The following is a 54,370-nucleotide window of genomic DNA, read 5'->3' as shown; positions in this document are numbered from 1 at the left end:
CTTGCGGGCCTCGGCTTGCGCGGGGGCGGCAGGGAGACGACTAGGCCGCGCGCGGCGGCGATGACCAGCCGCCGCGCGGCGGCCTCGGCCGGGCGCAGCAGGCGGAGGATGGCGCGCCAGAGATGGCGGGGCAGGGTCTTTCGCGGCTCGCCTTCGGCCCGCGCCTCGGGATGAGGGCCCACGGCCGGCCCGGCCATGGCCACGAGGGAAGCGACGATGCGCTTCAGCGCCTCGCGATCCCGCTCGATTGCCGCACTCCCGTCCATCGCTGCCTCCTTTCGTCAGGCGCGGGGATTATCGCACGGGTCGGGAGGGGCGTGAATGGGAATAGGAAAACATTCCTGACAGATGCTGACAGGCATGCGCCACGCGCCGAGATATTTCCCGCCGCCCCAACGCGCGTCATCCCGGAAGCCGGAGCCCGCAAGGGCGGAGACTGTCCGGGATGACGATCTGACGAAGACGCCCCCGGAACGCAAACACCCAATTTTCGGCATTGCACAATCATTGTGCATGCGCAAAATAGAGGCATGTCGCCCCGTTCGCTCTCCGTCCTGGTCATAGACGAAAACACCTTGCGTGCCGCCATCATCGAGGCTGGGCTGCGCGAGGCCGGGCATGAGCACGTCACCGTCGTGCACGACGTGAACGGCATCGCCCAGCGCATCGCCGAGATTGAGCCAGACGTCATCGTCATCGACCTGGAAAACCCCAACCGCGACATGCTGGAGAACATGTTCAACCTGTCGCGCGCCGTCAGGCGGCCGATCGCCATGTTCGTCGACCAGTCCGACCAGAGCGCCATCGAGGCGGCGGTGGATGCCGGCGTTTCGGCCTATGTGGTGGACGGGCTGAGGCAAGAGCGCGTCAAGCCCATCGTCGACATGGCCATCAGCCGCTTCAACGCCTATTCGAAGCTCGCGCGCGAACTGGAGGAGGCCAAGAGCGCGCTCGAAAACCGCAAGCTGGTCGACCGCGCCAAGGGCATCCTCATGCGCTCAAAGGGGATCTCCGAGGAGGAGGCCTACACGCTGCTCCGCCGTGCGGCGATGAACCAGAACCGCAAGATATCGGAAATCGCCCAGAGCCTGATCCTGGCCTCCGGGCTGCTCGACGAGTGAGGCGCGTAATGAGCGAACACCACATCACCGCCGGGTTCCTGCCGCTCACCGACAGCGCCATCCTGGTGGCGGCGCGCGAGAAGGGTTTTGCAGCGAGCGAGGGTATCGACCTGACGCTGGTGCGCGAGACCTCCTGGGCCAGCATCCGCGACCGCATCGCCGTCGGCCATTTCGAGGTGGCGCACATGCTGGCGCCCATGCCGATCGCCGCCAATCTCGGCTTGACGCCGATGCGCCTCGACCTCATAGCCCCGCTGGCGCTCGGTCTCGGCGGCAACGCCGTCACCGTCAGCAACGCCCTGTGGCAGGCGATGGAGGAGGCCGGTGCCAAAGGTCCGGACGACCCTGCGGCGGTGGGAGCGGCGCTCAGGAAGGTGATCGAAGACCGGCAAGGGCAGGGGAGCGGCAGGCTGCGCTTCGGCGTCGTCCACCCCCATTCCGGGCACAATTTCGAGCTGCGCTACTGGCTCGCCGCCTGCGGCATCGATCCCGAGCGCGACGTCGAGATCACCGTGGTGCCGCCGCCGCTGACGGCAGACGCCATGGCCGCCGGCCGCATCGACGGCTTCTGCGTCGGCGAGCCGTGGAACAGCGTCGCCGTGGCGGCCGGCCACGCCCGCATCGCCACGATCAAGGCGGCCATCTGGCGGTCGAGCCCGGAAAAGGTGCTTGGCGTGCGCGCCGACTGGGCCGAAGCGCACAGCGATACGCTCGCCCGCCTGTTGCGCGCTCTCTACCGCGCCGCCGCCTGGTGCGGCGAGGCGGAGAACCACGAGGAACTGGCGGCGATCCTCTCCGGCGAAGCCTATCTCGGCCAGCCGGCAAAGCTCCTCCTCGGCGCGCTCGATGGGCGGCTGGAGACGGGTGGCGGCATCCACCGCTTCGCCGATTTCTTCTTGGCCGTCGAGAAGGCGGCGACCTTCCCCTGGCAGAGCCATGCGCTGTGGTTCTATTCGCAGATGGTCCGCTGGGGGCAGGTCCCTCACGGCGAGGCGAACGCGGAGAAGGCGCGGGCCTCCTTCCGCCCCGACATCTACCGCGCCGCCCTCGGCCCGCTCGGCGCCGCACTGCCCGCCGCCAGCATGAAGGTGGAGGGCGCGTTGACGGCCCCGACACCCGTCGGCGCAACCTCTGGCCGGCTGATCCTCGGTCCCGACGGCTTCTTCGACGGGGCGGTGTTCGACCCGGCGGAACTGGACAGCTACATCTACGGGCAGAGGTCTGCTGGCGCTGGGGACTGATCGTTGACCGCTGGCGCCGCGTCAATGCTCAGGCATGGGGCCTCGGGCTTGACCCGAGGATCCATGCCTGAACAGGCCGCAGCTACAAAAATGGTTGAGCAAAAAGGGCTTCGCCTAATTCATGGGCACCCTGCGCCCATGCCTAATATTTGATCGCTGCGCTGCAGCATTATTCACCACCGCTTGCGGCACCAGCGAAACGCTGTACACGGATCGACAAAGCAACCCATTGAAAACAGACGATTTTCATTTCCGCCCCCAAGTTGGCACGCCTCGTGCATAGCTAAAGCGGGTCCAGAGGGGACACCAAAAACAAGCGTCCAATGAAGGGCGCTGAGGCAAAGCTGCCGATCAGAGATCGCCGCCGTGACCGCGGGCAGGCGATTGCTGGCCGGCAGCTTTTCTTTTTGCAGCAACAAAAACCTCAGCAGAGGCACGACCAGTTGGATTGGAACAGCCGATGACCGCATCAACGCCAGCCGCACCAATTGAAGACACCACGCCCACCCGCGCCCTTACCATGTCCACCGTCGCCTTCACGGTCTGCTTTGCCGTGTGGACGATCTTTTCCATCATCGGCGTGCGCATCAAGGACGATCTGGGGCTCTCCGAGACTGAGTTCGGCCTGCTCGTCGGCACGCCGATCCTCACCGGTTCGCTCGTGCGCATGATGCTCGGCATCTGGACCGACCGCTACGGCGGCCGCCTCGTCTACACCGCCACCATGCTGGCCTCGGCCCTTGCCACCTTCCTGCTCTCCTTCGCCCACACCTACACGATGATGCTTGTCGCGGCCCTTGGGGTCGGCATCGCGGGCGGCTCCTTCGCCGTCGGCGTCGCCTATGTCTCGCGCTTCTATCCGGCGCAGAAGCAGGGCACCGCGCTCGGCATCTTCGGCGTCGGCAACGTGGGCGCTGCGGTGACCAAGTTCCTCGCCCCCTTCGTGCTCATCGCCTGGGGCTGGGCGGCCGTCGCGCAGGTCTGGGCCCTGGCGCTGCTCGTGATGGCCGTGGTCTTCTGGTTCACCACAGGCGACGATCCGGTGATCCGCGCCCAGCGCGCCGGCCAGCTCCGCCGCCGCAGCCTCGCCTCGGAGTTCGAGCCGCTCAGAAACCTGCAAGTCTGGCGCTTCGCGCTCTACTACTTCTTCGTCTTCGGCGCCTTCGTCGCGCTTGCCCTGTGGCTGCCGCGCTACCTGATCGGCGCCTACGGCTTCGACATCAAGACCGCCGGCATGATCGGCGCCGCCTATTCCATCCCCGCTTCCATCTTCCGCGCCTATGGTGGCGCGCTGTCGGACAAGGCGGGCGCGCGCACGGTCATGTACTGGACCTTCGCCGTCTCTGCCGTGTGCACGGCTCTCCTGTCGATCCCGGCTGCCGACTACATGGTGCAGGGCATCGACGGCCCCAAGACCTTCCATTTCGAGATCGGCCCCTGGGGTTTCGTCGTCCTCATCTTCGTGCTCGGCTTCTTCATGAGCCTCGGCAAGGCCGCCGTCTACAAGCACATCCCCGTCTACTATCCGCAAAATGTCGGCGCGGTGGGCGGTCTCGTCGGCATGATCGGCGGTCTCGGCGGTTTCATCCTGCCGCTTTTGTTCGGCTACCTCAACGACCTCACCGGCCTGTGGACGAGCTGCTTCATGGCGCTGTTTGTCATCATTGCCGTGTCGCTCGCCTGGATGCACCTCGCCATCCGCCGGATGGAGCGGGCTACCCAGATGCAGCCGGCCTGAAAGCCGGCTGAGAAAGGAAAACGACCCTCATGACCCAGAAACTCGTCGTCGTCGGCGCCGGAATGGCCTCCGGGCGCATGCTCGAGCACCTGTTCGAGGCCGATCCGGGCGCCTTCGACGTAACCCTCTTCGGTGCCGAGCCGCGCGGCAACTACAACCGCATCATGCTCTCCCCGGTGCTGGCAGGCGAAAAGACCTATGAGGAGATCGTCACCCACGATGCGGACTGGTACGCGGCCAACAACGTCGACTGCCGCTTCGGCGAGACCGTGACGAGGATCGACCGCAAGGCCAAGCTCATCGTCTCCGGCGATCGCGAGACGCCCTACGACAAGCTGGTGGTCGCCACCGGCTCCGCCCCCTTCATCATCCCCGTCGCCGGCAGGGACCTGCCCGGCGTCATGGCCTTCCGCGACCTCGACGACGTCAACGCCATGGTGGCAGTGGCCGGGAAGCCGAATGCAAGGGCGGTGGTCATCGGCGGCGGCCTCCTGGGCCTGGAGGCGGCCGCCGCCTTGCGCTCGCGCGGCATGGAGGTGGTGGTGCTCCACCTGATGGGCCACCTCATGGAGCGCCAGCTCGACCCCGCCGCCGGCTATCTCCTGCAGAAGGAACTGGAGGGCAGGGGGATAAAGATCCACTGCAAGGCGCAGACCAAGGCCGTGCTCGGCGACAGCCATGCCGAAGCCGTGCTCCTTGAAGACGGCACGATCTACCCCGCCGACATCGTCGTCATGGCCGTCGGCATCCGGCCGGAGACCCGCATCGCCGTCGATGCCGGGCTCTATGTGGAGCGCGGCATCGTCGTCAACGACCAGATGGTCTCCTCCGACCCCGACATCCTGGCCATCGGCGAATGCGTGGAGCACGAGAACATCTGCTACGGCCTCGTCGCGCCTCTCTACGACATGGCCAAGGTGGCGGCCAGGACGCTTGTCAAGCAGGACGCCGCCTTCCGCCCCGTGGAGACGGCGACGCAGCTCAAGGTGACCGGCGTCAACCTTTATTCCGCCGGCGACTTCGCCGATGGCGACGACCGCGAGGAGATCGTGCTGCGCGACGCCAGCGCGGGCATCTACAAGCGCCTGGTCCTGAAGGAGAACCGCATCCTCGGCGCCGTCCTTTACGGCGAGACGGCCGACGGCTCCTGGTTCTTCGACATGCTCAAGAAGGGCATCGACGTCGCCGAGATGCGCGACACCCTCATTTTCGGCCAGGCCTATCAGGGAGGGGGTCAGCTGGACCCTATGGCGGCCGTTGCAGCCTTGCCGGATGATGCGGAGATCTGCGGCTGCAACGGCGTGTGCAAGGGAAAGATCGTCGGCACGATCACCGAGAAGGGCCTGACCACGCTCGACGCCGTGCGCGCCCATACCAAGGCCTCCAATTCCTGCGGCACCTGCACCGGGCTTGTCGAGCAGCTGATGCGGCTCACCCTGGGGGACACCTACAACCCGGCCGCGGTGCAGCCCATGTGCGGCTGCACGGAACTTGGCCATGACGACGTGCGCCGCCTCATCAAGGCGAAGGGGCTGAAGACCATCCCCGCCGTCATGCAGGAGCTGGAATGGAAGACCTCCTGTGGCTGCGCCAAGTGCCGCCCCGCGCTCAACTACTACCTCGTGGCCGACTGGCCGGACGAATATGCCGACGACTACCAGTCGCGCTTCGTCAACGAGCGCGTGCACGCCAACATCCAGAAGGACGGTACGTACTCGGTGGTCCCGCGCATGTGGGGCGGGGTGACGAGTTCGAAGGAGCTGCGCGCCATCGCCGACGTGGTCGACAAGTTCAACATCCCCACCGTCAAGGTCACCGGCGGCCAGCGCATCGATATGCTGGGCATCCAGAAGGAGGATCTGCCGGCCGTCTGGGCCGATCTCGGCAAGGCCGGCTTCGTCTCGGGCCACGCCTATGCGAAGGGCCTCAGAACGGTGAAGACCTGCGTCGGCTCCGACTGGTGCCGCTTCGGCACGCAGGATTCGACGGGCCTCGGCATCCGCATCGAAAAATTCATGTGGGGCTCGTGGACGCCGGCCAAGGTGAAGATGGCCGTCTCCGGCTGTCCGCGCAACTGCGCCGAGGCCACCTGCAAGGACGTCGGCGTCATCTGCGTGGATTCGGGCTTCGAGATCCACTTCGCGGGGGCGGCCGGCCTCGACATCAAGGGCACAGAGGTGCTGGGCCTCGTCAGGTCGGAAGACGAGGCGTTGGAGCATATCGTGGCGCTCGTCCAGATGTACCGCGAGCAGGGACGCTATCTGGAGCGCATCTACAAATGGGCCAAGCGCGTCGGCATCGAGGAGGTCCGCCGCCAGATCATGGAGGACGCCGACAAGCGCAAGGCCTATTTCGACCGCTTCGTCTTCTCCCAGAAATTCGCCCAGGTGGACCCCTGGTCCGAGCGCGTCTCGGGCAAGGACAAGCACGAGTTCAAGCCCATGGCCGAACTGGGCTTCCCACAGGCAGCGGAGTGAGCGGAATGAGTGACTGGATCGAGATCGGCAAGCTCGACGACATCCCGCAGCGCGGCGCGCGCTGCGTCAACACACCCATCGGGCGGATCGCCGTCTTCCGCACCGCCACCGACGACGTCTACGCCATCGAGGACCGCTGCCCGCACAGGGGCGGCCCCTTGAGCCAGGGCATCGTGCACGGTGCGGAAGTCACGTGCCCGCTGCACAACTGGGTGTTTTCGCTGGAAACCGGCCTTGCCCAGGGCGCCGACGAAGGTGCCGTGCGCACCTTCGCGCTGAAGCGCGACGGGAGCCGCATTTTCATGGACGCAACGATGATGCTGGCGATCGCGGCAGAGTAGGGCGCCCGCCCGATCCCCGCGCTGCCGGCATCCCACCTCCATTCAACCCAGGAGACCGACAATGGCCTATGTCGTACCCACGGAATTCGTCACCAAGATGATCGATGCCGGCGAGGCGAAGGTCTTCATGTCGACGCGCGATACCCTGATCCGCGCCTTTATGGCCGGCGCCATCCTGGCGCTCGCCGCCGCCTTCGCCATCACCATCTCCGTCCAGACCGGAGAGCCGCTGGCGGGCGCCATCCTCTTCCCGGTGGGCTTCTGCCTGCTCTACCTCCTGGGCTTCGACCTTCTGACGGGCGTCTTCACCCTCGTGCCCCTCGCGCTGATCGACAAGCGCCCGGGCGTGACGCTCAGTGGTGTCATGCGCAACTGGAGCCTCGTTTTTGTCGGCAACTTCGCCGGCGCGCTGCTTGTCGCCCTGATGATGGCGATCACCTTCACCTACGGCTTCACGACGGAGCCGAACGTCGTCGGCCAGAAGATCGGCACCATCGGCGAGGGCCGCACGGTGGGCTACGCGGCGTACGGCGCAGCCGGCATGCTCACCCTCTTCATCCGCGGGGTCTTGTGCAACTGGATGGTCTCGACCGGTGTCGTGGCGGCGATGATGTCGACCTCGGTCTCGGGCAAGGTCATCGGCATGTGGATGCCCATCATGCTGTTCTTCTACATGGGCTTCGAGCACTCCATCGTGAACATGTTCCTGTTCCCCTCGGGCCTCATGCTCGGCGGCAATTTCTCGATCATGGACTATCTGCTGTGGAACGAGATCCCGACGGTGGTCGGCAACCTCGTGGGTGGCCTGGCATTCGTCGGCTTGACGCTCTACTCCACCCACGCCCGCACCGGTGCCAAACGCGCCGCACCGACCGGCGACATGGTCGCTCCCGCCCGCGTTCCGGCGGAATAGGACGGCGCGATGACGCAGGCAGCCGGCCTCCCCACGAGAACGACTTGTCCGTATTGCGGGGTCGGCTGCGGCGTCTTGGCGGCTCCCCAGCCCGACGGCTCGGTATCGATCAAGGGCGATCCCGATCACCCGGCCAATCTCGGCCGGCTCTGCTCGAAGGGCTCTGCCCTTGCCGAAACCGTCGGCCTCGAGGAGCGGCTGCTTTACCCGGAGATCGGCGGCCGCCGCGCCGGCTGGAACGCCGCCCTCGACCTCGTGGCGCGGAAATTCGCGGCGGCGATCGCCGAGCACGGCCCCGATTCCGTCGCCTTCTACGTTTCCGGCCAGCTTCTCACGGAGGACTACTACGTCGCCAACAAGCTGATGAAGGGTTTTGTCGGCTCGGCCAATATCGACACCAACTCCCGCCTGTGCATGGCCTCCTCGGTCGCCGGCCATCGCCGCGCCTTCGGTTCCGACACGGTGCCGGGAACCTACGAGGACCTGGAACTGGCCGACCTCGTCGTGCTCACCGGCTCCAACCTCGCCTGGTGCCATCCCGTGCTCTACCAGCGGCTGGCCGCCGCCAAGGAAAAGCGGCCGGAGATGAAGGTGGTGCTCATCGACCCGCGCCGCACCATGACCGCCGACATCGCCGATCAGCATCTGGCAATCGCACCGGACGGCGACGTGGCGCTCTTCGCCGGCCTGCTGCGCTACATCGCAGAAAAGGGCGTTGTTCGAGGAGATTACGTCGAAAAGCACACTACCGGCTTCAACCAGGCATTGACCGCTGCCGGGCATCTGACGATAGACGAAGTAGCCGCCTCCACCGGCCTGCCGCCGTCCGAGATCGAAACGTTCTACCGGCTCTTCATCGAACGCGAGCGCACCGTCACCGTCTACAGCCAGGGCGTCAACCAGTCCGCTTCCGGCACGGACAAGGTGAACGCCATCCTCAACTGCCATCTGGCCACCGGCCGCATCGGTCGTCCGGGCATGGGCCCGTTCTCCGTCACCGGGCAGCCCAACGCCATGGGCGGGCGCGAGGTCGGCGGGCTCGCCAACATGCTGGCCGCCCATATGGACCTCGAGAACGGCTTTCACCGCGACCTGGTGCAGCGCTTCTGGCGCGCCCCGCACATGGCGGAAAAGCCCGGCCTCAAGGCGGTGGAAATGTTCAAGGCCGTGGCCGATGGGCGCATCAAGGCGCTGTGGATCATGGCCACCAACCCCGCAGATTCGCTGCCCGACGCGGACGCCGTGGAAGCGGCACTGAAGGCCTGCCCCTTCCTCGTCGTCTCCGATATCGCGGACGAGACCGATACGCTGCGCCACGCCCATGTGAAGCTGCCGTCCACGGGCTGGGGCGAGAAGGACGGCACGGTGACGAACTCCGAGCGCCGCATCTCCCGCCAGCGCGCCTTCCTGCCGCCGCCGGGCGAAACGCGGCCGGATTGGTGGCAGATTGTGGAGGTGGCGAGGCGCATGGGGTTTGCGGAGGCTTTCGATTATTCAAGCCCCGCCGAGATCTTCCGCGAACACGCCGCGCTTTCGGCCCATGAGAACGAAGGCGCGCGCGATTTCGACATCGGCGCTTATGCGGGGGTGGACGCGGCGGACTATGAGGGGTTGAAACCGTTTCAATGGCCGGCGCCCGTCGCTACCACCCCTGCCGGGCATCTCCCCCTCAAAGGGGGAGATGGGCCGTCGCTACGACCTTCGCCAATCACAGACGTCGCAGAAATGGAGGGAAGCGCATCGCGTGTGGGTTCTGAGTCCTTGATCGGACCCCCACCCCTCACCCCTCCCCTCAAGGGGGAGGGGGACGATGGAGGGCTCGGCCTGCCTCCCTCCCCCTTGAGGGGAGGGATTGAGGGTGGGGGTTCCGGCGAAGCCGGCAAAGATGACTCATATGCGATAGCCCCGTCCCTTGAGGGGGAGATGCCCGGCAGGGCAGAGGGGGTTACCTCGCGCTTCTTCGCCAACGGCAACTTCTACACCCCCGACCGCCGCGCCCGCTTCATCGCCGTTGCGCCGCAGGCACGACGGGTGACTGACGCCGACCACCCCATGATCCTCAACACCGGCCGCGTGCGCGACCACTGGCATACGATGACCCGTACGGCCAAGAGCGCCCGGCTTTCCGGCCACATGGCCGAGCCCTATGCCGAGCTTCACCCCGAAGACGCCGCGCGCCTTTCCATCCGCGAGGCCGAGCTGGTGCGGGTGGCAAGCCGCCACGGCGCCGTCCTCGTGCGCGCGCTCGTCTCGTCGAGGCAGCGCCGGGGCTCCGTCTTCGTGCCCATGCACTGGACCGACCAGTTTTCCGCCAGGGGCCGCGTCGACGCGCTGGTGCCGCCGGTCACCGACCCTCATTCCGGCCAGCCCGCCTCGAAAAACGTCGCCGTCCGCCTCAATCGCTTTAAAGCCGAATACTACGGCTTCGCCGTCTCCGCCTCGTGCCCCGCCACCGACGGGCTGGACTACTGGGCGCTGGCGCGCAGCAAGGGCGGCTGGCGCCTGGAGCTTGCCGATGGCAAGCCGCTGGAGGCACCCGAGGCCCTCCTGCGCCGGCTCCTGGCCCTTGCCCAGAACGGCGTGGAGATCATCGCCTATCACGACGCGCGCCAGGGCAGCCACCGCCTGGCCGCCTTCGACGGCGAACGGCTCCTCGGTGCCCTCTACCTCTCAAGGACGCCGGTCGCCGCCTCGCGCGGCTTCGCCGTCGAGCAGCTCGGCGAGCCGCACCCCGACCCGCGCTCCCGTTACCGCGTCATCGCCGGCAGGGCAGGGGCCGACCGGCCGGACCCCGGCGCCATCGTCTGCTCCTGCTTCGGCGTCGGTACCAACCAGATCGCCGCCGCCGCCCGCGCCGGCTGCACCAGCGTGGCGGCCGTCGGCGAGGCCCTGCAAGCCGGCACCAACTGCGGCTCCTGCCGGGCGGAGATCAGGGGGATCGTGGATGCGGCGCTGGTCGTTGCGGCGGAATAGTGAATCTGGTGAATAGTGAATAGTGAATAGTAGTAAGTCTCTCTCGACGTGGTAATTCCGCACCATTCACCATTCACCATTCACCATTCACCATTCACCATTCACTATTCACTATTCACTCATATCAACTGCAGCCCCTTCATGCTGGCATGCCCGTCCTTGCCGATGATGATGTGGTCATGAACGGTGATTCCCAGCGGCTCGGCCGTGGCGATGATCGTCCGCGTCATCTCGATGTCGGCACGCGAGGGCGTCGGATCGCCGGAGGGGTGGTTGTGGACGAGGATGATGGCGCTGGCGGAAAGCTCCAGCGCCCGGCGCACCACCTCGCGCGGATAGACCGGCGTGTGGTCGACCGTGCCTGTCTGCTGGCGCTCATCGCGGATGAGCACGTTCTTCTTGTCGAGGAAGAGGATGCGGAATTCCTCGCGGGCCTCGTAGGCCATGGCCGCGCGGCAATAGTCGAGCACCTGTGCCCAGGAGGAAAGCACCTCCCTGCCGCGCACCTCGGCGCGAAGCATGCGCTGGGTGAGGGCGGCGATCAGCTTCAGGTCGCGCGCCGCCGCCTCGCCGATGCCGGAGACTTCCTTCAGGCGGTGCTCGGGCGCGCCCAAAACCTCGCCGATCGAGCCGAACCGTTCGAGAAGCGCCTTGGCCGGCCCCTTGGTGTCGGCGCGCGGCACCGAGCGGAACAGCATCATCTCCAGAAGCTCGTAGTCCGATAGCGCGTCGCTGCCGGCCTCGGCGAAGCGCTGACGCAAGCGCTCGCGGTGGCCCTCATAGTGCTTTTTCTGCCCGGCCGCCTTGCCCGCCTTCGCCTCTTTCCCCGCGGGCTGAAACGCGCCCTCGCCGAAGAAACCCCGTTCGTCTTCCCCCATGATCGCCGCCTTTGCCCCGGTCCCTCGGGCAGAAGTCTACGAGGCGAGGCCCGGCCGGTCCAGCCCTGTCGGCGACAACGTGAAGATCTCGCAGCCGTTTTCGGTGACGCCGACCGAATGCTCGTATTGCGCCGAAAGCGAGCGGTCGCGGGTGACCGCCGTCCAGCCGTCCGACAGCACTTTCACATGCGGCCGGCCAAGGTTGATCATCGGCTCGATGGTGAAGATCATGCCGGGCCGCATCTCCACCCCCTCGTTGGGGCTGCCGTAGTGCAGGATGTTGGGGGCGTCGTGGAAGAGCCGCCCGACGCCATGACCGCAGAAGTCGCGCACCACCGAGCAGCGCTGGCTCTCCGCGTAGGACTGGATGGCAGCGCCTATGGCGCCGGTGCGCGCGCCCGGCTTCACCGCCGCCACGCCGCGCATCAGGCACTCGTGCGTGACCTCCAGAAGCCGCTCGGCGGCACGCTTGATCCGGCCGACCGGGTACATGCGGCTGGAATCACCGTGCCAGCCGTCGAGCACATAGGTCACGTCGATATTGACGATATCGCCTTCCTTGAGCGGCTTGGCGTCGGGGATGCCGTGGCAGACCACGTGGTTGACCGACGTGCAGGAGGATTTCGTGTAGCCGCGGTAGTTGAGCGTGGCGGGAATGGCGCCGTGGTCCATGCCGTATTCGAAGATGAAACGGTCGAGTGCGTCCGTCGTCACCCCCGGCTCGACGATATCGGCGAGCGCGTCGAGGCAGCGGGCGGTGAGCTGGCATGCCTTGCGCATGCCTTCGAAGCCCTCTTCGCCGTAGAGGCGAATCTGGCCGGTGTTGCGCAGGGGTGCCGCGTCGGCGTCAAGGTAAGTGACCATCAGCTTCCATCTCGATCAGGCGATCGGCCGCGATCGCGTCCGCAATGATGTGGCACCCTATCACGAAAGCTTCAACCCCGGCACCGGCTTTGGGTGAGGGGGCCTCACCTTGTTACGAAGATTTAATGGAGGAACCTGCTCAAGCACGCCCCAAGGCCGTCGAAATCGCCGGCTAGGGATCCTATCTGCGCCACCTGAACCTGCCACAGAGTTTCCCGATGAAGAAGAAGATCACCACCCGGCGCGCACTTCTGCTTGTCAACGCCAAGGCAAGGCGCGGGCGGGAATCGGTCGATCCGGTCATCGGGCGGCTTCAAACCGGTGGGCTGGCGGTGACGGTCGAGCCTTTCGAAGCGCTGCCCGAGATCGCCCGCGACATCGTGCGCCTGCGCGCCATGGCCGATCTCGTGATCGTGTGCGGCGGCGACGGCTCCGTATCCTCGGCGGCGATGGCCGCCATGGAAAGCGGCCTGCCAATGGGCATCATCCCCATGGGCACGGCCAACGATCTTGCCCGTACGCTGGAAATCCCCCTGGACCTGTTAAGGGCGGCCGATGTCATCGCCGAGGGCCATGCGCGCCCGATCGACGTCGGCACGGTCAACGGCCATGCCTTCTTCAACGTCGCCAGCATCGGCCTCAGTACCGAGCTTGCCGAGGGCCTCGACCCGGCGCTCAAGCGGCACTTCGGCCGTCTGGGCTATGCGCTTGCGGCGATCAGGGTGTTGACGAAAGCCTCCCGCTTCCGTGCCCGGATCACCGAGAAGGGCATGATGACCGAGGTCGAAACCTACCAGATAGCCGTCGGCAACGGCCGGCATTATGGCGGCGGCAACGTGGTGGAGGAGACGGCGGAAATCGATGATGGCCATCTCGACCTCTACAGCCTGGAGATGTCCAACCTGTGGAAGCTGGCGCTGATGCTGCGCTCCTTCCGCTCCGGCAGGCATGGCGCCTGGCAGGAGGTGCGCACGGCGCGCTGCGTGGAGTTCGACATCGAGACGAAGAAGCCGCTGCCGGTGAACGCCGACGGCGAGATCGTCACCGCGACGCCGGCGCATTTCAAGGTCCACCCCAAGGCGATATCGGTTTTCACCCCCGCCACGGCCTGACGCGCGGCGTCACTGCATCCTGAAAAGTGGATACCGGTTTCCGTCCGGAATCGCGAAAAAACGCCGAGCTGGATCAGGTCATCGATTCCGTGAAACGATGAACCGATCCAAGGGCTTCCATCTCAAGCAGACGATCGGGCACGATCGCCTCCGCGCTGACGCGGCACCCGATCACGAATGCTTCGACCCCGGCGCTATGCGCCATGGCGAATGCGGCCGCATAAGCGGGGTCGAGGTCGTCGCACAGGCGGAAGCGGTGGCAGTCGCCCCGCTGCACCACATAAACCATGATCGCGCGGGCGCCGGCCGCCCGCATCGCCGCCAACTCCGCCAGATGCCGCGTGCCGCGCGCCGTCGCCGTGTCGGGAAACTCCGCCAGCCCCTCCTCGCGCATGAAATGGACGTTCTTCACCTCCACATAGGCCGGTGGGCGCTCGGGATGCTCCAGGAGGAAGTCGATGCGCGAGCGCTCGCCGTAGCGCTGCTCGGGCCGGATGACGGGATAGGTGCCAAGGTCGTCGATCAGCCCGGCGCCGATAGCCTCGACCGCCAGCTTGTTGGGCAGGCCGGTGTTGATGCCCACCAGCGTGCCGTCCGCCTCCACCACCTCCAGCGTATGCGCGTATTTGCGCTTCGGGTTGGCGGATTTCGAAAGCAGGATGCGCGAGCCGGGATCGGTCAGGCCGAGCATGGAGCCGGTGTTGGGCACGGCCACGGTAAGCGCCGTGCCGTCGGCCAGCGTGACGTCCGCCAGGAAGCGCTTGTAGCGCCGCACCAGACGCGCCTCGATCAGGGGGGAGGGGAAGTTCATGGGCCAGCGACCGTCCGGCGGTATCGAGTGGATCACGGCCGCAATCGCGACCCGCATAACACGGGGTTTCATAACGGCCCATGCCGGCCGCGTCGAGTGCCCGCGCGCCTCGGCGGCGATTACGTGGAAACCGGCTTTCCGTCCGGAATTGCAGCCGGGGCCGTGGACCGCGTTCTGGGCGAGCCGCTCCATCCCTATGAGGCCTGAACGCATATCGCGCCTGGAGTGAAAAAGTCCCCGGATGCCCAAGAACACGGCTTGCCGGAGCGGGCGAAGCTCTCTATAAGGCGCCTCGTCTTGCCTGCGCCCATCGTCTAGCGGTCTAGGACGCCGCCCTTTCACGGCGGAAACACGGGTTCGAGTCCCGTTGGGCGTGCCATGGTTTCTGTTTTTCCAGAAAATCAGCGGCTTAGAGCAATTCTGCGGGCTGCGGCCGGGCGGCGTGGTGATCGTGACCGCCACCCAAAAGCTTGAGCCCAGCTGCCTACTTCTTGCCCCGGCACTTCCAGTTCCAGTCGCGCTCCGGCCCGACGTCCACGTGAACCGACGTTGTGTGGCAATAGGTGCCCACGCCGCCGCGGCCCGGCAGCGCGCGTGTGAAGCGCGCCAGCTCCCACTTGCTGACGCCCTCGACCTGGATGTCGGCGGCCGCGCAATACATGTGCATGGAATTGCGCGCCCCGCGCACGCGCCTGTTGTACTCCCGGCTGCGGTAGCCGGAGGTGACGAGGACGCGCTTGCCGTAATGGCTCTCGATGGTCCTCAGCATGCGCATCAGCGCCGGCTTGAAGCAGGAGACGTCCACGCTCTCGCGCTGCTTCAGAAGCCCGTTCGGCGCCAGGCGGGCAAGTCCCGCGGCCGAGGCCACCTCGTAGGTGCCTACCCGTTCATAGAGATCGAGGTCGCTGGTGTCGTCGATATTGGATTTGCGGACGATCTCGAAAAGCTCTTCGCCCTCGCGCACGCCAGGCAGCGCGTCCATGCTGAACGAGGCGCGCATGGGGGTTGCCTCGGTGTTGGAGGCAAGGTTGACGATCGGCTTTTCTTCCTTCGCGTCCGGCTCATCGGCCTTGGCCGTCTCGGCAGCGGCTTTTTCCTCACTTTGCGCCATCGCCGCGGCGATCGGGCTCTTCTTGGCCGGTGCCGCCTCGGCGGGCGAGAAGAAGGCGGAGAGGAAGCCACGCCTCTTGGCGGCCGTATCGTCCTCGGTTGCCGCCGGCGTTTTAGCTTCGGCCACCTGTTCTTCCCGCTGCGGCTCGCCGGGCGTCTCCTCGGCCTCGGTTACCTCCGGCTGCTCGCCCGTCCCTTCTTTCGCCGCCTGCTGCTCTTCAGGTTGAGCTTCCGCTTCGGCCGCCGCCGCCGTTTCCGCTTCATCCTTGGCCGCGGCCTTAGTTCCCGGCCGCGGCGAGGGGCGCACGGCTGCCGTGCTCGCTTCCATGGCCGCCTGCAGCGGGCTGACGCCGTCTTCGCCGGATGATGTTTCGCCGGATGATGTTTCGTAGGAGCCGGGGGCCAGGCCGAAAGGCGCATCGGAGGATGCCGAGCACGAAGCCGCAAGCGCACAGGCGATCACCACCCCCAGAGCGCGCCACCTCACCGAATCGCCAAATTTATTTTTTCCAGCCGAAGCCGGATCACTGGCAATCAAAAAGCCTTCCTCTCCGGCAAGCGGTTCTGCGGACCCAAGAGCCGCACGCGTCGCTCAAACTCCCCCGACGCACCCTGACAATATGCGAGTGGTAGCGAAATAGTGCCCCTTTTGCAACACGTTATGCTGAATGACGATCGGGCCGGCGTGGCGAACACCTGCCCCCCGCCGTCACACCCGCACCCGCACATAGTCGCCCGGCGCCTCGCCCAGCATCTTCTTGCGCCGGTCGAGCTTGCGGGCCGGCAGGCGCGTGTCGTCGAGCTTCTCGATCCATTCCTGCCAGTGGGGCCACCAGGAGCCGGCGGCGGTCCGCGCCGTCTCCAGCCATTTCTCCAGGCTTTCCCCGGCCGTCCCGCCGGTCCAGTACTGGTATTTGTTGAGGCCCGGCGGGTTGACGACGCCGGCGATGTGGCCGGAGCCGGCCAGCACGAACTCGACCGGCCCGCCGAACAGCCGGCTGCCGGTGAATACCGACTTCGCCGGCGCGATGTGATCCTCGATCGTCGCAAGGTTATAGATCGGCACTTTGATGTCGGCGAGCGAAAGCCGCTTGCCGCAGAGCGTTGCCCGGCCCTTGGCCAGGTTGTTCTCCAGATAGCAGTTGCGCAGGTAGTAGGAATGGTTGGCGGCGGCCATGCGCGTCGAATCGGCGTTCCAGTAGAGGAGGTCGAAGGGCAGGGGGTCTTTCCCGCGCAGATAGTTGTTGACCACATAGGGCCAGATCAGATCCCGCGCCCTGAGCATGTTGAAGGCGGTGGCCATGCGGCTGCCTTCCAGATAGCCCTTCTCCTTCATGGCCCGGTCGATGGCCTCCACCTGCTCCTCGTCGGCGAAGACCTTGAGGTCCCCTGCATAGGTAAAGTCGACCTGCGTGGTGAGGAAGGTGGCCGAGGCGATGCGCTCGTCCTTCTCCTGCGCCATCAGGGCGAGGCTTGCGGCGAGCAGCGTGCCGCCGACGCAATAGCCCAGAACATTGACCTTTTCTTCCCCAGTCCGCTCGGCGATCGTCTTGAGACCGAATTCGATCCCCTCTCGGAAATATTCGTCCCAGCCCTTGGTGCCGTGGCGCTCGTCCGGGTTCACCCAGGAGACGACGAAGACCGTGTGGCCCTTTTCCACCGCCCAGCGGATGAAGGAGCGGTCCGGGTTGAGGTCGAGCACGTAGAACTTGTTGATCCACGGCGGCACGATCATGAGCGGCCGCCGCAGCACTTGCGTCGTTGCCGGCGCATATTGGATGATCTCGGCCAGGTCGCTGCGTGCCACCACCTTGCCGGGCGTCGTCGCCAGGTTGCGGCCGAGCTCGAACTTGGAATAGTCCGACTGGCGCAATCTCAGTTCGCCCTTTCCGGCGGCAATGTCCTCGGCCAGCATGCGCATGCCGCGCACCAGGTTCTCGCCGTCCGATTCGAAGGTCTCGCGCAGGAGCTGCGGGTTGGTCATGAGGAAGTTCGTCGGCGAGAGCGCCTCGCTCACTTGGCGCATATAGAATCGCGCCTTGTGGCGCGACTGCTCGTCCAGCCCCTCGGCGTTCTCAACAAGGTCCGACGCCCAGCGCGTGGTCACCAGATAGGCTTGCTTCAGGAAGTCGAAGAAGGCGTTCCTCGCCCAGTCCGGGTCCTGGAAGCGCTTGTCGCCGGCCTCCGGCTCGATCCGCTCGCCCTCTGCCGGCTCGCCGCTCATGCGGCGGATGGAGTTCGCCCATATGCCCATGTAGCTGGAGAACAGCCGCGTCTGCGCCTCCAGTGCCCGGGCGGGGTCCGACATCCAGTACTCGGTCAGCTTGGAGAAGGTCTTGACCATGTCGGCCAGCGGCTCGGCCATCGTATCGCGCTTTTCCCCGGCCTCGCGCGGCTGTGACCAGGCGGCGGCGGCCTTGCCGGCCTCCTCCAGCGCGCGGGCGAGGTTAAGCGCAAAGCGCTCCGGGTCTCTCACCATATAGGACTCGAGCGATGTGCCGCCGTCCGTTTCCCGCTTGTTCTGATTGCCGGACTGCATCATTCTTCAGGCTTGACCTCCTCTGAACGCCTTATTGCCATATTAGCACTTAGCGTAGCGGATGATCGGAAAAACAATATGAAAATTGGCAGCCCGCCTTCCTCCTGTCTGCGCACGAGCCTCCTTGTGCTGCCGCTTCTCGCAGTGCCCGGCTCCTGTTCCTCGCTTTCCCTCCAGGACGTCGCGCCGGCACCGGTCTCGCAACCTGTCGCGACCGCGCAGGCCGATGCCGCACCCTCGCGCCCGACCCAGCCCGACGGCTATCCCAATTTGAACGTCCCCGTCGAGAGGGCGTCGCCGCAGTTCGAGGCGGACGAACAGCGGCAGCTCGTGGAGGAACTCACCACCCTGCGCGAAAGACATGCGGCGGGAGAGGATTCGACCCGAGCCCTCTTAGAGGCCGAGCGGCTACGCCGCCTCGGCCGCTCCCACGGCGAACGCGCGCTGGAAGGGATCGAAACCGTGCAATAGGCCGCAGCGAATTTTCAAACGGTCTGAAGGCCACACTGCGGCCCTGCTTGCACGGCACAACCTATCGACCGCCCCCGCGAACAGGTGTATAGGCGCGGGGTACATCTTCACCGGAAAAGGTACCATGGAAGAGTTTCACAAGGTCCGCAGGCTGCCGCCCTACGTGTTCGAGCAGGTCAACCGGCTGAAGGCCAGCGCCCGCTCCCTCGGCGCCGATATCGTCGACCTTGGCATGGGCAATCCGGACCTTCCGACCCCGCAGGCGATCGTCGACAAGCTGTGCGACGTGGTGCGCGATCCGCGCACGCACCGCTATTCGGCCTCCCGCGGCATCCCGGGTCTCCGCCGGGCGCAGGCCGCCTATTACGCGCGCCGCTTCGGCGTCAAGCTCGATCCGGAGACGCAGGTCGTCGCCACGCTCGGCTCCAAGGAGGGCTTCGCCAACATGGCGCAGGCCATCACCGCGCCGGGCGACGTCGTCATGTGCCCCAACCCGACCTATCCGATCCACGCGTTCGGCTTCATCATGTCCGGCGGCGTCATCCGCTCAATGCAGGCCGAGCCCGACGACGGCTTCATTCCCGCGCTCGAGCGGGCGGTGCGTCACTCGATCCCCAAGCCCCTGGCATTGATCCTGAATTACCCATCCAATCCAACCGCTTGCGTGGCTTCGCTCGACTTCTACAAGGACGTCGTCGCCTTCGCGCGCAAGAACGACATCATCATCCTTTCCGACCTCGCCTACGCGGAGATCTATTTCGACGGCAACCCGCCGCCCTCCGTGCTCGAAGTGCCGGGAGCGATGGACGTGGCGGTCGAATTCACCTCCATGTCGAAGACCTTCTCCATGCCCGGCTGGCGCATGGGCTTCGCCGTTGGCAACGAGCGGCTGGTCGCCGCTCTCGCACGCGTCAAATCCTATCTCGACTACGGCGCCTTCACGCCCATCCAGGTGGCTGCCGCCGCCGCGCTCAACTCCGACGGCGCGGAGATCGAGGAGGTGCGCAGCGTCTACCACCGCCGCCGCGACGTGCTGGTGGAGGCCTTCGGCCGTGCCGGCTGGCACGTGCCGCCGCCGCCGGCCACCATGTTCGCCTGGGCGCCGATCCCCGAGCCTTTCCGGCCGCTCGGCTCGCTGGAGTTCTCCAAGCTCCTGGTCGAGAAGGCGGACGTCGCCGTCGCCCCAGGTGTCGGCTTCGGCGAGCACGGCGACGACTACGTGCGCATCGCGCTGGTGGAGAACGAGCACCGCATCCGCCAGGCCGCGCGCTCGATCAAGCGCTTCCTGGTGAGCGCCGAGAAGACGCTCGACAACGTCATCCCGCTCGCCGCAAGGCGCTAACCCTTATCCACACCTGAAAAGACAATCGGAGGAACACGCCCGATATGGCCGAAGCCTTGCGCGTAGGAATTGCCGGTCTGGGCACCGTGGGTGCCAGTGTCGTTCGCATGCTCCAGAACAAGGCGTCGGAGCTCACCCGCCAGTGCGGCCGCCAGATCGCCCCGGTCGCCGTGTCGGCGCGCGACCGCACCCGCGACCGCGGCATCGACCTTGGCAATGCGCAATGGTTCGATGACCCGGTTGCACTGGCCCGCTCCTCCGAGATCGAGGTGTTCGTCGAGTTGATCGGCGGCGAGGACGGTATCGCGCTCGATTCGGTGCGCGCTGCCCTTGAGGCCGGCCGCCACGTGGTGACGGCCAACAAAGCGTTGCTTTCCAAGCACGGCGTCGCACTCGCCGCGATCGCCGAGAAGAAGGGCGTGCTGCTCAACTATGAGGCGGCGGTGGCCGGCGGCATCCCCGTCATCAAGACCATGCGCGAGGCGCTGGCCGGCAACCATGTCAGCCGCGTCTTCGGCATCATGAACGGCACCTGCAACTACATCCTCACCCGCATGGAAGCCGAGGGCCTGAGCTTCGAGGACTGCCTGAAGGACGCGCAGAGGCTCGGCTATGCCGAGGCCGACCCCACCTTCGACATCGAAGGCCACGACACCGCCCACAAGCTCTCCATCCTGACGAGCCTCGCCTTCGGCTGCCGCATTTCCGCCGACGACATCTACATGGAGGGCATCTCCAACATCACCCAGGCCGACATCCGCGCGGCCGCCGAGCTCGGCTACCGCATCAAGCTCCTGGGCGTCGCGCAGAAGACCGACAGCGGCATAGAGCAGCGCGTGCACCCGACCATGGTGCCGGTAAGCTCCGTCATCGCCCAGGTGCACGGCGTCACCAACGCGGTAGCCATCGAGACCGACATGCTGGGCGAGCTTCTCCTGTCCGGCCCCGGCGCCGGGGGCGATGCCACGGCGTCCGCCGTCATCGGCGATATCGCCGACATCGCCAAGAGCCGGCCCGGGTTCCAGCACGGCCCTGTCTTCGGCTGGCCTGCCAAGGAACTGGCGCCCTATAAGCGCGCCCGCATGCGCGCCCATGCCGGCGGCTACTTCATCCGCCTGACGGTGCACGACCGCACCGGCGTCTTCGCCGCCATCGCCAGGCGCATGGCCGACAACGACATCTCGCTCGAATCCATCGTCCAGCACGGCGATCCGAGCGAGGAGGCGCACAAGACCGTGATCCTCGTCACCCACGAGACCATGGAAGCCTCCGTCCGCAAGGCCGTCGAGGGCATCACCAGGGACGGCCACCTGACGACCAAGCCGCAAGTGATACGGATCGAGCGGGCGGCTTGAACTCAGAGAATTTATGAAGATGGGCGAAATGCGCGAAGAATACGAGATCCGCATTAAAGCTGCGGAGAAAGCGCACGAAAGCCGCCCATAACCCTTGCGCATCAAACGTGCGGCTTGGCGGTCACGTCGACGCCGAGCGCGCGCATGACGGCGAGCGTGGTTTTCAAGGTCGGATTGCCGCGCGCGCTGAATGAACGATAGAGCTGTTCCCGGGAAAGTCCCGTTTCCCTCGCGATTTCGGTCATGCCCTTTGCGCGTGCGGCAACCCCGAGGGCGTGAGCGATATATCCCGCATCATGGGTCTCGAAGGCTGCAGCCATGAAGGTGGCGATCGCCTCCTCTGAATCCAAATCCTCGGCGGGATCATAGGTTGTCAGTTTTTCAGCCATCTTGTTCGCTCCATTCGGCCGCCGGTCGCTTGGCTGCCTTTATGTCCTTGGTCTGTGTGCTCTTGTCGCCATCACACAAGAGGACGATGATTTGGTCCCCACGCTGTGTGAAGTAGATGCGGTAGCCGGGGCCATAGTGGATGCGCAGTTCGCTAACGCCGTTTCCCACGGGAGAAACGTCTCCGGTGTGACCATAGGCAAGCCGGTCCAGCCGTGACGCGATCAGTGTACGTGCCCGGCGGTCCTTGAGACGCTCTCTCCACTTTCTGAACGTCTCCGTTTGCTTCAGCACCGCCATATATGGTTCTGTAATCTATAAACTACAATTGTTCAATCGTGTCCTTGCCGGTCCGTTTCGCCGGAAACGAAGACAGCGCGTCACATTTATTCAATCGATTCAAGTTAGTAGAAGGGCAGGACGGCTCTTGCCGTCCCTCCGTCTCTTTGCCACAAGGGGTGGATGAACATCCGCGACCCGCGCCCCAGCCGCGCCTTTTCCGGAGTACAGGGATGACCTTCATGCCGAAAAACCCGCAGACCGGTCTCGACCGGATCCTAACGCTCGAGCTTGTCCGCGTCACCGAGCGCGCGGCTGTGGCCGCGGCAAGGCTGCGCGGGCGTGGCGATGAGAAGGCGGCCGACCAGGCGGCCGTCGATGCCATGCGCACGGAGCTGAACCGCCTGCCGATCTCCGGCACTGTGGTCATCGGCGAGGGCGAGCGCGACGAGGCGCCGATGCTCTATATCGGCGAGGAGGTGGGTGTCGGCGAGGGGCCGGCGGTCGACATCGCGCTCGATCCGCTCGAAGGCACCACCATCTGCGCCAAGAACCTGCCCAACGCGCTGGCCGTCATCGCCATCGCCGAGCGTGGCAGCCTGCTCTACGCGCCCGACGTCTACATGGAGAAGATCGCCATCGGCCCCGGCTATCCCGAAGGCATCGTCGATCTCGACGCGCCGGCGGTCGAAAACATCGAGAACCTCGCCAAGGCCAAGGGCGTGCCCGTCTCCGAGATCACCGCCTGCATCCTCGACCGCCCGCGCCATGCGCGCCTCGTCGAGGCCGTGCGGGCGACGGGCGCGGCGATCCGCCTGATCGGCGACGGCGACGTCGCAGGTGTCATCCACACGACCGATCCGGACGAGACCGGCATCGACATCTACATGGGCATCGGTGGTGCGCCCGAGGGCGTCCTGGCCGCCGCCGCCTTGCGCTGCATCGGCGGCCAGATGCAGGGGCGCCTGCAGCTCAACACGGAGGAGAAGCTGGCGCGCGCCGCCAAGATGGGCATTGCCGACCCAAAGAAGGTCTACCGTATGGACGAGATGGCAAGCGGCGATGTCCTCTTCGCCGCCACCGGGGTGACGGACGGCAACATGCTTGCGGGCGTGAAGTTCGGCCGCGGGTCGATCGACACCCACACCATCGTCATGCGCTCCTCCTCCCGCACGGTGCGCGAGATCAAGGCGCAACACCAGGACTTGGATAAGTTCTAAGGGAGTGTCAGGCGGAGCGGACACAATTCCTCTGGGGATTTCGTGGACGAAAGCCCAGATGCCGCCGCTCGCGGCGTCATGATCCTTTCATCGCGGCCACCATCCCTCTATCGTCCTTTCAAGGACGGGAGATAAGGGTTGAGCGGCGAAAGGCGGTATTTTCTCGACGTCAGGAAGTCGGCGCGCGGGGTCTCGTGGGAGCATCGGCTGGATGCGCGTGGCGAGAACCTGGCGCTCGGCATGGCGCAAAGCCATGGAATGCCGGAGATCGTCGCCCGCGTTCTGGCGGGGCGCGGCGTGGGTCTTGACGAGGCGGCGTCCTTTCTCACCCCCTCCATCCGCGACCTCCTGCCCGATCCGGCATCCCTGACCGACATGGAAAAGGCGGCAGCGCGCATTGCCGAGGCGGCAAGGCGGCGCGAGCGCGTGGCGATCTTCGGCGATTACGACGTCGACGGCGCTGCCTCCTCGGCCATGATGAAGCGCTTCCTCGCCCATTACGGCGTTGAAGCCGAGATCTACATCCCCGACCGCATCTTCGAAGGCTACGGCCCCAATCCGTCGGCCATGCGCGAGCTTGCCGGGCGCGCCAGGCTCATCGTCACCGTCGACTGCGGCACCAACAGCGCCGAGGCCATCGCCGCGGCAGAAGAGGCGGGGGCCGACGTCGTGGTGCTGGATCACCACCAGGTGGGCGGGGCGCTTCCCGATGGGGTGCCCGTCGTCAACCCCAACCGCGAGGACGATCTTTCCGGTCAGGGGCATCTGTGCGCGGCCGGTGTCGTCTTCCTGACGCTGGTGCGCACGAGCCGCATCCTGCGGGAGAAGCTGCCCGCCACGCCGCCCTTCGATCTGCTCATGCTGCTCGATCTCGTGGCGCTGGCGACCGTCTGCGACGTGGTGCCGCTCATCGGCGTCAACCGCGCCTTCGTCGTCAAGGGCCTGGCGGCGGCAAGACAGATGCAGACGCCGGGGCTTGCCGCGCTCGCCCGTCTCGCGCGCATCGGCGAGCCGCTCAATCCCTATCACTTCGGCTTCCTCATCGGCCCGCGCATCAATGCCGGCGGGCGGATCGGCAATGCCGCGCTCGGCAGCAATCTTCTGGCGACATCCGATCCTAGCGAGGCGGAGACGATCGCCGCCACCCTCGACCGGCTGAACCAGGAGCGCCAGGCGATGGAGGTGGCCATGCTGGCCGAGGCGCGCGCCGAGGCCGACGCGGAGCTGGCGGCCGGCGACGGGCCGGCCGTGCTGGTGACGGCGAGCGAAGGCTGGCACGCCGGCATCGTCGGCCTGATCGCCTCGCGGCTGAAGGACCACGCCCGCCGCCCCACCTTCGCCATCGCCTTCGACGGCAATCGCACGGGCACCGGCTCCGGCCGCTCGATCCCCGGCTTCGATCTAGGCAAGCTGGTGCGCGAGGCGGTCTGCGAAGGGCTTCTGGTGAAAGGCGGCGGGCACGCCATGGCCGCCGGCATCACCGTCGAGCGCAAGAATCTCGGGCGCCTGCGCGCCTTCTTCGAGGAAAAGGCGGGATCGGCCGTGACGGCGCTGCGCGCCGCCGAGAGCCTGCGCATCGACGCCGCACTTTCGGCCGAGGGCGCCACCTTCGCGCTTCTCGACACGCTCGAGGCCGCCGGGCCCTACGGCTCGGGCCATCCCGCGCCGATACTGGCGCTGCCGCGCCACCGCCTTGCCGATGCCAGTGTCGTCGGCAACGGCCATGTGCGCGCCGACCTGCGCACCCATTCAGGCGCGCGGCTGCAGGCCATCGCCTTCCGCGCCGCCGAGAGCGGGCTGGGTGAGTTCCTGCTTTCGCGCCGGGGCGCCACGATCCACGTCGCCGGCTCGCTCGCCGCCAATCACTGGAACGGCTCGCGCTCCGTGCAGTTCCGCATCACCGATGCGGCCGGAGATTGATTTCAGAAACGATGATCTGGCCTAGGCAAGCACGCTCAAGACCCGCTGCAGCTCCGGAAGCTGCGCCTTCGTTGCGTCATAGCCCAGCTTGATGGCCTCGTCCGCGCGGTAGAACTCGGTAAGCCCGATATGGCCGAGCTTGGGCTGCAGCGACATGTCGGGCGGGTCGCCGGCCATGCGGGCCCGCGAGATGCGGTCCTGGATGATATTGAACGCCTCGACCATGACGCCGGTGATCCCCAGGCGCGACTCACGCTGGCGCGGCCCCTTGTCCACCACCAGCGGCGTCTTCCTGCCGTTCAGCTGCTTGTCTTCCATATCCGGCAGGTCGGCCGAATGCTTGATGACCGCGGCGCGGCCGAAAAGGTCGTAGTGCAGGTTGACGGCCACCACCAGCGGCTGCTCATACGCGCGGCATACCGACACCGGCACCGGGTTCACCAGCGCGCCGTCGACCAGAACGCGGCCGTTGCAGACCACCGGCTCGAACACGCCGGGCAGCGCGTAGGAGGCGCGCATGGCGGTGATCAGCGAGCCGTTGGACAGCCACACCTCGTGGCCGGTGCGGATTTCCGCCGCCACGCACACGAAGGGTCTCACCAATTCGGTGAAGGTCACGTCCTTCAGGTGCTCTTCCATGCGGCTGGTCAGCTTCATGCCGCCGAACAGGCCGCTGCCGCCGAAACTGAGGTCGAGCAGGCCGAAGATGCGCCGGCGCGTCAGGGAGCGGGCGAATTCCTCCAATTCGTCCAGCTTGCCGGCCAGATAGCAGCCGCCGACGAGCGCGCCGATGGATGTGCCGGCGATCATGCCGATGGGGATGGCCGCCTCGTCCAGCGCCCTCAAGACGCCGATATGGGCCCAGCCGCGCGCCGCACCCCCGCCCAGCGCGAGCGCGATCGACGGCAGCTTCTCGGGCTGCGGCACGGGCGTCGAAGCAAGCGGTGGCGGCGCGGCCGGCTCCAGCCCTTCCTGCTTCGCGCGATGCTGTATGCGATCGAGCATCGTCATCTCCTCGTCCCGGCCCCATACTGGCGCAGGGTCGTATCTAATTTATGAATATGAGCACGGCTGCGATTCGAAGCCACCCCGCCAGTTGGATGAGTAGCATCAACTTTTTGCTACGAGGACGGGACGATCGCGATCCAGACTCACACTCCTGTAGAAGCAAGAACGCCGTCCGGTGTGACAGGTTGCACCATCGCCGGCGACCCGCACGATGAGGTGCACGGCATCCTGGTCGCAATCGGTGCTTACACTTTCGACGTACTGGACGTTGCCCGACGTCTCGCCCTTCTTCCACAAAGTGCGGCGCGAGCGCGACCAGTAGTGGGCAATGCCGGTCTCAAGCGTTTTGGAGAGCGCCTCCGCATTCATATGCGCGACCATGAGCAACCCGCCGTCGCCGGCATCTGTGACGACGGCCGTTATCAGCCCATCGGCATCGAAACGCGGCGTGAACGCCGCGCCTTCTTCGAGTTCACCTTTGTCGGAGGAGGGTGGTGAAAAAGTGATTCCCGGCATGGATCAGCCGTTCCGGCTGTCGCGGACCAGCGTGACGAACCGCGCCTGCTCTTCCGGCTTTTCCTTGAAGACGCCGGTGAAGGTGGAGGTGAGTGTCGTCGAGCCCTGCTTCTGGATGCCGCGCATGGACATGCACATGTGCTCCGCCTCGATCATCAGGGCCACACCGCGCGGCTTGAGCACATCCTGGATCGCCGTGGCGATCTGCGCCGTCATGGCCTCCTGCGTCTGCAGGCGGCGGGCGTAGATGTCGACCACGCGGGCGATCTTCGACAGGCCGACCACCTTGCCCTTGGGCAGGTAGGCGACATGGGCCTTGCCGATGACCGGCACCATGTGGTGCTCGCAATGGGAGTGGAAGGAGATATTCTTCAGAAGCACCATGTCGTCGAAGCCGGCAACCTCCTCGAAGGTGCGGCCGAGTTCCTCGACGGGAGACCGGTCATAGCCGGAGAACAGCTCTTGATAGGCCTTCACCACGCGCTCGGGCGTCTCCTTCAGCCCCTCGCGCTCGGGGTTGTCGCCCGCCCAGCGCAGAAGCGTGCGCACGGCGGCCTCCGCCTCCTCGCGGCTCGGCCGGTCGGTAACGGGCTTGTCCAGATAGTGCTTCGCGGCCTGCTCGACGTCCGATTCGGGACGGGGCGGGAAGCTTTTGATAATTGCGTCCATGACGAGGCGTCTCCCGTAGTCCCTGTCACGCAGGGACGAGTTGAACGGTTCACAGCCTTCGCGGGTTTTCTGGGAACTGTATACAGTCCCGCCCGAAAGCGGCTCGCGGCACCGGTGGGCAGAGCATCTTTACCCCTTCTTGCCCTCAACCGGATACGATCATTATATAGTTTGTTCGGGGCGCGAATGAAAGGCATATGCGCGACAAGCCATGCCTGGTCTGCGCCCTCAGGCGGAAATTCATGATCGACGACGTCTATAACGCGAAAATTCTTGGCTTTGCCGGCAATATCGGCCGTATCGGCCGTTTGGCGGAGCCGGATGCAAGCGCCACCGCTCATTCGAGGCTGTGCGGCTCCACGGTGACGGTCGACCTGAAGATGGCCGACGGCGTGGTGAGCGACTTCGCCCACGAGGTGCGTGCCTGCGCGCTCGGTCAGGCATCCTCCTCCATCATGGCGCGGAACGTCGTCGGCGCCAGCGCCGAGGAATTGAGGGCCGTGCGCGAGACCATGCGGCGCATGCTGAAAGAGAACGGCCCGCCGCCCGACGGCCGCTTTGCCGACCTCAAATACCTGGAGCCCGTGCGCGACTACAAGGCCCGCCACGCCTCCACCATGCTGACCTTCGACGCGGTGGTCGACTGCATAGACCAGATCGAGAAGAAGCGAGCGGAGAAGGCCGCGTAGCGTTGACTGCGCCACCTGCAAGACTGTCCCGCAACTGGCGGGGCCCCTGGCCGAAAACGCCCGGGCGCGTGTTCGGCACGGCTCTCGTGCGCTTCTACCAGCTCACCCTGTCGGGTTTCGTCGGCAATTCCTGCCGCCATTTTCCCACCTGCTCGGAATACGCCTATGAGGCGATCGCCCGCCACGGGCTTTGGTCCGGCGGCTGGATGGGCCTTTTTCGCTTCATGCGTTGCGGCCCAGGCGGCACCCACGGGATCGATCCCGTGCCCGAGGCGCTGGAAGCGGATTTGCACTGGTACACGCCCTGGCGCTTCTGGCGCGTGTCGGCAAGGCCGCGGAGCGATTAAGCTCGATACCTGGTTAAACGACCATCTTCTTCTTGTTACGCTCGCCTGCTGCTGGCAAGTTACGACTCGTTGAGTTGAGCAGCTTAGGAGAGGGATTGACCGACATGGCTCATAAGTTCGAAATTTATAAGGACAAGGCTGGCGAATTTCGTGTGCGCTTCAAATACAACAGCGAGGTGATCTTCGCGACGGAAGGATACACCTCCAAGGCGAGCGCGCAGAACGCGATCGACTCGATCAAGAAAAACGGGCCGGACGCGCCGACCGAGGACAACAGCTAGGCCTTTCGGGTTTCCACCCTGAATTCCAAAGCATCGAGAGCCGGCGCAGCGTAGCCTTTACGTGCGCCGGCTCTGCTATTATGTAGCGCGCGTGCCCGCTCGCATGCCGAGCATGCCCGCGGCCATCGCCGACCATAGACCACACCACCCGCGCTCGTATGCGGGACTGGATAGAAAGGACATGATCATGGCTCACGCCATTCCCCTTGTTTTTCCCGATGGTTCATCCCGAGAATACGACGCCGCCATCACCGGCGCCGAGCTTGCCGAATCGATCTCCAGATCGCTGGCCAAGAAGGCGGTTGCCTACACGCTCGATGGCGAGCTGCGCGATCTGGCAGACCCGGTGGGGCAGGGCGGGCGGATCGAGATCGTCACCCGCGACGACCCGCGCGCGCTGGAGCTTATCCGCCACGACGCCGCCCATGTGATGGCCGAGGCCGTTCAGGAACTTTATCCCGGCACGCAGGTCACCATCGGCCCGGTGATCGAGAACGGCTTCTACTACGATTTCGCCCGCAACGAGCCATTCACGCCGGACGACCTGCCGGCGATCGAGAAGAAGATGCGCGAGATCATCGGCCGCAACGAACCCTTCACCAAGGAGGTCTGGTCGCGGGAGAAGGCGAAAGAGGTCTTCCGCGAGAAGGGGGAGATGTACAAGGTCGAGCTCATCGACGCGATCCCTGAGGGCGAGGACCTGAAGGTCTACGCTCAAGGGGCGTGGTTCGACCTGTGCCGCGGCCCGCACATGGCCTCGACCGGGCAGATCGGCAATGCCTTCAAGCTGATGAAGGTGGCCGGCGCCTATTGGCGCGGCGATTCCGACAACGCCATGCTCACCCGCATCTACGGCACGGCCTGGGCGAGCCAGGAGCAGCTGGACCAGTATCTCCACATGCTGGAGGAAGCGGAAAAGCGCGACCACCGCCGGCTTGGCCGCGAGATGGACCTGTTCCACTTCCAGGAGGAGGGGCCGGGCGTCGTCTTCTGGCATTCCAAGGGCTGGCGCATGTTCCAGAACCTCGTCTCCTACATGCGCCGCCGGCTCGATGGCGAGTATGAGGAGGTCAACGCGCCGCAGGTGCTCGACCACGCGCTGTGGCAGACCTCGGGCCACTGGGGCTGGTACAAGGAGAACATGTTCGCCGTCCAGTGCGCCGACGAGGAGGCGGAGGACCAGCGCGTCTTTGCATTGAAGCCGATGAACTGCCCCGGCCACGTGCAGATCTTCAAGCACGGGCTCAAATCCTACCGCGATCTGCCGATCCGGCTTGCCGAATTCGGCGCCGTCCATCGCTACGAGCCGTCCGGCGCGCTGCACGGGCTGATGCGCGTGCGCGGCTTCACCCAGGACGACGCGCACGTCTTCTGCACCGAGGAGCAGCTCGAGGCGGAGATCCTCAAGATCAACGATCTGATGATGTCGGTCTACGAGGACTTCGGCTTCGAGCAGGTCGTGGTCAAGCTTGCGACCCGGCCGGAAAAGCGCGTCGGCACCGACGCCATGTGGGACCACGCCGAAGACATCCTGAAGCGGGCGCTTGCGAAGATGGAGGCCGAATCGGGCGGCCGCATCAAGGCCGGCATCAACGAGGGCGAGGGCACCTTCTACGGTCCCAAGTTCGAGTACACGCTGAAGGACGCTATCGGGCGCGACTGGCAGTGCGGCACCACGCAGGTGGATTTCAACCTGCCGGAGCGTTTCGGCGCCTTCTACATCGATTCCGATTCGGAGAAGAAGCAGCCGGTGATGATCCACCGCGCCATCTGCGGCTCGATGGAGCGTTTCCTGGGCATCCTGATGGAAAACTTCGCCGGCCATTTTCCGCTGTGGTTCGCGCCGCTGCAGGTGGTGGTCGCCACCATCACCTCGGACGCCGACGACTATGCCCAGCAGGTGGCGCGCCGGCTCAAGGGTGCTGGGCTCGTCGTGGAAACGGACCTGCGCAACGAGAAGATCAACTACAAGGTGCGCGAACATTCGCTCGCCAAGGTGCCGGTCATTCTCGTTTGCGGCAAGCGCGAGGCGGAGGAGGGCACGGTGAACGTCCGCCGGCTGGGCAGCCGCGACCAGACCTCGCTGCCGCTCGAGGAGGCCGTCGCGAGCCTCGCCGATGAAGCGACGCCGCCGGATATCCGCCGCGCGAAGAGCTGAACCGATGGCCGCTGCGCGATTAGAGCATGATCCCGAAAAGTGGATGCCGGTTTTCGGATAAGATCATGCGGTCTGGCGTGGCGGCCTATTCCGTGATTTCGCTCACCTGCTCCACCAGGTCTTCGGGCAAAAGCTCGACATCCTGGTTGCGGCCGGGCGTCACGGTGAAATCGCGCTGGTAGATGCGGTCGCGGTTTTTCGCCACGATCGTATATTCGCCCTCCGCCAACACCATGGAGGCGAAGGCACCGACCGTCTCGGCGATGATTTCGCCGGTCTCCGAGAGGATGGACCACGCCGTGTCGGCGATCGCCTCGCCGCCCGGCTCGCGCACCAGCTTCATGGTAAGCTGCGCTGCGCGGTGCTCCACCGTCGCTTCCGTCAGTTCGCCCGCCTCCACGCGGATGTCGGCGCGGATGACGGCGTTGATGACGCCGTAGTTGGAGACGATGTGATAGGTGCCGGCGTTGAGCCGCACCACGGCGTTCGGCTGCACATTGGGCACGATGAGCGAGCGCTCGCCCGTCGCGTTCGGCTCGTGCTCATAGACGGAGAAGCGCAGCTTCTTGGGCGGAATGCGCACCCCGCCGGAAAGCACCGCGTCGAGCTTCAACCCGCCCGCGTCGAGCACCAGGCGCTCGCTTTTTGGCTGGTCGCCGACGGTGATGCGCTTCGTCGCGCCGGCGCGGCCGTAGGCGGCGTGCACGAGATAGCCGCCGGGCGGCAGCATGAAGGTGCTCGTCCCTCCCTGGGCGGTCGCCACCAGCGGCAGCGTGCCGTCCTGTCCCGGCTCCGGCGAGAACACGCGCCAGACGAGGCCGCGCGGGATGTCCTCGGCCCCCTCCATCAATTGCGCCGAAACGGTCACCTCTCCGGTCTCGGCCAGCGCCAGCGGCTCTGTCCGTTGCGGCGCCGCATATTTGCTCAGGCCCGGCACCTCAATATCCTCCACGGGAAACGCGCCGTCCTGGGCGACGGCCGCCGTCCCGGCAAGGGATGCTGCAACAATTGTGATGAATCGCCCGGCAAAAAACCTCATGACTTGCTTTGAAGCCCAACGCGGTGGCAATTTCAAGGCTCCGGTGCCAATGTGCCCGCTGCTTCCGCCGCGTCCCCACCCAAAAAGGAGCCTCACTTTTGAACCAGCAGGTCATCGACTTCATGCTCGCCCGCCGTTCCCCGCCCATTCACGAGCTTACCGGCCCGGCGCCCTCCGACGGCGAGGTGGAGACAATGCTCAAGGTCGCCACGCGGGTTCCCGACCACGGGATGCTCACGCCCTGGCGCTTCATCCTCTATCGTGGCGAGGCGCGCGAAAGGGTAGGGCAGATGCTGGCAAACCTGGCGGAGGCGCGCGAGGGACCGCTGAACGAGGCACGGCGCACGCAGGAGCTGACACGCTTTTCCCGCGCGCCGCTGGTGATCGGCGTCGTCTCCAGCCCCAAGGAGAGCCCCAAGATCCCCGAGTGGGAGATGTTCCTGTCCGGCGGCATGGCGGCCATGAACCTCATCCATGCGGCGGGCGCGCTCGGCTATCACGCCAACATGATCACCAACTGGTATTCCAACGTCGAGGACGGCCGCCGCATCCTTGGCCTCGGGCCCCATGAGCGCGTTGTGGGTTTCGTCCATATCGGCCGCCATCCCGGCGGCACGCCGGACCGGCCGCGCCCCGACATTGCCGGCCTTGTCGGCGACTATGCAGGCCCCTTTGAAGGCTGAAGACATGTTCTACGAACCGCGCAACGGCCACGGCCTGCCGCACGATCCCTTCAAGGCCATCGTTGCGCCGAGGCCCATCGGCTGGATTTCCACCCGCCGGCCGGACGGCGGGCCGAACCTGGCGCCCTATTCCTTCTTCAACGCCTTCTCCTCGAACCCGCACCTCGTCTGGTTCTCCTCCGAGGGCGAGAAGGACAGCGCCTCGATCGCCCGCCAGACGGGCGAGTTCGCCGTCAATCTGGTGAGCCTCGCTCTGGCCGGGAAGATGAACGAGACCGCCATCGACGCGCCTCCCGGCATCGATGAATTCGAGCTCGCCGGGCTCACACCCGCCCCCTGCCGGTTTATATCCTGTCCGCGCGTCGCCGAGGCCCCGGCCGTTCTCGAATGCAAGGTGACGGAGGTGCTGGAGCCGCACGATCTTCAGGGAAACCACGCCGGCGTGTTCGTGGTCACGGGCGAGGTGGTGGGCGTTCACATCGACGACGCCATGCTCACCGACGGCCTCTTCGACGTCACCAAGGCCCAGAACCTCGCCCGCCTCGGCTACATGGACTACGCGGCCGTGACCGAAACCTTCGCCATGCGCCGCCCGCGCTGGAAGGAGGGGTAGAGCGTTCCGCGTTTTGGGAACGGACGCTTTCTTCCGAGCAGAACACCCTCAGCCCACGTCCTCCGCGATCTCCCGCGCCTCGGCCTTGATCGGCCTGTGCTTGAACGTGGCACAGACGACGCCGTGGTCGTTGGTGCCGCTCTCCTTGTGATCGTCGAAATGAAGATGGTCGTTGTTGACCGTCATCCCGTCGAACATCCACAGGCGCCGCCTGCTGTTGTCGTAAAATTCCTCGCTGACGAGGATATGGTCGAGCGACTCCATCATCTCCTGGTGGATGTGGGTGTAATAGACGTCGCGCGTGCTGCGGTATTCCTGCAGCGTCTGCGCGGTGTAGAGGCTGACGTCGCCGCCGCCCATGGAATCGCCGACGAGATAGCGCGGCTGCTCGGTCAGGATGTTCGCCGTGTTGCTCTGCTGCCCGTCGTTGATGTCGCCCAGAACGATCACCGGCGTGCGCGTGCCCTTCATTTGCTCCGTCAGCATGAAGCGCAGGGCCGTGGCTTCCGCCGTGCGCCGGATAGTGGAGATCGCCGCCCCCAGGTTTATCTGGTGCTTCTTGTAGGTTTCCTGATCGGCGTTGAACCAGTCCTCGCGGAACACCTTCGTCGGCGCCTTCGATTTCAGGTGGCAGACATAGACATGCACGGGCTCGTGGTCCTCGCGCGGGCTGATGCGGAAGTGCAGGACAGGCCGCGAGAAGCTGTCGATGTTGACGCCGATCGCCGGCGTCTGCGGGTCGTCGCCCGAACTTCTGAGGACCAGCTTTTCGGGGAATGCCTCGATCCACTCCGCTTCCCCCGCCACAAGCCCCTTGCGGACGATCGCCGCGCAGACGATGCGGGTGCCGTCGGCATTTTCGGGCGCCAAGAGGTCGTAGTCGTCGGTCAGCCCCGCGGCCTCCAGCGCCCGGGTGATCGAGCCCGCGTGCCAAAGCTCCTGAAACCCGAAGACATCCGGCCGCAACTGGCGGAGCGTGCGCTGCGTCCAGTCGATCTTGCGCTCGTACTGCTCGTCCGACCAGCCATCGGCGTCCGTGTAGATGGGCAGGCCCGGTTCGTTGAGGTTGTAGAGATTGAAGGTGCCGATGCTCAGCCGTTTCAGGTTCATACCGCCCTCCTGCCATCCAGCATCGGCCCGAAAGTCGGCATCGATTTTCGGAAAGCACGATGCGTCGATCAATAACCTACAGCGTCCTTCTGCAGCGCCCTAAAGGACGCACGGCGCTGTAGCCGGCGCGAGGCGGCAGGATAGCAGAAGTCGCACGATAAGGAGATGACAAGACGGGCAGGGGCGCCCGCACCACTTTTAGCTGTCAGCCACGCCCGGCCAGCCGCGCCCGCTCCAGGATGCGCTCGGCACGGATGAGATGCGGCCGGTCGACCATCTCGCCGTCGATGCTCACGACGCCCGCCTCGCCAGCCTCTTCCAGGGCGGCGACGATCCGGCGCGCCTGCGCAACCGCTTCCTTGGACGGCGTGAAAGCCTCGTTGATGATCGGCACCTGCGCCGGGTGGATCGCCATCTTGGCGGTAAACCCGTCGCGCTCTGCCTCAAGGCATTCCCGGGTGAACCCCGCCTCGTCGCGGAAATTCGGGAAGACCGTGTCGACCGCGGGCACGCCCGCCGCACTCGCGCCGAGCAGCGCCGTGGCGCGGGCGAGCGCGAAGACACCGGTGAAGCGCCCCTCGTCGTCGCGTGCCGTTCGCGCGCCGACCTCGGCCGAAAGATCCTCCGCCCCCCAGGTGAGGCCGCAAAGGCGCGCGCTGGCGCCGGCATAGGTGCCGGCCGCGAAGACAGCCATAGCCGTTTCCGTGACGAGGGGCAGGATGGCGGTCGCTCCGTCCTCGATGCCGTTTTCCGCCTCGTGAACGCGCAGCTTCACCGCAAGCCGCGTCACGTCCTGCCCGCCCTCCGCCTTGGGCAGCATGATGCCGGCCGGCCGCGCCGGCATGACGGCGGCAAGGTCGTCGTCCGCCAGCCCCGTCGTCAGGGCGTTCACACGCACATAAAGGAGGGCAGGGGCGTCCCCGTTTGCGCCAAGGAATTCGGCCGTTATCCGCCGCGCCGCCTCTTTGCGCCCCGGCGCCACCGAATCCTCCAGATCGAGGATAAGCACGTCCGCGCCCACCGAAAGCGCCTTTTCCAGCTTCCTTTCCGAATCGCCCGGAACGAACAGCAGCGAGCGCATCAGGACCTGCCCTCCGCCGGTCTCTTGACGATCATCGCCTGGCGCAGGCAGCGGGCCACCAGCACGTCGTTCTGGTTATAGGCGCGGTGCTCGAATTCGACGATGCCGCGGTCGCTCTTCGACTTCGATGCGCGCACGCTTTTCACCTCCGTCTCCACGCGCACGGTATCGCCGTGGAAGAGGGGGTGCGGGAAGGTGGTCTCCGTCATCCCCAGATTGGCGATGGTCGTGCCGAGCGTGGTGTCGTGTACGGAAATGCCGATCATCAGCCCGAGCGTGAAGAGCGAATTGACGAGCGGTTTCCCCCACTCGGTCTTCTCCGCGAAGTCGAAGTCGATGTGCAGCGGCTGCGGGTTCAGCGTCATGACGGAGAAGAGCACGTTGTCGCTCTCCGTGACCGTCTTGCGCAGCGTATGCCTGAAGATGTGCCCGGGCGTGAAATCTTCCAGATAAAGTCCCGCCATCTCTGCTTCTCCCGGCTTCCGACATGCTTTTGATAGGCGCCGGCGCGCGGCCCGGCAAGGCGCGCATTATGGTAAACCATTCCTATACGAATTGCCGCTAGCCTGATCTCCAGGCGGGGGCAGGCAGTTGAATACAATCCGGCATTTCCTGAAATGGGTCGAGACGGCGAAGGTCTCCGAGCGGGCGGAGGCGGCGGCCGCGCTGGCGCGCGCCTATATCCAGAACGACCTTTCCTTCGACAACCGTATGGCGGCCGAGGCCGCCTTGACACTGCTTCTGGACGACCCGTCGGCCAAGGTGCGGCTGGCGCTTTCCGAAACGCTTTCGCTGAGCCGCCACGCGCCCGCCCAGGTGGTCGCCGCGCTTGCCGACGACCAGCCCGAGGTCGCCGCTCCCATCCTCGTGCGCTCGCCGCTTCTTTCCGATAGCGATCTCGTCGACCGCGCGGCGACGGGCGAAGCTGAAATTCAGCGTCTTCTGGCCTGCCGGCCGCAGGTCTCCATGGCGCTTTCGGCCGCGCTCGCCGAGGTCGGCACGGCCGAGGCCTGCACGGCGCTGGTGGAGAACGACGGCGCGGAGATCGCCGCCGTCAGCTTCCGCCGCATGATCGAGCGCCACGGCGGCAGCGCGGCCCTGCGCGCCGCCCTTGCCGCCGACCGGCGCCTGCCGCCCGATTGCCGGCATATGCTTGTCGTGCGGGTGGGCGAGGCGCTCTCGGCCGCCCCCCTGGTCCAGGCGCTGATGGGCGCCGCGCGCGCCGAAAAGCTGGCACGCGAAGCCTGCATCCGCGCCTCGATCACCCTCATCGACCGCACCGAACCCCGCGAACACGCCGCCCTGGTTGAACATCTGCGCCTGCGCGGCGACCTCACCTCGGGCTTCCTGGTGCGCACGGTGGCGCACGGCAAGGTGGATTTCTTCGGCGCCGCACTGGTCGCGCTGGCGGGCCAGAGCAGCCCCCGCGTGCAGGCGCTCCTGTCCCGCGCCCGCAGCACCGCGCTTACCGCTCTGCTTTCCGGCGCCGGCCTGAAGCCGGCCGCCCACGCACCGATCCTCACGGCGCTGCAGATCTGGCGCGAGGTGGCGGGCGGCAAGCGCACGGCAGGGCCGCAGGAGGTTTCCTGGCACATGCTGAAGGCGCTGGAAACGTCGATGGCGGGAACCGAAGCCGACCGCACCGCCCTTGCCACCCTCCTGAAGCGCATCCACCTCGACGTCCTGCGCGAAAACGCCCGCCTGCAAGCGCTTGCGCTGGCCGCGGCGTAGCACTGCGGTTCGGCCAAACGGAAATGGGTGCCCGCATTTCCGTTTTAGGCCTGAAAACAGAACCCTAAATATCCAGCTCTTCCACGAACTCCGCGTTATCCTGGATAAAGCGGAAGCGTGCCTCGGGCTTCGTTCCCATCAGCGCGTCGATGGCCATCTTCGTCGCCTCCACGCTGTCCAGCACGTCGATGCGCAGCAGCATGCGCAAGGCGGGGTCCATGGTGGTGTCCTTGAGCTGCTTCGGCATCATCTCGCCCAGCCCCTTGAAGCGGCCGATCTCCACCTTGCCGCGGCCGGTGAACTCTTCGCGCAGCAGCTCCTCCTTGTGCGCGTCGTCGCGTGCATACATGGTCTTGCCGCCCTGGCTGATCTTGTAGAGCGGCGGCACGGCCAGGAACAGGTGCCCCCCCTCGATGAGCTGGGGCATCTCCTGATAGAAGAAGGTGATCAGAAGCGAGGCGATGTGGGCGCCGTCGACGTCCGCGTCGGTCATGATGATGACGCGCTCGTAGCGCAGGTCGTCCTCGCGGTATTTCGAGCGCGTGCCGCAGCCGAGCGCCTGGATGAGGTCGGAAATCTGCTGGTTGGCGGCAAGCTTGCCATGGCCGGCGCTGGCCACGTTCAGGATCTTGCCGCGCAGCGGCAGCACGGCCTGGGTGGCACGGTTGCGCGCCTGCTTGGCCGACCCGCCGGCCGAATCGCCCTCGACGATGAAGATCTCGGCGCCCGCTGCCGCGCCCACCGTGCAATCGGCGAGCTTGCCGGGCAGGCGCAGCTTGCGCACCGCGCTCTTGCGGCTCACCTCGCGCTCCTGCCGGCGCTTGAGGCGCTCGTCGGCCCGCGCGATCACCCAGTCGAGCAGCTTGGAGGCTTCCTGCGGGTTGTCGGCCAGCCAATGGTCGAAGGGGTCGCGCACCGCGTTCTCGACCATGCGCATGGCGGCGGCCGTGGCCAGCTTGTCCTTGGTCTGGCCGACGAATTCCGGCTCGCGCACGAAGACCGACAGCATGCCGGCGGCCGAGATCATCACGTCCTCGGCGGTGACGATCGAAGCGCGCTTGTTGCCGGTGAGCTCGGCATAGCCGCGCAGGCCCTTCAGGAGAGCGGAGCGGAAGCCCAGTTCGTGCGTGCCGCCCTCGGGCGTCGGAATGGTGTTGCAGTAGGAGTTCAGGAAGGCGTCGCCCCCATACCAGGTGACGGCCCATTCCACCGCCCCATGCCCGCCCCGCTTCTCGCTGCGTCCGGAAAAGGCTTCGCGCGTGACCTGGAACTCGCCGTCGAGCGAGGCGGCAAGAAAGTCCTTGAGCCCGCCGGGGAAGTGGAAGCTGGCCTTTTCCGGTGTCTCGTCCTTCTCGCCCAGCAGGGAAGGGGCGCAGACCCAGCGGATTTCCACGCCGCCGAAGAGATAGGCCTTGGAGCGGGCCATGCGGTAGAGACGGGCGGGCTGGAACTTCGCGCCGGCCCCGAAAATCTGCTCGTCCGGCTTGAAGCGCACGCGTGTGCCACGCCGGTTGGGCGCCTCTCCAAGCGCCTCCAGCTTGCCTAGCGGTGCCCCGCGCGAAAAGCGCTGGCGATAAAGCTTGCGGCCTCGCGCCACCTCCACCTCCAGCGTCTCGGAGAGCGCGTTGACCACCGATACGCCGACGCCGTGCAGGCCGCCCGAGGTCTCGTAGACCTTGGAATCGAATTTGCCGCCGGCATGCAGCGTCGTCATGATGACTTCGAGCGCCGACTTGTCCTTGAACTTCGGATGCGGGTCGACGGGGATGCCGCGGCCGTTATCGGTGACGGTGAGGAAGCCGTCGGCGCCCACCTCCACCTCGATGAAAGTGGCGTGGCCGGCCACCGCCTCGTCCATGGAGTTGTCGATGACCTCGGCGAAGAGGTGATGCAGCGCCTTGTCGTCCGTGCCGCCGATATACATGCCCGGCCGCCTGCGCACCGGCTCCAGCCCCTCCAGAACCTCGATATCGGCCGCGTTGTAGCCTTCGCCGGTGTCCCGCGGCGCGGCCGCGCGCGGCGCCCTGCGTTGCGCCGCCGCCGGCGCTTCCGGCTGCTTCACGCGTTCGGCGTTCGAGGTGAGCCCGGCAAAAAGATCGTTGGTATCGTCCATTCGGTATGTACTTTCCTGACCCAGCGAATCACCGCCGATCTTGCCACGGATTTCATGGCGAAGCGAAGGCCGTTCCGGTTCCGTTCGATAAGAGGAGGGCCGATCAGGCCGCATGCGCGTGAATGTCGAACTCGACATGGATCGTGTCATAGGGGAAGACGACGCCGTCTTCAACGCGCTCGACGATGCCGGCTTGGATCAGGGCGGTGAGGTCGGTATGCACCGCCTTGAAATCCCGCCGCACCAGGCGGGCGACCGCGCGATGGGTGAGTACCCCCTTGCCGGCCATGGCGCGCACGATCTCGAGGCGCTTCGGCGCAAGCACGCGGTGAAGAGTTTCATAGCTCGTGAAGCTGAGGCCTGCCGAAGGTTCGGCCTTACCGCTCTGCATGGCGCGGGCAACCGCCGCCGCGGTGGACTCCAAGCTTTCGATGCGGACGGTCAATGTGTTCATGTCTTCAGTCTCTCCACATCGTCCAGAAAATCTTTCACCAACCTGTCGAAGCTAGTGAAAGTGTAGGGAAGTTCCTGCGCGCCGATATGCCTGTGATCTCCCTTGCCGGCCTCATTATCGTAGCGGAGGATGCAGGCGCCCTCCACAACGTAAGCAAAGCGGTACTTGTAATCGTGCCGGCTGCCTCTCAACGGTGTGGGCACCTTCCATGCAACCATCTCGATGAAGGATGCATCCGACATCACAAGGCGACGGTTGACCACGGGTTTCGCGCGCATGATGGAATGAATACCATCACCGGGAAGTGATGTAAATCGCTACATCATTCCTTCACCGGCCAGGCTGACGCGCAGCGGCACTCAACCAGTCGAAAAGCGGCCTCAGACGGACGAAAGCGTCGAAGCAGCGGTCCATAAAACCGTTTTCGCAGGCCTCGCGTGGGTTGGCGAAGTCCATCCAGCCGGTCAGCGATTTGCGGCGCAGGAGATCCGCGCGAGGATGGTCGGCGGCATAGGGCTGCGGCACGCGTTTCAACTCCGGCTTGCTGACCCGGACGTCGGCCGGCAGATTCCCGATCAACCGCGCAAGCCTCTCCCCGTCCTTTCCCGCCACGCGGGCGCGAAAGGCGTCGAGGTCGCCTTTGTGAAGCTCGAACACGCCGGTTCCCGCCGTCAGCCGCTCCGGCTCCAGGCCGAAATACCATCCGGGCTGCGATGTACTGCCTGTTTCAGCCGTGAAGGAGATGTGCAAATGCGCGTTGTAGGGCGTTTTGTCCCTGGAGAAGCGCACGTCCCTGTGGATACGGAAGATCTTCGGGCGGTGCGGCAGTCCGGTCATCTCCTCCAGCCGTCCGGTCACGGCACGGCAGAAGTCCTCGGCGGGAGCCTTCACCGCGCGCTCGTAGACGGCCTTGTTCTCGGCAAACCAGTCACGATCGTTGTTGGCGCGCAAGGCGGTCAGGAAATCCAGCGCCTCTCCCGGAAAATGCGAGAATCCACCTCCATCCATCTCCACGCCCCCGCCTTACTTCGCCGGCAGGGTGCCGACGAAACCGAGCGCCAGCGAAACCCACGCCTTCAGCGCATAATCGTCGCAAGCCTCCGCGTCGACGAAGATGAAGCCGCTCATGCGCTTTCCGCCCATCTCCATCGGCTGCGCGCCGGGGCGGGCAAGGGCGGTCGCCTGGTTGTCCTTGCCGACGCGAAACATGAAGCGGCCTTCGCCCGCCTTGGTGTGGTCGGCACCGCCGATCATGTTGCCGTCGAGCATGAAGCAGATGCCGCCCATCATGCGTTTTTCCGAGAGCCCTTGCAGGCCTTCCAACGCGCCGCGCATGCGGGCGGCAAGCTGTTCGTCATAGGCCATGGGACCCACTCCTTCTAAAAAGCGGATCGGGCGCCATATTCGAAACGCCGTCAACGGGATGCGCCCGGCCAGCCATCGTGCCATGGCCGGCCGTGACCTGCATAGACGGCTGCTGCAGGCTCCTGCCATTTCTCCTGACGCGAAAGGCCTCAGCTCGCCAGCGCCTCCATGGGCGGGCAGGCGCACACCAGGTTGCGGTCGCCGGCCACGTTGTCGACACGGCTGACGGGCGGCCAGTACTTGGACGCTGCGTCCATGCCGCCCGAGGGGAACGCGGCTTCCGCGCGCGAATAGGGATGCGTCCAGCGATCCGCCATCAATTCCCTTGCCGTGTGCGGGGCGTTGACGAGCGGGTTGTCCTCCTTCGGCCATTCGCCCTTTTCCACGCGGGCCGCTTCCCTGGCGATGGCGATCATCGCCTCGCAGAAGCGGTCGAGCTCGCTCTTGGGTTCCGATTCCGTCGGCTCCACCATCAGCGTGCCTGCCACCGGCCACGACATGGTGGGCGCGTGGAAGCCGTAATCGATGAGGCGCTTGGCGATATCCTCGACCGTGATGCCGGCGCGCTCCTTCAGGACGCGCGTATCGAGGATGCATTCATGCGCCACGCGGCCGTTGCGGCCCTTGTAGAGCACGGGGTAGTGCGCCTTCAGCCGCTCTGCCACGTAGTTGGCGGCAAGGATCGCCATATCCGTCGCCCGCTTCAGCCCGTCGGCGCCCATCATGCGGATATACATCCAGGTGATCGGCAGGATCGAGGCGCTGCCGAAGGGCGCGGCCGCCACCGCGTTTCCGGTGCCCAGCGCCGCGTGCCCCGGCAGGTAGGGCCGCAGATGCGCCTTCACGCCGATGGGGCCGATGCCCGGGCCGCCGCCGCCGTGCGGGATGCAGAAGGTCTTGTGCAGGTTCATGTGGCAGACGTCGGCACCCAGATCCCCCGGCCTTGCAAGGCCCACCAGCGCGTTGAGGTTGGCCCCGTCGAGATAGACCTGCCCGCCATGCTCATGGACCAGCGCACACATGTCGCGCACGCCTTCCTCGAACACGCCATGGGTGGAGGGGTAGGTGATCATCAGCGCGGCCAGCTTTTCGGCGTGCTCTTGCGCCTTGGCCTTCAGATCCTCCACGTCGATGTCGCCGTTCTCCGTGCAGCGCACGACGACGACCCGCATGCCGGCCATCGAGGCGGAAGCCGGGTTGGTGCCATGGGCGGAGGAGGGGATGAGGCAGACGTCGCGCCCCCCTTCGCCCCGTTCGCCATGGTAGCGGCGGATGGCCAGGAGCCCGGCATATTCGCCCTGGCTGCCGGCGTTGGGCTGCAGCGAGACGGCGTCGAAGCCGGTGATCTCGCCAAGCCAGCCTTCCAGTTCCCCGATCATGCGCCGGTAGCCCGCGGTAAGGCTCTCGGGCGCAAAGGGGTGCAGCCCCGCCACCTCCGGCCAGCTCACCGGCATCATCTCGGCGGCCGCGTTCAGCTTCATGGTGCAGGAGCCGAGCGGGATCATCGCCCGGTCGAGCGCCAGGTCCTTGTCGGCCAGCCGCCGCAGGAAGCGCATCATCTGCGTTTCCGAGCGGTTCTCGTGGAAAACCGGCTGCGTGAGAAACGTCTTGCCGCGCGGCGCGGCAGGCGCGATGGCCTCCGCCTTATCTGCTACGGACGCGCCGAAGAGCGCGGCAACCGCCTTGAGATCGGCCTCGGTCGAGGTCTCGTCGAAGGTGATGCCCAGCCGGTCCGCGTCGATCACCCGCAGCAGCCGGCCGCCTTTCTCCGCCTCCGCCGCGATCGCCTCGGCCTTGCCCTTTGCGGTAACCGTTACGGTGTCGAAAACCCTTTCACCTGAAACCATTACGTCGGATGCTTTGAGCCCGGCATGAAGCCGCGAAGCCAGGCCGTGGACATGCCCTGCCACCGCCTTCAGCCCCTCCGGTCCATGCCAGATGGCATAGGCCGCCGCCATGTTGGCGAGAAGCGCCTGCGCGGTGCAGATGTTGGAGGTCGCCTTGTCGCGGCGGATGTGCTGCTCACGCGTCTGCAGGGCCAGCCGGTAGCCGGGGCGCCCGTGGGCGTCCGTCGACTGGCCGACCAACCGCCCCGGCATCAGCCGCGTCAGCCGGTCGGAGACGGCGCAATAGGCCGCGTGCGGCCCGCCGAAACCCATCGGAACGCCGAAGCGCTGCATGGAGCCGACGGCGATCTCGGCACCGAGTGCCGCCGGCGTATCGCTCATGACGAGGCCCAGCGGATCGGCGACGAAGACGACGATGACGTCCTTCTCCCTGGCCTCGGCGATGATGGCCGAATGGTCCTCATAGACGCCGTAGGTGTCCGCCCACGGCACGATCAGCGCTGAGGTTTCCTCGTCCACCGTGCCGTTGCCGATCTCAAGGCCGAGCGGCTCGGCTCGGGTTTCCACCACGTCGCGGGTCTGCGGGTTGAGCGCCCCGGCGATCGAGACCTTGTTGCGCTTGCCGCGGTGGTGGCGCCAGGCGATGCCGACGGCCTCGGCCACGGCGGAAGCCTCGTCGAGCAGCGAAGCCGAGGCGACCGGCAGGCCCGTCAGCTCCGTCACCAGCGTCTGGAAGTGGAACAGCATCTCCAGCCGCCCCTGGCTGATCTCCGACTGGTAGGGCGTGTAGGCGGTATACCAGGCGGGGTTCTCGAACATGTTGCGCTGGATGACGGGCGGCACGTGACAGCCGTGATAGCCGGTGCCGATGAAGCTCTTCAGCACCCTGTTCTCGCGCATATGCGCGGAAAGCTCGGCCAGCGCCTCGGCCTCGCTCGCCGCACCCGGCAGGGCGAGCGGCCGGTCGAGGCGGATCGACTTCGGCACCGCCTGGGCAATCAGTGTCGCCACGGAAGGCACGCCGAGGGCGGCCAGCATGGACTTCGTCTCGTCCTCGCGCGGGCCGATGTGGCGGGCAAAGAAAGGTTGTATCATCTCGGACATATATGTTCCTAAGAGCGAGATCCGAAAAGTGGGAACCGGTTTTCGGAAAAATCGAGCGCAAAAACAAAAGGATAGAGCGGTGATCGTGGCTCTTGAATCACCCTCATCGCTCTAGGCCACGCTTTTCTTGTAGGCGGCCTCGTCCATCAGGCCGTCGAGCTGGCTTTCGTCGGAAAGCGTCATCTTCCACAGCCAGCCGTCGCCCATCGGCGCGGTGTTGACGAGGGAGGGATCGCTGGAAAGCGCCTCGTTGACCTCCGCCACCTCGCCATCGGCGGGCGCGTAGACGTCCGAAGCGGCCTTCACCGATTCGACCACCACCGCCGTCTCGCCCTTGGCAAGCGCCTTGCCCGCCTCCGGCAGTTCCACGAACACCAGGTCGCCAAGCTGCTCCTGTGCGTAAGGCGTGATGCCGACCGTGGCCGTGCCGCCCTCGACGCGGATCCATTCGTGGTCTTCGGTGAAATAGGTCTTGCTCATACCTGTTATCCTTTGCGGTAGCGATGCGGCGTGAAGGGCAGGGGATGGACGTGAACAGGCACGCGGTTTCCGCGCACCTCGGCAAGAAGCGGTGTCCCGGCATCGGTGAGGGCCGTTGCCACATAGCCCATGGCGACGGGATGGCCGGCCGAGGGGCCGAAACCGCCGGACGTCACGCGGCCGACAGTTCTCCCTTCCTCGTTCATAAGCGGCACGCCGGAGCGTACGGGTTGGCGCCCCTCGGGCTTCAGCCCGACGCGCCTTTCCTTCGCGCCCTCGGCGATGATGCGGCGCAGGGCGTCGGCGCCGATAAAGCCGCCTTCCTCGCGCAGGCGCTTCGGGATCGCCCACAGGATCGCCGCGCTCGCCGGGTCTGTCGTCTCGTCGATGTCCTGTCCGTGAAGGCAGAGCCCGGCTTCCAGCCGCAGGCTGTCGCGCGCCGCAAGGCCGATCCATTGGGCGCGCTCGTCGGCGAGGATCTTTTCGGCAAAGGCCTGCGCCTCCCCGAGCGGCAGCGCGATCTCGAACCCGTCCTCGCCCGTATAGCCCGAACGGGTGGCGAACCAGTCCTGGCGCGGCTCGGCGGCGGTCATGAAGGTGAGGTCGCTCAAATCCAGCCCCGCACCGATGAGAACGCCCTCCGCCTCGGGCCCCTGCAGCGCCAGGAACACACGCTCGAGCGGCGTCACCGTCACATCGAAACCCTCGGCAACCGCGTTGAGATGCGCTTCGTCCTTCGCCGCGTTGCCGGCGTTCGCCACCACCATGAAGCGCTCGGCGTCAAGGCGGGTGACGATCAGGTCGTCGATGATGCCGGCCTCCTCGTTGAGGAGCACCGTGTATTTCGACTTGCCCTCGCCAAGCCCCGCCGCATCCAGCGGGCAGGCACGCGACAGGAAGGCGGCCGCCTCGGCGCCCTCGACCGCAAAAAGCTGCATGTGCGAGATGTCGAACAGCCCCGCCTTCTCCCGCGTGTGAAGGTGCTCCTTCATCACGCCCGTGGGATAGGTGAGCGGCATATGCCAGCCGGCAAAGGCGCCGAAGCGCGCTCCGGCTTCTTCATGCATCGCTTCAAGCGGCAGGTGCTTCTGGGTATCGCCGGCGCTCATCGTTCCTCCAAAGCTGCACGCATGCCGCTCGCGCGGCATGTCCGTGCCCCTCTGTCGGAAGCCTGAGAGACTCGCGCGGCCGGAACTCTGTCGGCAACGCTTACACCTTCGGCGCGGGGCGCATATGCCCCGACTTTCCAGAGTGTCTGACCCGTCTACGGTTCTTTATGCCTGAGAGATTTCGGGCGATTTCCCCTTCGGCGGCAGCAACGCGCTGCTCTCTCCCGCAGACTGGCAGGGCCATTGGCCCTCGACGACGCTATACCTAGCGCAAGCGTGGCGCCTTGTCACGTGCTGGGATCGGCGGCGTCAGCATAGCTGTGCAGAACAGAACTCTCTCGCCCGGCTGCGAACAGATTCTACCGATAAACATCCCGGCGATGCCCGATCTGCAGGACGAGCACCACGAGCCGATGATCTGGATATCGCAGATGATCCGGTAATCACCCACGTGATAGCGCCAGAAACTACCGAACTTGGAGCCCTGCATGGGACGCCCTAGTTGCCGCGGGTCATCGAGTTTACCGATCCGGTCACGCAGGAAATTGTGTATGCGCCTTGCCTCGGCCCGCCCTAGCTTCTTGAGTTGTCTCAGTGCCGCGTCATCGACCTCAATCGTCCAAGCCAAGCTCACGCTCCACTTCCTCGAGCGTGTAGGTTCGGCTTTCACCGCGTCTCAGGCGCTCCAGCGCCTGCTCGGCCAGATAGATATCTTCCATATCCTCTATATGCTGCTCGATGGCCTCGCGTATGTAGTAGGCCGCCGTGCGGCCCGTTCTTTCCGAAAGCGCCCGCAACCGTTCATAGGTTTCGTCGGGAAGCCTGACCGCTGTCTGCTTGCTCATCGTCGCCGCGTTGGCTGGGGATGCGTGTATCCCATATAAGTGCTTTCGGCCCCGGAATCCAATGCATTCAGCGGTTTCCGGCGAAACACCATGTCATTTCTCGGCCGCTGGGCCGGACAAAGCCCGCGTCAGGTCTTCCTCGATCTGCGTGATGACGCGGGCCGATTCGGCATGCAGGCGGCGCAGGCGCTTGAGATTCGCGGCAACCGCCTGCACCAGCTCCGACCGGCTCTCGTCCGCAGGCGAGGTGCCGATGCCGTGCAGGAGCCAGGAGAGGCTGACATTGAGGACGCCCGCCAGCATGGCCAGCCGGTTGGCGCGCGGTTGCGAACGGTCGGTCTCCCACGCCTGGATGGTCGACGTCTTCACGCCGAGGCGGCGGGCGAGTTCGGCCACCGTGAGGCCGGCGGCATCGCGAGCGCGCGACAGGCGCCCACCCATCGTGTCGAGGTCGCGGGTATCGGAATAGATATGTGCGGTGTCGGACACCGGGACGGTCCTCCTATTTGTGAACTGGATCATGCCGCAGGGGATGCGGGCGAGGAGGCTTCAAGCATGAAGGAGGCAGCCGGCGATAACAACCGGGCGCGGCAAATTCTTCCGCGAACATAAAAAGGCGATTTATATCAACAATATGCGCCTAGATCCTGAAGTCAGATGCACGACAATCACGCCGGTGCTCAACGTTTCAGCGCCCGCCGCACGGCCAGATCCAGCGCCTGCAGGAAGGCCGAGCGGTCCCTTGCCGTGAAGCCGGCATTATAGCCTTTGATCTCGCCCGCCTCGCGCAGATCCTGCTTCAGGTTGCGCATGGCAACGTCCATGCCGATGGTCTGCCGCGTGAAGGCGCGGCCCGTCGGTCCGAGCACCTGCAGGCCCTTCTCCACCAGCCGGGCGGCCAGCGGCACATCGGCGGTGATCCCGATATCGCCGGCGGCGGCGTTCTCAGTGATCCAGTCGTCCGCCGCGTCGGCCTTGCCCGGCACCACCACGTGGCGGACCATGGGGTCGCGCGAGGGGCGCAGGCCGCCATTGGAGACGAAGACCACGGCAACGCCGTGCCGCTCCGCCACACGCGCCACCTCCGCCTTCACCGGGCAGGCATCGGCATCGACATAGATTGCAGGCAATCCCGACCTCAAAAGAACACCACGCTTGGCCGAACGTTTTTCAGGAATCGCACAGCCGCGCAAGCCGCGCCACGGCCCACAGGCTTCGGCGAGCCATGCCTTGAGCCCTCCCGCACAACCTCATACAAGGAAAAGATTGCCGGGGGAAACGTCCGCATGTTCAAGAAGATACTGATCGCCAACCGGGGGGAGATCGCCTGCCGCGTCATGAGGACGGCGCAAAGGATGGGCCTCGCCACCGTTGCCGTCTATTCGGAGGCAGATGCCGACGCGGTGCACGTGGAGATGGCGGACGAGGCGGTGGCCATCGGCCCGGCGGCGGCCAGCCAAAGCTATCTCTCCACCGAGCGCATTCTCGCCGCCTGCTGTGAGACGGGGGCCGAAGCCGTGCATCCGGGCTACGGCTTCCTGTCGGAGAACGCCGATTTCTGCGAGACGCTGGAGGCGGCGGGGTTCGTCTTCATCGGCCCGAAGCCCAAGGCGATCCGCGCCATGGGCGACAAGATCACATCCAAGAAAATAGCCGCGGAGGCCGGCGTCTCCACGGTCCCCGGCTTCATGGGGCTGATCGAGGACGCCGACCACGCGGCGAAGATCGCCGCCGGCGTCGGCTACCCGGTGATGCTCAAGGCGTCTGCCGGCGGCGGCGGCAAGGGCATGCGCATCGCCTTTAACGAGCAGGAAGCGCGCGACGGCTTCGCGCGCGCCAGGTCGGAAGCCGCAAGCTCCTTCGGCGACGACCGCATCTTCATCGAAAAATTCATCGAGGAGCCGCGCCACATCGAGATCCAGGTCCTGGGCGATGCGTTCGGCCACTCAATCCATCTCGGCGAGCGCGAGTGCTCCATCCAGCGGCGCAACCAGAAGATCATCGAGGAGGCGCCGTCGCCCTTTCTCGACGAGGAGACGCGCCAGGCGATGGGCGCCGAGGCCGTGGCGTTGGCGAAGGCCGTCGACTACCAGGGCGCCGGCACCGTCGAGTTCATCGTCGACAAGGACCGCAATTTCTACTTCCTGGAGATGAACACGCGCCTCCAGGTCGAGCATCCGGTGACCGAGCTCGTCACCGGCATCGATCTCGTGGAGGAGATGATCCGCATCGCCGCCGGCGAAAAGCTGCGTATCGCGCAAGGCGAGGTGAAGCTCAACGGCTGGGCCGTCGAAAGCCGGCTCTACGCGGAAGACCCGGTGCGCAACTTCCTGCCCTCCATCGGCCGCCTCGCGCGCTACCGCCCGCCTGAGGGGGAGCGGCGGGGCGATATCGTCGTGCGCAACGACACGGGCGTCGCCGAAGGCCTGGAGATCTCCATGTTCTACGACCCGATGATCGCCAAGCTCGTCACATGGGCGCCGGACCGGCTGGCCGCGATCGACGCCATGTCCGACGCGCTCGACCGCTTCGTGATCGACGGGATCGAGCACAACATCCCGTTTCTCGCCGCCATCATGCGCCATCCGCGCTGGCGCGAGGGGCGGCTTTCCACCGGCTTCATCGCCGAGGAATATCCGCAAGGCTTCGCGCCGCCCCCGCCGTCGAAGGACGAGCGCGCGGTCCTGTGTGCGGTCGCGCTGGCGGTGGAGCTCCTGCGCCGCGACCGGCTAGACCGGCTGCCCGGCCGCTTCCGCCCCCATTCCGGCCCCCACTCCGAGAAGGCCAGGCGCGAGTGGATGGTGCGGCTTGGTGTGGGCGACTATGTGCCCGTTGCCATTGCGGAAGGCGCCATCGCCGTCCCGACGGCGCTGAAGGTGAGTATCGGGGAGGGGGCAATCCTCGATGTCCTCTCCTCCTGGCGGCCGGGCGAGCCCATCTGGCGCGGCAGCATCGGTGGACGCGAGGTTGCCGTCCAGGTGCGTCCGGTGCGGGGTGGCGTCCGGCTTTCCTGGCAGGGCGTGGCGGCCACAGTGCATGTCATGCCGCCGCGCATTGCCGAGCTCGACCGTCTGATGCCCGTGCGCAAGGCGCCCGACACCTCGAAAATGCTTCTTTGCCCGATGCCCGGCCTCGTCGTCTCCATCGCCGTCAGCGAGGGCCAGGAGGTGAAGGCGGGGGAGATCCTGGCCGTCGTCGAGGCGATGAAGATGGAAAACGTGCTGCGCGCCGAGCGCGACTGCACCGTCGCCTCGGTCAACGCCGCCCCCGGCGACAGCCTCGCCGTCGATGCCGTCATCATGGAGTTTGCCTGACATGGAATCCCGACAAGAACGCCCGGCGGTCCTGTTCGACCTCGACGGGACGCTGACGGACCCGTTCGTCGGCATCACCGGCTCTCTGCGCCACGTGATGGAGAAGATGGGCCGCACCGCCCCCGCCGCCGAGGACCTGCGCGCCTGCATCGGCCCGCCCATCCAGGACACCTTCGCAAGGCTCCTTGAGACCGCCGACGAAGCTCTCGTATGGGAGGCCGTCGGCCACTACCGGCAGCGCTACGGCGAAGTCGGCAAGTTCGAGAACGAGGTCATCCCCGGCATTCCCGATGCGCTGGCGCGCTGCGTGGACGCCGGCTTCTTCCTCTCCGTCGCCACCTCCAAGGTGGAAACCTACACCGGCGACATCCTCGCCCACTTCGATCTCGCCCGCTTCTTCGACGCCGTGCACGGCTCCGCCCTCGACGGCACCAATTCCAACAAGGCCGACCTGATCCGCCACATCCTCGATGTCGAGCCGGTCGACCCCACCCGCACCGTCATGATCGGCGACCGCTCCCACGACATCGTCGGCGCAAAGGCCAACGCCCTCCCGGCGATCGGCGTCCTGTGGGGCTTCGGCGAACGCACCGAGCTGACGGACGCCGGCGCCGCCGAGATCGTCACGCACCCACGGGAGCTGCCCCGCGCAATAGGCAGCCTCCTTACGCCGCTTCCGGCGTGAAAACCCGTGCGCATGGCACGGCCGCCCTTTACCGGGCGGGTGTGTTGCTGAACAATACCGCCTGCGAATCCTCCAACGTGAATGCGGTAAAAAATGGCAACCGACAGGCGACAGCGCGACCCGATCCTGCTGGAGGCGGAGCGTGAGAAGAGGCGGCCGGCGCGTCCGTTCATCCATCTGCGCGTGCATTCGGCCTATTCGCTGCTCGAAGGCGCCCTGCCGCTGGGCAAGATCATCGGCCATGCCGTCTACGACGAGGCGCCGGCCATCGCCGTCACCGACACCAACAACCTCTTCGGCGCCCTGGAGTTCGCCCAGAAGGCGGTGAAGGAGGGCGTGCAGCCGATCGTCGGCTGCCAGCTCGCCGTCGCCTTCGAGGATGCGCTCAGCGAGGCGCGGCGCGCGAACGGCCGCAAGGCCGTCGCCGAATACGAGCCGCTGGTGCTGATCGCTGCGAACGAAACCGGCTACACGAACCTCGTCCGCCTCGTCAGCCGCGCCTATCTCGACAACGAGGCGGGCACCGCCGTCCATGTGGCCGCCGCATGGCTTGCCGAGCATAGCGACGGCATCATCTGCCTCACCGGCGGCCCGCGCGGCCCGGTGGGCGCGGCGTTCAAGGCCGAGCGCCCGGAGGTGGCCGAGGCGCGCCTTTCCTTCCTGAAGGAGACCTATGGCGACCGGCTCTATGTCGAGTTGGAGCGCCTCGAAGGCTACGACCGCGCGCTTGAAGCGGCGACCGTCGAACTCGCCTTTCGGCACGACCTGCCGCTGGTCGCCACCAACGAGGCCTTCTTCCCCGCGCGCGACGATTTCGAGGCCCACGACGCGCTGATCGCCATTGCCGAGGGCGCCGTCATCGCCATGGACGACCGCCGTCGCTTGACGCCCGACAATCACCTGAAGAGCCAGGCCGAGATGGCAAGGCTCTTCGCCGATCTGCCCGAAGCGGTCGACAACACGGTCGAGATCGCGCTGCGCTGCTCCTACTACCCGAAGACCCGCGACCCCATCCTGCCACGCTTCGCCGGCGGCGACACCGAGGATGCAGAGGCCGCGCTGAAGGCGGAGGCCGACGAGCTGCGCCGCCAGGCGCGCGAAGGCCTTAAGATGCGGCTCGCCACGCAAGGGCTGGCCGAAGGCCACGCCCGCGAGGAATATGTCGAGCGCCTGGAACACGAGCTCGGCATCATCGAGCGCATGAAGTATCCCGGCTACTTCCTCATCGTTGCCGACTTCATCAAGTGGGCCAAGGGGCAAGACATCCCCGTCGGCCCCGGCCGCGGTTCGGGCGCCGGCTCCCTCGTCGCCTACGCGCTCACCATCACCGACGTCGACCCGCTTCGCTTCTCCCTGCTCTTCGAGCGCTTCCTGAACCCCGACCGCGTGTCGATGCCCGACTTCGACATCGACTTCTGCCAGGACCGCCGCGACGAGGTGATCCGCTACGTGCAGGAGAAATACGGCCGCGACCAGGTGGCCCAGATCATCACCTTCGGAACGCTGCAGGCCCGTGCCGTCCTCCGCGACGTCGGTCGCGTCCTACAAATGCCCTACGGCCAGGTCGACCGCCTGTGCAAGATGGTGCCCTCCAACCCGGCCAACCCGACGCCGCTCGGCAAGGCCATCGAGGACGAGCCACGCTTCGCCGAGGAGGTGGAGAAGGAGCCGATCGTCGGCCAGTTGCTCGAGATCGCCCAAAAGCTCGAAGGCCTCTATCGCCACGCTTCCACCCACGCCGCCGGCATCGTCATCGGCGACCGGCCGCTCTGGGAGCTGGTGCCCATGTACCGCGACCCGCGCTCCGACATGCCGGTCACCCAGTTCAACATGAAGAAGGTCGAGGACGCGGGCCTCGTCAAGTTCGACTTCCTCGGCCTGAAGACGCTCACGGTGCTCGAAAAGGCGGTAAAGCTCATCCGCCGCCGCGGCATCGAGATCGACCTGTCGAAGATCCCGCTCGACGATGCGGAAACCTACGCCATGCTGTCGCGCGGCGAGACGGTCGGCGTCTTCCAGGTTGAAAGCGCGGGCATGCGCAAGGCGCTGATCGGCATGAAGCCCGACCGCATAGAGGACATCATCGCCCTGGTGGCGCTTTATCGCCCCGGCCCGATGGAGAACATCCCCACCTACAACGCCCGCAAGCACGGCGAGGAGGAGACCGCCTCCATCCACCCGAAGATCGACCACCTGGTGGCCGAGACGCAAGGCGTCATCGTCTACCAGGAGCAGGTGATGCAGATCGCCCAGGAGCTTTCCGGCTACTCCCTCGGCGAAGCCGACCTCCTGCGCCGCGCCATGGGCAAGAAGATCCGCTCGGAGATGGACCAGCAGCGCGTGCGCTTCGTCGAGGGCGCCGTCGAGCGCGGGCTGGAGAAGCCGCAGGCCGATTTCATCTTCGATCTTCTCGCCAAGTTCGCCGACTACGGCTTCAACAAGTCGCACGCCGCCGCCTACGCCATCGTCTCCTACCAGACGGCCTTTCTGAAGGCGCATTACCCCGTCGAGTTCCTGGCCGCGTCCATGACTTACGACATGGCCAACTCCGATAAGCTCAACGATTTCCGGCGCGACGCCATGCGCCTCGGCATCGAGGTGGTGCTTCCCTCGGTCTTGACCAGCTACCGCGATTTCGAGGTGGGCGAGAACCGCATCTACTATTCGCTTGCCGCCATCAAGGGCGTCGGCGACGCCGCCGTGGAGCACATCGCCCTGAAGCGTAACGAAAAACCCTTCGAAAGCCTCGAGGATTTCTGCGCCCGCGTCGATCCCCGCATCGTCGGCAAGCGCGTCCTGGAAAGCCTCATTTGCGCCGGCGCCTTCGACTGTTTCGGCCACGACCGCGCCGCGCTGTTCGCCGGCGTCGACCGTCTGATGGGCATGGCGGCGCGGGCGGCCGAGGACGCGGCGATGGGGCAGGGGGATATCTTCGGCCTCGCCGCGATGGAGCCGCAGAAGCTTCATCTGCCGGCCTGCGAGCCCTGGCTGCCGGCCGATAAGCTGCACCGCGAGTTCCAGGTGGTCGGCTGCTATCTCTCCGCCCATCCGCTGGACGACTATCTGCCGACGCTCGAGAAGATGCGGGTGCAGAGCTGGTCCGCCTTCCAGGCCGCCGTCAAGCACGGCGCCACCGCCGGCCGCCTCGCCGGCACGGTGACGACCAGGCAGGAGCGCAAGACCCGCACCGGCAACAAGATGGGCATCGTCCAGTTCTCCGACGCCACCGGCCAGTACGAGGCCGTGCTCTTCTCCGAAACCCTCCACCAGTACCGCGACCTCCTGGAGCCGGGCAGTTCGGTCGTCATCATGGTCTCCGCCGAGGACCGCCCGGAGGGCGTGAACCTGCGCATCCAGACCGTCCAGTCGCTGGAAGAAGAGGCAAGCCGCATGCAGAAGGCGCTGCGCGTCTACCTGCGCGACGCCGCCCCCCTCAGTGCCATCTCCTCGCAGCTCAAGGGCCGCGGCGAGGGCCAGGTAAGCCTCATCGTCATCAAGGAAGGCGGGCAGGGCGAGGTCGAGATCGGCCTGCCCGACCGCTACCGCATCTCCCCCCAACTCGCCGCCGCCATGCGCGCCGTGCCGGGGGTGGTGGACGTGGAGCTGGTCTGAGACCGGCGCGGGAGCGGCGGGAAATGTCCCGGCGGGTGTTGCATGCCTGTCAGCAATTGTCAGGAATGTTTTCCTATCTCCATTCACGCCCCTCCCGACCCGTGCGATAATCCCGCCTGAAGAAAGGAGAAGGCCATGGACGAGAGTGCGGCAATCGAGCAAGATCGCCTGGCGCTGAAGCGCATCGTCGCTTCGCTCGTGGCCATGGCCGGGCCGGCCGTGGGCCCTCATCCTGAGGCGCGGGCCGAGGGCGAGCCTCGAAAGACCCTGCCCCGCCATCTCTGGCGCGCCATCCTCAGCCTGCTGCGCCCGACGGAGGCCGCTGCGCGGCGGCTGGTCATCGCCGCCGCGCGCGGTCTCACCGTCTGTCTGCCGCCCCCGCGCAAACAGAGGCCCGTGAGCCCGGCGCCGCTCCTGCGCAGCCT

At 66.0% G+C, this 54,370-nt stretch carries 49 protein-coding genes, 1 tRNA gene, 2 pseudogenes and 1 riboswitch; of the genes and pseudogenes, 25 read left to right on the top strand and 27 right to left on the bottom strand.

Translation table 11 applies throughout. The features are described from left to right. Window positions 1-266 (bottom strand): annotated as a pseudogene (locus tag GPJ75_RS25905) (hypothetical protein); the annotation flags it as partial. 264 nt (window positions 267-530) lie between these two features. On the opposite strand from GPJ75_RS25905, the gene GPJ75_RS25900 reads away from it, so the two are divergent. From GPJ75_RS25900 to GPJ75_RS25870, 7 genes are all read left to right on the top strand, one after another. Next, window positions 531-1,121 carry an ANTAR domain-containing response regulator gene (locus GPJ75_RS25900; RefSeq protein ID WP_163272860.1) on the top strand — a complete coding sequence of 197 codons (591 nt, stop codon included), beginning with the start codon at window positions 531-533 and terminating at the stop codon, window positions 1,119-1,121. 8 nt (window positions 1,122-1,129) lie between these two features. Continuing rightward, window positions 1,130-2,362 carry a CmpA/NrtA family ABC transporter substrate-binding protein gene (locus GPJ75_RS25895; protein WP_163272859.1) on the top strand — a complete coding sequence of 411 codons (1,233 nt, stop codon included), beginning with the start codon at window positions 1,130-1,132 and terminating at the stop codon, window positions 2,360-2,362. Window positions 2,363-2,822: 460 nt separating this feature from the next. Further along, window positions 2,823-4,100, top strand: a complete 1,278-nt coding sequence (locus tag GPJ75_RS25890) for an MFS transporter (RefSeq protein ID WP_163272858.1) — start codon at window positions 2,823-2,825, stop codon at window positions 4,098-4,100. A 29-nt stretch (window positions 4,101-4,129) separates the two neighbouring features. Then, window positions 4,130-6,577 carry a nitrite reductase large subunit NirB gene (gene nirB / locus GPJ75_RS25885; RefSeq protein ID WP_163272857.1) on the top strand — a complete coding sequence of 816 codons (2,448 nt, stop codon included), beginning with the start codon at window positions 4,130-4,132 and terminating at the stop codon, window positions 6,575-6,577. A 5-nt stretch (window positions 6,578-6,582) separates the two neighbouring features. Next, the gene (gene nirD / locus GPJ75_RS25880; protein ID WP_163272855.1) at window positions 6,583-6,918 is read left to right on the top strand and encodes a nitrite reductase small subunit NirD; all 336 of its coding nucleotides are present in this window, start codon (window positions 6,583-6,585) and stop codon (window positions 6,916-6,918) included. Window positions 6,919-6,979: 61 nt separating this feature from the next. Further along, the gene (locus GPJ75_RS25875) at window positions 6,980-7,831 is read left to right on the top strand and encodes a formate/nitrite transporter family protein (RefSeq protein ID WP_163272853.1); all 852 of its coding nucleotides are present in this window, start codon (window positions 6,980-6,982) and stop codon (window positions 7,829-7,831) included. A gap of 9 nt (window positions 7,832-7,840) precedes the next feature. Beyond that, entirely contained in the window at window positions 7,841-10,804 is a 2,964-nt protein-coding gene (locus GPJ75_RS25870; protein ID WP_163272851.1) for a nitrate reductase, read from the top strand. A 119-nt stretch (window positions 10,805-10,923) separates the two neighbouring features. On the opposite strand, the gene radC is transcribed toward GPJ75_RS25870, so the two are convergent. Continuing rightward, the gene (gene radC / locus GPJ75_RS25865) at window positions 10,924-11,682 is read right to left on the bottom strand and encodes a RadC family protein (protein WP_163272849.1); all 759 of its coding nucleotides are present in this window, start codon (window positions 11,680-11,682) and stop codon (window positions 10,924-10,926) included. A gap of 36 nt (window positions 11,683-11,718) precedes the next feature. After that, on the bottom strand, window positions 11,719-12,546 hold the full coding sequence (gene map / locus GPJ75_RS25860; protein WP_163272847.1) for a type I methionyl aminopeptidase: 828 nt from the start codon (window positions 12,544-12,546) through the stop codon (window positions 11,719-11,721). A gap of 218 nt (window positions 12,547-12,764) precedes the next feature. Between map and GPJ75_RS25855 the strand changes: the two genes are divergently transcribed. After that, complete coding sequence (locus GPJ75_RS25855; protein WP_163272845.1) at window positions 12,765-13,658, top strand: lipid kinase; 894 nt, start codon at window positions 12,765-12,767, stop codon at window positions 13,656-13,658. A gap of 73 nt (window positions 13,659-13,731) precedes the next feature. Here GPJ75_RS25855 and sfsA read toward each other — a convergent pair whose 3' ends face one another. After that, window positions 13,732-14,469: a DNA/RNA nuclease SfsA gene (sfsA, locus tag GPJ75_RS25850; RefSeq protein ID WP_163272866.1), complete on the bottom strand. Its 738-nt coding sequence runs from the start codon at window positions 14,467-14,469 to the stop codon at window positions 13,732-13,734. A 303-nt stretch (window positions 14,470-14,772) separates the two neighbouring features. On the opposite strand from sfsA, the gene GPJ75_RS25845 reads away from it, so the two are divergent. After that, window positions 14,773-14,848: transfer RNA gene (locus tag GPJ75_RS25845), tRNA-Glu, on the top strand. Window positions 14,849-14,953: 105 nt separating this feature from the next. Here GPJ75_RS25845 and GPJ75_RS25840 read toward each other — a convergent pair. Next, the gene (locus GPJ75_RS25840; RefSeq protein ID WP_246249286.1) at window positions 14,954-16,066 is read right to left on the bottom strand and encodes a YcbK family protein; all 1,113 of its coding nucleotides are present in this window, start codon (window positions 16,064-16,066) and stop codon (window positions 14,954-14,956) included. A 222-nt stretch (window positions 16,067-16,288) separates the two neighbouring features. Further along, window positions 16,289-18,121 (bottom strand): PHA/PHB synthase family protein, encoded by a 1,833-nt coding sequence (locus GPJ75_RS25835; protein ID WP_246249284.1) that lies wholly within the window; start codon window positions 18,119-18,121, stop codon window positions 16,289-16,291. Window positions 18,122-18,196: 75 nt separating this feature from the next. On the opposite strand from GPJ75_RS25835, the gene GPJ75_RS25830 reads away from it, so the two are divergent. From GPJ75_RS25830 to GPJ75_RS25820, 3 genes are all read left to right on the top strand, one after another. Further along, complete coding sequence (locus GPJ75_RS25830) at window positions 18,197-18,589, top strand: hypothetical protein (protein ID WP_163272843.1); 393 nt, start codon at window positions 18,197-18,199, stop codon at window positions 18,587-18,589. A gap of 124 nt (window positions 18,590-18,713) precedes the next feature. Continuing rightward, a complete protein-coding gene (locus tag GPJ75_RS25825) occupies window positions 18,714-19,931 on the top strand; it encodes an LL-diaminopimelate aminotransferase (RefSeq protein WP_163272841.1) in 1,218 nt (405 codons plus the stop codon). A gap of 44 nt (window positions 19,932-19,975) precedes the next feature. Beyond that, window positions 19,976-21,286, top strand: coding sequence for a homoserine dehydrogenase (locus tag GPJ75_RS25820; protein WP_163272839.1), 1,311 nt, complete (start codon window positions 19,976-19,978; stop codon window positions 21,284-21,286). Between the two features lie 101 nt (window positions 21,287-21,387). On the opposite strand, the gene GPJ75_RS25815 is transcribed toward GPJ75_RS25820, so the two are convergent. Further along, the gene (locus GPJ75_RS25815; RefSeq protein WP_163272837.1) at window positions 21,388-21,675 is read right to left on the bottom strand and encodes an addiction module antidote protein; all 288 of its coding nucleotides are present in this window, start codon (window positions 21,673-21,675) and stop codon (window positions 21,388-21,390) included. Next, on the bottom strand, window positions 21,668-21,973 hold the full coding sequence (locus GPJ75_RS25810) for a type II toxin-antitoxin system RelE/ParE family toxin (protein WP_163272835.1): 306 nt from the start codon (window positions 21,971-21,973) through the stop codon (window positions 21,668-21,670). Before GPJ75_RS25810 ends, GPJ75_RS25815 begins: the two co-directional genes overlap by 8 nt. A 221-nt stretch (window positions 21,974-22,194) precedes the next feature. On the opposite strand from GPJ75_RS25810, the gene glpX reads away from it, so the two are divergent. Together glpX and recJ are read left to right on the top strand one after the other, a co-directional pair. Then, window positions 22,195-23,172 carry a class II fructose-bisphosphatase gene (gene glpX / locus GPJ75_RS25805; RefSeq protein ID WP_163272863.1) on the top strand — a complete coding sequence of 326 codons (978 nt, stop codon included), beginning with the start codon at window positions 22,195-22,197 and terminating at the stop codon, window positions 23,170-23,172. Between the two features lie 138 nt (window positions 23,173-23,310). After that, a complete protein-coding gene (gene recJ, locus GPJ75_RS25800; protein WP_163272833.1) occupies window positions 23,311-25,092 on the top strand; it encodes a single-stranded-DNA-specific exonuclease RecJ in 1,782 nt (593 codons plus the stop codon). 21 nt (window positions 25,093-25,113) lie between these two features. Here recJ and GPJ75_RS25795 read toward each other — a convergent pair whose 3' ends face one another. The 3 genes from GPJ75_RS25795 to folE form a co-directional block, all read right to left on the bottom strand. Further along, window positions 25,114-26,097: a patatin-like phospholipase family protein gene (locus GPJ75_RS25795; protein WP_163272831.1), complete on the bottom strand. Its 984-nt coding sequence runs from the start codon at window positions 26,095-26,097 to the stop codon at window positions 25,114-25,116. A gap of 105 nt (window positions 26,098-26,202) precedes the next feature. Beyond that, complete coding sequence (hisI, locus tag GPJ75_RS25790) at window positions 26,203-26,616, bottom strand: phosphoribosyl-AMP cyclohydrolase (RefSeq protein WP_163272829.1); 414 nt, start codon at window positions 26,614-26,616, stop codon at window positions 26,203-26,205. A 3-nt stretch (window positions 26,617-26,619) separates the two neighbouring features. Then, on the bottom strand, window positions 26,620-27,285 hold the full coding sequence (gene folE / locus GPJ75_RS25785) for a GTP cyclohydrolase I FolE (protein ID WP_163272827.1): 666 nt from the start codon (window positions 27,283-27,285) through the stop codon (window positions 26,620-26,622). 242 nt (window positions 27,286-27,527) lie between these two features. Here folE and GPJ75_RS25780 point away from each other — a divergent pair, with 242 nt between their 5' ends. From GPJ75_RS25780 to thrS, 4 genes are all read left to right on the top strand, one after another. Next, complete coding sequence (locus tag GPJ75_RS25780) at window positions 27,528-27,974, top strand: iron-sulfur cluster assembly scaffold protein (RefSeq protein WP_163272862.1); 447 nt, start codon at window positions 27,528-27,530, stop codon at window positions 27,972-27,974. 2 nt (window positions 27,975-27,976) lie between these two features. Continuing rightward, a complete protein-coding gene (gene yidD / locus GPJ75_RS25775; protein WP_163272825.1) occupies window positions 27,977-28,321 on the top strand; it encodes a membrane protein insertion efficiency factor YidD in 345 nt (114 codons plus the stop codon). A 104-nt stretch (window positions 28,322-28,425) separates the two neighbouring features. Continuing rightward, window positions 28,426-28,602, top strand: a complete 177-nt coding sequence (locus GPJ75_RS25770) for a YegP family protein (RefSeq protein WP_163272861.1) — start codon at window positions 28,426-28,428, stop codon at window positions 28,600-28,602. A 187-nt stretch (window positions 28,603-28,789) separates the two neighbouring features. Beyond that, on the top strand, window positions 28,790-30,760 hold the full coding sequence (gene thrS, locus GPJ75_RS25765; protein ID WP_163272823.1) for a threonine--tRNA ligase: 1,971 nt from the start codon (window positions 28,790-28,792) through the stop codon (window positions 30,758-30,760). A gap of 85 nt (window positions 30,761-30,845) precedes the next feature. Here thrS and GPJ75_RS25760 read toward each other — a convergent pair whose 3' ends face one another. Then, entirely contained in the window at window positions 30,846-31,799 is a 954-nt protein-coding gene (locus GPJ75_RS25760) for a hypothetical protein (RefSeq protein WP_163272822.1), read from the bottom strand. 122 nt (window positions 31,800-31,921) lie between these two features. Here GPJ75_RS25760 and GPJ75_RS25755 point away from each other — a divergent pair, with 122 nt between their 5' ends. Both GPJ75_RS25755 and GPJ75_RS25750 read left to right on the top strand, forming a co-directional pair. After that, window positions 31,922-32,482: a nitroreductase family protein gene (locus GPJ75_RS25755; protein ID WP_425483192.1), complete on the top strand. Its 561-nt coding sequence runs from the start codon at window positions 31,922-31,924 to the stop codon at window positions 32,480-32,482. A 4-nt stretch (window positions 32,483-32,486) separates the two neighbouring features. Further along, window positions 32,487-33,095 (top strand): flavin reductase family protein, encoded by a 609-nt coding sequence (locus tag GPJ75_RS25750; protein ID WP_163272817.1) that lies wholly within the window; start codon window positions 32,487-32,489, stop codon window positions 33,093-33,095. Window positions 33,096-33,143: 48 nt separating this feature from the next. On the opposite strand, the gene GPJ75_RS25745 is transcribed toward GPJ75_RS25750, so the two are convergent. The 3 genes from GPJ75_RS25745 to GPJ75_RS25735 all read right to left on the bottom strand — a co-directional run bounded on the left by GPJ75_RS25745 (window position 33,144) and on the right by GPJ75_RS25735 (window position 35,750). Next, complete coding sequence (locus GPJ75_RS25745; RefSeq protein ID WP_163272815.1) at window positions 33,144-34,205, bottom strand: endonuclease/exonuclease/phosphatase family protein; 1,062 nt, start codon at window positions 34,203-34,205, stop codon at window positions 33,144-33,146. A gap of 205 nt (window positions 34,206-34,410) precedes the next feature. Beyond that, a complete protein-coding gene (locus tag GPJ75_RS25740; protein ID WP_163272813.1) occupies window positions 34,411-35,286 on the bottom strand; it encodes an HpcH/HpaI aldolase/citrate lyase family protein in 876 nt (291 codons plus the stop codon). Further along, window positions 35,286-35,750, bottom strand: coding sequence for a MaoC family dehydratase (locus tag GPJ75_RS25735; RefSeq protein WP_163272811.1), 465 nt, complete (start codon window positions 35,748-35,750; stop codon window positions 35,286-35,288). The genes GPJ75_RS25740 and GPJ75_RS25735 overlap by 1 nt, the downstream gene beginning before the upstream one ends. A gap of 127 nt (window positions 35,751-35,877) precedes the next feature. On the opposite strand from GPJ75_RS25735, the gene GPJ75_RS25730 reads away from it, so the two are divergent. Continuing rightward, window positions 35,878-37,017, top strand: coding sequence for a DUF2336 domain-containing protein (locus GPJ75_RS25730; RefSeq protein ID WP_163272809.1), 1,140 nt, complete (start codon window positions 35,878-35,880; stop codon window positions 37,015-37,017). Between the two features lie 64 nt (window positions 37,018-37,081). Here GPJ75_RS25730 and parE read toward each other — a convergent pair whose 3' ends face one another. The 12 genes from parE to GPJ75_RS25670 all read right to left on the bottom strand — a co-directional run bounded on the left by parE (window position 37,082) and on the right by GPJ75_RS25670 (window position 47,464). Then, window positions 37,082-39,130 (bottom strand): DNA topoisomerase IV subunit B, encoded by a 2,049-nt coding sequence (gene parE, locus GPJ75_RS25725; protein ID WP_163272807.1) that lies wholly within the window; start codon window positions 39,128-39,130, stop codon window positions 37,082-37,084. 103 nt (window positions 39,131-39,233) lie between these two features. Then, complete coding sequence (locus tag GPJ75_RS25720) at window positions 39,234-39,584, bottom strand: HVO_A0114 family putative DNA-binding protein (RefSeq protein ID WP_163272805.1); 351 nt, start codon at window positions 39,582-39,584, stop codon at window positions 39,234-39,236. Next, window positions 39,581-39,862, bottom strand: coding sequence for a toxin-antitoxin system TumE family protein (locus GPJ75_RS25715; protein ID WP_163272803.1), 282 nt, complete (start codon window positions 39,860-39,862; stop codon window positions 39,581-39,583). Before GPJ75_RS25715 ends, GPJ75_RS25720 begins: the two co-directional genes overlap by 4 nt. Before the next feature lie 52 nt (window positions 39,863-39,914). Continuing rightward, window positions 39,915-40,592 (bottom strand): DUF2461 domain-containing protein, encoded by a 678-nt coding sequence (locus tag GPJ75_RS25710; RefSeq protein WP_163272801.1) that lies wholly within the window; start codon window positions 40,590-40,592, stop codon window positions 39,915-39,917. Window positions 40,593-40,607: 15 nt separating this feature from the next. Next, window positions 40,608-40,949: a TfoX/Sxy family protein gene (locus GPJ75_RS25705; RefSeq protein ID WP_163272799.1), complete on the bottom strand. Its 342-nt coding sequence runs from the start codon at window positions 40,947-40,949 to the stop codon at window positions 40,608-40,610. Window positions 40,950-41,098: 149 nt separating this feature from the next. Then, complete coding sequence (gene gcvP, locus GPJ75_RS25700; RefSeq protein ID WP_163272797.1) at window positions 41,099-43,900, bottom strand: aminomethyl-transferring glycine dehydrogenase; 2,802 nt, start codon at window positions 43,898-43,900, stop codon at window positions 41,099-41,101. Window positions 43,901-44,011: 111 nt separating this feature from the next. Continuing rightward, a complete protein-coding gene (gene gcvH / locus GPJ75_RS25695) occupies window positions 44,012-44,380 on the bottom strand; it encodes a glycine cleavage system protein GcvH (RefSeq protein WP_163272795.1) in 369 nt (122 codons plus the stop codon). A 5-nt stretch (window positions 44,381-44,385) separates the two neighbouring features. Continuing rightward, a complete protein-coding gene (gene gcvT / locus GPJ75_RS25690; protein ID WP_163272792.1) occupies window positions 44,386-45,489 on the bottom strand; it encodes a glycine cleavage system aminomethyltransferase GcvT in 1,104 nt (367 codons plus the stop codon). Between the two features lie 148 nt (window positions 45,490-45,637). Further along, a riboswitch (glycine riboswitch) is annotated at window positions 45,638-45,726 on the bottom strand. A gap of 28 nt (window positions 45,727-45,754) precedes the next feature. After that, a complete protein-coding gene (locus tag GPJ75_RS25685) occupies window positions 45,755-46,117 on the bottom strand; it encodes a type II toxin-antitoxin system RelE family toxin (RefSeq protein WP_343036406.1) in 363 nt (120 codons plus the stop codon). Then, entirely contained in the window at window positions 46,101-46,334 is a 234-nt protein-coding gene (gene relB / locus GPJ75_RS25680; RefSeq protein ID WP_163272790.1) for a type II toxin-antitoxin system RelB family antitoxin, read from the bottom strand. The genes GPJ75_RS25685 and relB overlap by 17 nt, the downstream gene beginning before the upstream one ends. Before the next feature lie 93 nt (window positions 46,335-46,427). After that, window positions 46,428-46,775 (bottom strand): helix-turn-helix domain-containing protein, encoded by a 348-nt coding sequence (locus GPJ75_RS25675; RefSeq protein ID WP_425483191.1) that lies wholly within the window; start codon window positions 46,773-46,775, stop codon window positions 46,428-46,430. A 239-nt stretch (window positions 46,776-47,014) separates the two neighbouring features. Continuing rightward, window positions 47,015-47,464, bottom strand: coding sequence for a YaiI/YqxD family protein (locus GPJ75_RS25670; protein ID WP_163272786.1), 450 nt, complete (start codon window positions 47,462-47,464; stop codon window positions 47,015-47,017). Between the two features lie 156 nt (window positions 47,465-47,620). Between GPJ75_RS25670 and GPJ75_RS25665 the strand changes: the two genes are divergently transcribed. From GPJ75_RS25665 to GPJ75_RS25650, 4 genes and pseudogenes are all read left to right on the top strand, one after another. Then, window positions 47,621-49,648, top strand: a complete 2,028-nt coding sequence (locus GPJ75_RS25665) for an acetyl-CoA carboxylase biotin carboxylase subunit (RefSeq protein ID WP_163272784.1) — start codon at window positions 47,621-47,623, stop codon at window positions 49,646-49,648. Window position 49,649: 1 nt separating this feature from the next. Beyond that, window positions 49,650-50,333 (top strand): HAD family hydrolase, encoded by a 684-nt coding sequence (locus tag GPJ75_RS25660; RefSeq protein ID WP_163272782.1) that lies wholly within the window; start codon window positions 49,650-49,652, stop codon window positions 50,331-50,333. Between the two features lie 93 nt (window positions 50,334-50,426). After that, a complete protein-coding gene (gene dnaE / locus GPJ75_RS25655) occupies window positions 50,427-53,945 on the top strand; it encodes a DNA polymerase III subunit alpha (protein WP_163272780.1) in 3,519 nt (1,172 codons plus the stop codon). Between the two features lie 135 nt (window positions 53,946-54,080). After that, a pseudogene (locus GPJ75_RS25650) lies at window positions 54,081-54,370 on the top strand (hypothetical protein); the annotation flags it as partial.

Origin of the sequence: Chelativorans alearensis (assembly GCF_010993735.1) — a bacterium.
In the GTDB taxonomy this organism is placed as follows: Bacteria; Pseudomonadota; Alphaproteobacteria; order Rhizobiales; family Rhizobiaceae; genus Chelativorans; species Chelativorans alearense.
The sequence above is the reverse complement of the archived record's forward strand: the minus strand, read 5'-3'. Positions and strand labels throughout refer to the sequence as shown.

Coding starts and splice junctions, on each gene's coding strand:
- GPJ75_RS25900 (WP_163272860.1), top strand. CDS start 531: ATGTCGCCCCGTTCGCTCTCCGTCCTGGTCATAGACGAAAACACCTTG.
- GPJ75_RS25895 (WP_163272859.1), top strand. CDS start 1,130: ATGAGCGAACACCACATCACCGCCGGGTTCCTGCCGCTCACCGACAGC.
- GPJ75_RS25890 (WP_163272858.1), top strand. CDS start 2,823: ATGACCGCATCAACGCCAGCCGCACCAATTGAAGACACCACGCCCACC.
- nirB (WP_163272857.1), top strand. CDS start 4,130: ATGACCCAGAAACTCGTCGTCGTCGGCGCCGGAATGGCCTCCGGGCGC.
- nirD (WP_163272855.1), top strand. CDS start 6,583: ATGAGTGACTGGATCGAGATCGGCAAGCTCGACGACATCCCGCAGCGC.
- GPJ75_RS25875 (WP_163272853.1), top strand. CDS start 6,980: ATGGCCTATGTCGTACCCACGGAATTCGTCACCAAGATGATCGATGCC.
- GPJ75_RS25870 (WP_163272851.1), top strand. CDS start 7,841: ATGACGCAGGCAGCCGGCCTCCCCACGAGAACGACTTGTCCGTATTGC.
- radC (WP_163272849.1), bottom strand. CDS start 11,682: ATGGGGGAAGACGAACGGGGTTTCTTCGGCGAGGGCGCGTTTCAGCCC.
- map (WP_163272847.1), bottom strand. CDS start 12,546: ATGGTCACTTACCTTGACGCCGACGCGGCACCCCTGCGCAACACCGGC.
- GPJ75_RS25855 (WP_163272845.1), top strand. CDS start 12,765: ATGAAGAAGAAGATCACCACCCGGCGCGCACTTCTGCTTGTCAACGCC.
- sfsA (WP_163272866.1), bottom strand. CDS start 14,469: ATGAACTTCCCCTCCCCCCTGATCGAGGCGCGTCTGGTGCGGCGCTAC.
- GPJ75_RS25835 (WP_246249284.1), bottom strand. CDS start 18,121: ATGATGCAGTCCGGCAATCAGAACAAGCGGGAAACGGACGGCGGCACA.
- GPJ75_RS25830 (WP_163272843.1), top strand. CDS start 18,197: ATGAAAATTGGCAGCCCGCCTTCCTCCTGTCTGCGCACGAGCCTCCTT.
- GPJ75_RS25825 (WP_163272841.1), top strand. CDS start 18,714: ATGGAAGAGTTTCACAAGGTCCGCAGGCTGCCGCCCTACGTGTTCGAG.
- GPJ75_RS25820 (WP_163272839.1), top strand. CDS start 19,976: ATGGCCGAAGCCTTGCGCGTAGGAATTGCCGGTCTGGGCACCGTGGGT.
- GPJ75_RS25815 (WP_163272837.1), bottom strand. CDS start 21,675: ATGGCTGAAAAACTGACAACCTATGATCCCGCCGAGGATTTGGATTCA.
- GPJ75_RS25810 (WP_163272835.1), bottom strand. CDS start 21,973: ATGGCGGTGCTGAAGCAAACGGAGACGTTCAGAAAGTGGAGAGAGCGT.
- glpX (WP_163272863.1), top strand. CDS start 22,195: ATGCCGAAAAACCCGCAGACCGGTCTCGACCGGATCCTAACGCTCGAG.
- GPJ75_RS25795 (WP_163272831.1), bottom strand. CDS start 26,097: ATGCTCGATCGCATACAGCATCGCGCGAAGCAGGAAGGGCTGGAGCCG.
- hisI (WP_163272829.1), bottom strand. CDS start 26,616: ATGCCGGGAATCACTTTTTCACCACCCTCCTCCGACAAAGGTGAACTC.
- folE (WP_163272827.1), bottom strand. CDS start 27,285: ATGGACGCAATTATCAAAAGCTTCCCGCCCCGTCCCGAATCGGACGTC.
- GPJ75_RS25780 (WP_163272862.1), top strand. CDS start 27,528: ATGATCGACGACGTCTATAACGCGAAAATTCTTGGCTTTGCCGGCAAT.
- GPJ75_RS25770 (WP_163272861.1), top strand. CDS start 28,426: ATGGCTCATAAGTTCGAAATTTATAAGGACAAGGCTGGCGAATTTCGT.
- thrS (WP_163272823.1), top strand. CDS start 28,790: ATGGCTCACGCCATTCCCCTTGTTTTTCCCGATGGTTCATCCCGAGAA.
- GPJ75_RS25760 (WP_163272822.1), bottom strand. CDS start 31,799: ATGAGGTTTTTTGCCGGGCGATTCATCACAATTGTTGCAGCATCCCTT.
- GPJ75_RS25755 (WP_425483192.1), top strand. CDS start 31,922: ATGCTCGCCCGCCGTTCCCCGCCCATTCACGAGCTTACCGGCCCGGCG.
- GPJ75_RS25750 (WP_163272817.1), top strand. CDS start 32,487: ATGTTCTACGAACCGCGCAACGGCCACGGCCTGCCGCACGATCCCTTC.
- GPJ75_RS25745 (WP_163272815.1), bottom strand. CDS start 34,205: ATGAACCTGAAACGGCTGAGCATCGGCACCTTCAATCTCTACAACCTC.
- GPJ75_RS25740 (WP_163272813.1), bottom strand. CDS start 35,286: ATGCGCTCGCTGCTGTTCGTTCCGGGCGATTCGGAAAGGAAGCTGGAA.
- GPJ75_RS25735 (WP_163272811.1), bottom strand. CDS start 35,750: ATGGCGGGACTTTATCTGGAAGATTTCACGCCCGGGCACATCTTCAGG.
- parE (WP_163272807.1), bottom strand. CDS start 39,130: ATGGACGATACCAACGATCTTTTTGCCGGGCTCACCTCGAACGCCGAA.
- GPJ75_RS25720 (WP_163272805.1), bottom strand. CDS start 39,584: ATGAACACATTGACCGTCCGCATCGAAAGCTTGGAGTCCACCGCGGCG.
- GPJ75_RS25715 (WP_163272803.1), bottom strand. CDS start 39,862: ATGCGCGCGAAACCCGTGGTCAACCGTCGCCTTGTGATGTCGGATGCA.
- GPJ75_RS25710 (WP_163272801.1), bottom strand. CDS start 40,592: ATGGATGGAGGTGGATTCTCGCATTTTCCGGGAGAGGCGCTGGATTTC.
- GPJ75_RS25705 (WP_163272799.1), bottom strand. CDS start 40,949: ATGGCCTATGACGAACAGCTTGCCGCCCGCATGCGCGGCGCGTTGGAA.
- gcvP (WP_163272797.1), bottom strand. CDS start 43,900: ATGTCCGAGATGATACAACCTTTCTTTGCCCGCCACATCGGCCCGCGC.
- gcvH (WP_163272795.1), bottom strand. CDS start 44,380: ATGAGCAAGACCTATTTCACCGAAGACCACGAATGGATCCGCGTCGAG.
- gcvT (WP_163272792.1), bottom strand. CDS start 45,489: ATGAGCGCCGGCGATACCCAGAAGCACCTGCCGCTTGAAGCGATGCAT.
- relB (WP_163272790.1), bottom strand. CDS start 46,334: ATGAGCAAGCAGACAGCGGTCAGGCTTCCCGACGAAACCTATGAACGG.
- GPJ75_RS25675 (WP_425483191.1), bottom strand. CDS start 46,775: ATGGGTGGGCGCCTGTCGCGCGCTCGCGATGCCGCCGGCCTCACGGTG.
- GPJ75_RS25665 (WP_163272784.1), top strand. CDS start 47,621: ATGTTCAAGAAGATACTGATCGCCAACCGGGGGGAGATCGCCTGCCGC.
- GPJ75_RS25660 (WP_163272782.1), top strand. CDS start 49,650: ATGGAATCCCGACAAGAACGCCCGGCGGTCCTGTTCGACCTCGACGGG.
- dnaE (WP_163272780.1), top strand. CDS start 50,427: ATGGCAACCGACAGGCGACAGCGCGACCCGATCCTGCTGGAGGCGGAG.